51 protein-coding genes and 1 tRNA gene (1 of these 52 cut by a window edge) are annotated in these 53769 nt (G+C 62.1%); 23 read left to right on the top strand and 29 right to left on the bottom strand.

The window, feature by feature from the left end:
• Nucleotides 1-112: 112 nt before the first annotated feature.
• The 6 genes from Q4G20_RS09785 to Q4G20_RS09760 all read right to left on the bottom strand — a co-directional run bounded on the left by Q4G20_RS09785 (nucleotide 113) and on the right by Q4G20_RS09760 (nucleotide 5266).
• A complete protein-coding gene (locus tag Q4G20_RS09785; RefSeq protein WP_303343248.1) occupies nucleotides 113-436 on the bottom strand; it encodes a thiosulfate oxidation carrier complex protein SoxZ in 324 nt (107 codons plus the stop codon).
• A 13-nt stretch (nucleotides 437-449) separates the two neighbouring features.
• Complete coding sequence (locus tag Q4G20_RS09780) at nucleotides 450-932, bottom strand: thiosulfate oxidation carrier protein SoxY (protein ID WP_303343247.1); 483 nt, start codon at nucleotides 930-932, stop codon at nucleotides 450-452.
• Between the two features lie 78 nt (nucleotides 933-1010).
• Nucleotides 1011-2000 (bottom strand): YeeE/YedE family protein, encoded by a 990-nt coding sequence (locus tag Q4G20_RS09775; protein ID WP_303343246.1) that lies wholly within the window; start codon nucleotides 1998-2000, stop codon nucleotides 1011-1013.
• A complete protein-coding gene (locus Q4G20_RS09770) occupies nucleotides 1997-3268 on the bottom strand; it encodes an NAD(P)/FAD-dependent oxidoreductase (RefSeq protein ID WP_303343245.1) in 1272 nt (423 codons plus the stop codon). The genes Q4G20_RS09775 and Q4G20_RS09770 overlap by 4 nt, the downstream gene beginning before the upstream one ends.
• Complete coding sequence (locus tag Q4G20_RS09765) at nucleotides 3265-3573, bottom strand: c-type cytochrome (protein ID WP_303343244.1); 309 nt, start codon at nucleotides 3571-3573, stop codon at nucleotides 3265-3267. The genes Q4G20_RS09770 and Q4G20_RS09765 overlap by 4 nt, the downstream gene beginning before the upstream one ends.
• A gap of 118 nt (nucleotides 3574-3691) precedes the next feature.
• Nucleotides 3692-5266 (bottom strand): RNA repair transcriptional activator RtcR family protein, encoded by a 1575-nt coding sequence (locus Q4G20_RS09760; protein ID WP_303343243.1) that lies wholly within the window; start codon nucleotides 5264-5266, stop codon nucleotides 3692-3694.
• A gap of 177 nt (nucleotides 5267-5443) precedes the next feature.
• On the opposite strand from Q4G20_RS09760, the gene Q4G20_RS09755 reads away from it, so the two are divergent.
• Both Q4G20_RS09755 and Q4G20_RS09750 read left to right on the top strand, forming a co-directional pair.
• On the top strand, nucleotides 5444-6844 hold the full coding sequence (locus tag Q4G20_RS09755) for an RtcB family protein (RefSeq protein WP_303343242.1): 1401 nt from the start codon (nucleotides 5444-5446) through the stop codon (nucleotides 6842-6844).
• Nucleotides 6845-6920: 76 nt separating this feature from the next.
• Nucleotides 6921-6992, top strand: a tRNA-Thr gene (locus tag Q4G20_RS09750).
• A gap of 12 nt (nucleotides 6993-7004) precedes the next feature.
• Here Q4G20_RS09750 and Q4G20_RS09745 read toward each other — a convergent pair.
• Nucleotides 7005-8666, bottom strand: a complete 1662-nt coding sequence (locus tag Q4G20_RS09745) for an iron ABC transporter permease (RefSeq protein WP_303343258.1) — start codon at nucleotides 8664-8666, stop codon at nucleotides 7005-7007.
• Nucleotides 8667-8771: 105 nt separating this feature from the next.
• Here Q4G20_RS09745 and Q4G20_RS09740 point away from each other — a divergent pair, with 105 nt between their 5' ends.
• Both Q4G20_RS09740 and Q4G20_RS09735 read left to right on the top strand, forming a co-directional pair.
• A complete protein-coding gene (locus Q4G20_RS09740; RefSeq protein ID WP_303343241.1) occupies nucleotides 8772-9647 on the top strand; it encodes a hypothetical protein in 876 nt (291 codons plus the stop codon).
• 283 nt (nucleotides 9648-9930) lie between these two features.
• Complete coding sequence (locus Q4G20_RS09735) at nucleotides 9931-11751, top strand: Hint domain-containing protein (protein ID WP_303343240.1); 1821 nt, start codon at nucleotides 9931-9933, stop codon at nucleotides 11749-11751.
• Between the two features lie 754 nt (nucleotides 11752-12505).
• Here Q4G20_RS09735 and rplT read toward each other — a convergent pair.
• The 4 genes from rplT to pyk form a co-directional block, all read right to left on the bottom strand.
• Nucleotides 12506-12865, bottom strand: coding sequence for a 50S ribosomal protein L20 (rplT, locus tag Q4G20_RS09730; RefSeq protein WP_303343239.1), 360 nt, complete (start codon nucleotides 12863-12865; stop codon nucleotides 12506-12508).
• Between the two features lie 17 nt (nucleotides 12866-12882).
• Nucleotides 12883-13083: a 50S ribosomal protein L35 gene (gene rpmI / locus Q4G20_RS09725; protein ID WP_303343257.1), complete on the bottom strand. Its 201-nt coding sequence runs from the start codon at nucleotides 13081-13083 to the stop codon at nucleotides 12883-12885.
• A gap of 106 nt (nucleotides 13084-13189) precedes the next feature.
• Entirely contained in the window at nucleotides 13190-13426 is a 237-nt protein-coding gene (locus Q4G20_RS09720; protein WP_303343238.1) for a hypothetical protein, read from the bottom strand.
• A gap of 5 nt (nucleotides 13427-13431) precedes the next feature.
• Nucleotides 13432-14877 carry a pyruvate kinase gene (pyk, locus tag Q4G20_RS09715; RefSeq protein WP_303343237.1) on the bottom strand — a complete coding sequence of 482 codons (1446 nt, stop codon included), beginning with the start codon at nucleotides 14875-14877 and terminating at the stop codon, nucleotides 13432-13434.
• Between the two features lie 109 nt (nucleotides 14878-14986).
• Between pyk and Q4G20_RS09710 the strand changes: the two genes are divergently transcribed.
• The gene (locus tag Q4G20_RS09710) at nucleotides 14987-15727 is read left to right on the top strand and encodes an N-formylglutamate amidohydrolase (protein ID WP_303343236.1); all 741 of its coding nucleotides are present in this window, start codon (nucleotides 14987-14989) and stop codon (nucleotides 15725-15727) included.
• 63 nt (nucleotides 15728-15790) lie between these two features.
• On the opposite strand, the gene Q4G20_RS09705 is transcribed toward Q4G20_RS09710, so the two are convergent.
• Nucleotides 15791-16651: a D-amino-acid transaminase gene (locus tag Q4G20_RS09705; protein WP_303343235.1), complete on the bottom strand. Its 861-nt coding sequence runs from the start codon at nucleotides 16649-16651 to the stop codon at nucleotides 15791-15793.
• A gap of 143 nt (nucleotides 16652-16794) precedes the next feature.
• Between Q4G20_RS09705 and Q4G20_RS09700 the strand changes: the two genes are divergently transcribed.
• Nucleotides 16795-17751: an L-malyl-CoA/beta-methylmalyl-CoA lyase gene (locus tag Q4G20_RS09700; RefSeq protein WP_303343234.1), complete on the top strand. Its 957-nt coding sequence runs from the start codon at nucleotides 16795-16797 to the stop codon at nucleotides 17749-17751.
• Between the two features lie 26 nt (nucleotides 17752-17777).
• On the opposite strand, the gene Q4G20_RS09695 is transcribed toward Q4G20_RS09700, so the two are convergent.
• Together Q4G20_RS09695 and Q4G20_RS09690 are read right to left on the bottom strand one after the other, a co-directional pair.
• Nucleotides 17778-18623 carry a TIGR02186 family protein gene (locus Q4G20_RS09695; protein ID WP_303343233.1) on the bottom strand — a complete coding sequence of 282 codons (846 nt, stop codon included), beginning with the start codon at nucleotides 18621-18623 and terminating at the stop codon, nucleotides 17778-17780.
• Nucleotides 18623-19540, bottom strand: coding sequence for a sulfite exporter TauE/SafE family protein (locus Q4G20_RS09690; RefSeq protein WP_303343232.1), 918 nt, complete (start codon nucleotides 19538-19540; stop codon nucleotides 18623-18625). The genes Q4G20_RS09695 and Q4G20_RS09690 overlap by 1 nt, the downstream gene beginning before the upstream one ends.
• 298 nt (nucleotides 19541-19838) lie before the next feature.
• Between Q4G20_RS09690 and surE the strand changes: the two genes are divergently transcribed.
• From surE to Q4G20_RS09675, 3 genes are read left to right on the top strand one after another with little or no spacing between them, the layout of a single operon-like run.
• Nucleotides 19839-20654 carry a 5'/3'-nucleotidase SurE gene (gene surE / locus Q4G20_RS09685; protein ID WP_303343256.1) on the top strand — a complete coding sequence of 272 codons (816 nt, stop codon included), beginning with the start codon at nucleotides 19839-19841 and terminating at the stop codon, nucleotides 20652-20654.
• On the top strand, nucleotides 20651-21298 hold the full coding sequence (locus tag Q4G20_RS09680; protein WP_303343231.1) for a protein-L-isoaspartate(D-aspartate) O-methyltransferase: 648 nt from the start codon (nucleotides 20651-20653) through the stop codon (nucleotides 21296-21298). Before surE ends, Q4G20_RS09680 begins: the two co-directional genes overlap by 4 nt.
• 30 nt (nucleotides 21299-21328) lie before the next feature.
• Entirely contained in the window at nucleotides 21329-22399 is a 1071-nt protein-coding gene (locus Q4G20_RS09675; protein ID WP_303343230.1) for a LysM peptidoglycan-binding domain-containing protein, read from the top strand.
• Nucleotides 22400-22439: 40 nt separating this feature from the next.
• On the opposite strand, the gene Q4G20_RS09670 is transcribed toward Q4G20_RS09675, so the two are convergent.
• The 3 genes from Q4G20_RS09670 to Q4G20_RS09660 are packed head-to-tail and all read right to left on the bottom strand — an operon-like array spanning nucleotide 22440 to nucleotide 25287.
• Nucleotides 22440-23225, bottom strand: coding sequence for a hypothetical protein (locus Q4G20_RS09670; protein ID WP_303343229.1), 786 nt, complete (start codon nucleotides 23223-23225; stop codon nucleotides 22440-22442).
• 23 nt (nucleotides 23226-23248) lie between these two features.
• On the bottom strand, nucleotides 23249-24634 hold the full coding sequence (locus Q4G20_RS09665; protein WP_303343255.1) for a TolC family outer membrane protein: 1386 nt from the start codon (nucleotides 24632-24634) through the stop codon (nucleotides 23249-23251).
• Entirely contained in the window at nucleotides 24634-25287 is a 654-nt protein-coding gene (locus Q4G20_RS09660; protein WP_303343228.1) for a protein-L-isoaspartate O-methyltransferase, read from the bottom strand. The genes Q4G20_RS09665 and Q4G20_RS09660 overlap by 1 nt, the downstream gene beginning before the upstream one ends.
• Nucleotides 25288-25468: 181 nt before the next feature.
• Between Q4G20_RS09660 and Q4G20_RS09655 the strand changes: the two genes are divergently transcribed.
• From Q4G20_RS09655 to kdsA, 3 genes are read left to right on the top strand one after another with little or no spacing between them, the layout of a single operon-like run.
• Nucleotides 25469-26137, top strand: coding sequence for an ABC transporter ATP-binding protein (locus Q4G20_RS09655; protein ID WP_303343227.1), 669 nt, complete (start codon nucleotides 25469-25471; stop codon nucleotides 26135-26137).
• Entirely contained in the window at nucleotides 26106-27719 is a 1614-nt protein-coding gene (locus tag Q4G20_RS09650) for a capsule biosynthesis protein (protein ID WP_303343226.1), read from the top strand. Before Q4G20_RS09655 ends, Q4G20_RS09650 begins: the two co-directional genes overlap by 32 nt.
• Nucleotides 27716-28555, top strand: a complete 840-nt coding sequence (kdsA, locus tag Q4G20_RS09645) for a 3-deoxy-8-phosphooctulonate synthase (protein WP_303343225.1) — start codon at nucleotides 27716-27718, stop codon at nucleotides 28553-28555. Before Q4G20_RS09650 ends, kdsA begins: the two co-directional genes overlap by 4 nt.
• Nucleotides 28556-28574: 19 nt before the next feature.
• Here kdsA and Q4G20_RS09640 read toward each other — a convergent pair whose 3' ends face one another.
• Entirely contained in the window at nucleotides 28575-29069 is a 495-nt protein-coding gene (locus tag Q4G20_RS09640) for a PaaI family thioesterase (RefSeq protein ID WP_303343224.1), read from the bottom strand.
• A gap of 3 nt (nucleotides 29070-29072) precedes the next feature.
• On the bottom strand, nucleotides 29073-29489 hold the full coding sequence (locus Q4G20_RS09635; protein WP_303343254.1) for a PaaI family thioesterase: 417 nt from the start codon (nucleotides 29487-29489) through the stop codon (nucleotides 29073-29075).
• 156 nt (nucleotides 29490-29645) lie between these two features.
• On the opposite strand from Q4G20_RS09635, the gene Q4G20_RS09630 reads away from it, so the two are divergent.
• The 10 genes from Q4G20_RS09630 to Q4G20_RS09585 all read left to right on the top strand — a co-directional run bounded on the left by Q4G20_RS09630 (nucleotide 29646) and on the right by Q4G20_RS09585 (nucleotide 41050).
• Nucleotides 29646-30026, top strand: coding sequence for a MerR family DNA-binding transcriptional regulator (locus tag Q4G20_RS09630; protein WP_303343223.1), 381 nt, complete (start codon nucleotides 29646-29648; stop codon nucleotides 30024-30026).
• An 82-nt stretch (nucleotides 30027-30108) separates the two neighbouring features.
• A complete protein-coding gene (locus Q4G20_RS09625) occupies nucleotides 30109-30501 on the top strand; it encodes a MerR family DNA-binding transcriptional regulator (protein WP_303343222.1) in 393 nt (130 codons plus the stop codon).
• 3 nt (nucleotides 30502-30504) lie between these two features.
• Entirely contained in the window at nucleotides 30505-32280 is a 1776-nt protein-coding gene (locus Q4G20_RS09620; protein WP_303343221.1) for an acyl-CoA dehydrogenase C-terminal domain-containing protein, read from the top strand.
• A gap of 217 nt (nucleotides 32281-32497) precedes the next feature.
• The gene (locus Q4G20_RS09615; protein ID WP_303343220.1) at nucleotides 32498-33709 is read left to right on the top strand and encodes an acetyl-CoA C-acetyltransferase; all 1212 of its coding nucleotides are present in this window, start codon (nucleotides 32498-32500) and stop codon (nucleotides 33707-33709) included.
• 11 nt (nucleotides 33710-33720) lie between these two features.
• Complete coding sequence (locus Q4G20_RS09610) at nucleotides 33721-35895, top strand: 3-hydroxyacyl-CoA dehydrogenase NAD-binding domain-containing protein (protein ID WP_303343219.1); 2175 nt, start codon at nucleotides 33721-33723, stop codon at nucleotides 35893-35895.
• Nucleotides 35896-36057: 162 nt separating this feature from the next.
• Complete coding sequence (locus Q4G20_RS09605; protein ID WP_303343218.1) at nucleotides 36058-37242, top strand: toxic anion resistance protein; 1185 nt, start codon at nucleotides 36058-36060, stop codon at nucleotides 37240-37242.
• A 29-nt stretch (nucleotides 37243-37271) separates the two neighbouring features.
• Nucleotides 37272-38273: a DUF2927 domain-containing protein gene (locus tag Q4G20_RS09600; RefSeq protein WP_303343217.1), complete on the top strand. Its 1002-nt coding sequence runs from the start codon at nucleotides 37272-37274 to the stop codon at nucleotides 38271-38273.
• A gap of 69 nt (nucleotides 38274-38342) precedes the next feature.
• Nucleotides 38343-38684 carry a DUF2853 family protein gene (locus Q4G20_RS09595; protein WP_303343216.1) on the top strand — a complete coding sequence of 114 codons (342 nt, stop codon included), beginning with the start codon at nucleotides 38343-38345 and terminating at the stop codon, nucleotides 38682-38684.
• 66 nt (nucleotides 38685-38750) lie between these two features.
• Nucleotides 38751-39857, top strand: coding sequence for an SPFH domain-containing protein (locus tag Q4G20_RS09590; protein WP_303343215.1), 1107 nt, complete (start codon nucleotides 38751-38753; stop codon nucleotides 39855-39857).
• Complete coding sequence (locus Q4G20_RS09585; RefSeq protein ID WP_303343214.1) at nucleotides 39857-41050, top strand: zinc ribbon domain-containing protein; 1194 nt, start codon at nucleotides 39857-39859, stop codon at nucleotides 41048-41050. Before Q4G20_RS09590 ends, Q4G20_RS09585 begins: the two co-directional genes overlap by 1 nt.
• Nucleotides 41051-41083: 33 nt before the next feature.
• Here Q4G20_RS09585 and Q4G20_RS09580 read toward each other — a convergent pair whose 3' ends face one another.
• Nucleotides 41084-41737, bottom strand: a complete 654-nt coding sequence (locus Q4G20_RS09580) for a metal-binding protein ZinT (protein ID WP_303343213.1) — start codon at nucleotides 41735-41737, stop codon at nucleotides 41084-41086.
• A gap of 113 nt (nucleotides 41738-41850) precedes the next feature.
• Here Q4G20_RS09580 and Q4G20_RS09575 point away from each other — a divergent pair, with 113 nt between their 5' ends.
• Nucleotides 41851-42759, top strand: a complete 909-nt coding sequence (locus Q4G20_RS09575) for a carbohydrate kinase (protein WP_303343212.1) — start codon at nucleotides 41851-41853, stop codon at nucleotides 42757-42759.
• On the opposite strand, the gene Q4G20_RS09570 is transcribed toward Q4G20_RS09575, so the two are convergent.
• The 9 genes from Q4G20_RS09570 to nuoK form a co-directional block, all read right to left on the bottom strand.
• Nucleotides 42756-44324 (bottom strand): lysylphosphatidylglycerol synthase domain-containing protein, encoded by a 1569-nt coding sequence (locus Q4G20_RS09570; protein ID WP_303343211.1) that lies wholly within the window; start codon nucleotides 44322-44324, stop codon nucleotides 42756-42758. The two genes, Q4G20_RS09575 and Q4G20_RS09570, sit on opposite strands and share 4 nt — an antisense overlap.
• A 6-nt stretch (nucleotides 44325-44330) precedes the next feature.
• The gene (trmB, locus tag Q4G20_RS09565) at nucleotides 44331-45047 is read right to left on the bottom strand and encodes a tRNA (guanosine(46)-N7)-methyltransferase TrmB (RefSeq protein WP_303343210.1); all 717 of its coding nucleotides are present in this window, start codon (nucleotides 45045-45047) and stop codon (nucleotides 44331-44333) included.
• A gap of 124 nt (nucleotides 45048-45171) precedes the next feature.
• Nucleotides 45172-46848 (bottom strand): ribonuclease J, encoded by a 1677-nt coding sequence (locus Q4G20_RS09560; RefSeq protein WP_303343209.1) that lies wholly within the window; start codon nucleotides 46846-46848, stop codon nucleotides 45172-45174.
• A complete protein-coding gene (locus Q4G20_RS09555) occupies nucleotides 46841-47620 on the bottom strand; it encodes a type III pantothenate kinase (protein WP_303343208.1) in 780 nt (259 codons plus the stop codon). Before Q4G20_RS09555 ends, Q4G20_RS09560 begins: the two co-directional genes overlap by 8 nt.
• Nucleotide 47621: 1 nt before the next feature.
• Nucleotides 47622-48383, bottom strand: coding sequence for a biotin--[acetyl-CoA-carboxylase] ligase (locus Q4G20_RS09550; RefSeq protein WP_303343207.1), 762 nt, complete (start codon nucleotides 48381-48383; stop codon nucleotides 47622-47624).
• Nucleotides 48376-49890 (bottom strand): NADH-quinone oxidoreductase subunit NuoN, encoded by a 1515-nt coding sequence (gene nuoN, locus Q4G20_RS09545; RefSeq protein ID WP_303343206.1) that lies wholly within the window; start codon nucleotides 49888-49890, stop codon nucleotides 48376-48378. Before nuoN ends, Q4G20_RS09550 begins: the two co-directional genes overlap by 8 nt.
• 10 nt (nucleotides 49891-49900) lie before the next feature.
• Nucleotides 49901-51445, bottom strand: coding sequence for an NADH-quinone oxidoreductase subunit M (locus Q4G20_RS09540; RefSeq protein WP_303343205.1), 1545 nt, complete (start codon nucleotides 51443-51445; stop codon nucleotides 49901-49903).
• 1 nt (nucleotide 51446) lies between these two features.
• Complete coding sequence (gene nuoL / locus Q4G20_RS09535) at nucleotides 51447-53555, bottom strand: NADH-quinone oxidoreductase subunit L (protein ID WP_303343204.1); 2109 nt, start codon at nucleotides 53553-53555, stop codon at nucleotides 51447-51449.
• Nucleotides 53556-53561: 6 nt separating this feature from the next.
• A protein-coding gene (gene nuoK, locus Q4G20_RS09530; RefSeq protein ID WP_303343203.1) for an NADH-quinone oxidoreductase subunit NuoK crosses the window boundary here: on the bottom strand, nucleotides 53562-53769 show its 3' portion. The gene runs 98 nt beyond the window's last position; only the last 208 of its 306 coding nucleotides appear in the window; the start codon falls outside the window, past its right edge — the gene reads right to left on this strand; its stop codon occupies nucleotides 53562-53564.

The raw sequence follows: 53769 nt of genomic DNA, 5'->3' as shown, positions 1-53769 counted from the left end.
CTGATAAACAACGCGTTTTCCCCACACGCCAAAACAGGCCCAAACGTCACAAAACAAAACTAACACCCCAAAACAACAGAATCATGACGGTTGCCCGCCCTGCCCTGCGGAATCACCCCACGGCAATCGCGCGCTCGGCCGTGGCGATGACGCCCGTTTCATCGGTCCATTCCAGCCGCAATGTGCCGCTGACCCGCGCGGGAAAGCCAAATTCGATATACGGGTTTTCGGACACCGCCGTTTCGGGGTGCCATTCCAGCACCAGATCATCATTCAGCGTCACCCGCAGCCGGGTTAACGTGTCGCGGGGAATGGGCGTGCCGTCGGCCTGTGCGCGCAGGCCGGTTTCCATCACATGCGGGATTTGGGCGCGCACACGCACGGTTTCGCCCGGTGCGGGGGTTTCGGTGCTGATCCAGATGCGGGGGGTGGTCATGGTTATGGCTCCCTTAGATCGCGCAGCCGCCGGATGCCACGGTGGTGTCGGCGCGCGCCTCGATCACGCGGCCATCGGACAGGCGGGCCAGCGCACGCAAGCGCATGGTTTCAATCAGCCGCAGCCGGATGGCCAGATCGGGCGCACCCGCCGCAGGCCCAAACCGGAACGACGCGGCCAGCGGCATCGGGTTGCGCTCGGCCAGAATAATCAGGTCCTGACAGGAGATGTCGCCCAGATCCTCGGTCACGTGCACGCGGACGGGGACGGATGACGGGCTGTCGGCCAGCATCGGCACATCCAGCAGCAGACCGGCCAGAACCGGCGTGGCGCCGTTCAGAAACTCGTCCGCGATGCGGTCGGATTCCGTGCTGTCGGGCTGCGGCATCGCGTGCGAAATAATCTGCGCCCCTGCCGCCCCGGTCAGCATCACCGCGCCCAATCCCGCGCCCAGTGCCAGAACCTGCCGCCGGTTGTGGATCATCGGTAATGCCATATCGCGCCCTTTCGTTATCACCATGGGACAGATCGGGATTGCCGCGCCGAATGTCAATGCACGGGGCGCGGCACGGGGTCAGCGCGTGGGCCGCAACACCGCCAGCCCCGCCATGATCCCGGCCAGAATCCCGGCAAAGGCGATCATGCTGGCCAGCGACAGCGTGGACAGCCCCGACAGCCCTTGCCCGATCGAACAGCCGACCGCCAGCACGCCGCCAAACCCCATCAGCAGCCCGCCCATAATCGCGCGCAGGGTTTGGGTGGTGTTGGTAAATGTCTCGACCCGGACATCGCGCATCAGCAGGGCCGTGGCAAAGGCCCCGACCGCCGCGCCGCCAATCATTGCGGGGCCAAAGCTGACCGCCCGCCCGGTGGACAGCATCAGCCACAGCATCCCTTCGCCCAAAGGTCCGGTGAAATTGACCGAAGCCAGTATCTGCGGATCAAACGGATCTTGCGTCGCAAAGCTGGCCCACCATCCGGCGGCGACCACGCCCCCCACGATCACCGCCGCGCCGGCCTGCATCGGATCACGCCGCAAGGGCGCGGCAAAGGCCAACAGCGCCAGCACCGGCAGCCCGACCGCCACAACCGGCGGCAGCATCTGCATCAGCGACAGCGCATCGGGCGCGGTCACGCCCCAGCCCTGCACCCACAGGCGCAGCGGTGCCAATATCCCGGTCAGGCTGGCCTGCGCCGCCAGTGCCAGCGATGCCAGCACCACCCACGACCGCAGATTGCCCCCGGCGGCCAGCACCACCGACCGCGCCCCGCAAGCATTGGCCATCACCGATCCCAGACCAAACAGCGCGCCGCCCGCCACCAGCCCGACCCACGAAAACCGTGGCCGCAGCGGCAGCGACTGCCCCAGATCGGTCAGACCCGCGTATTGCAGCCCCTGCGCGCCCAAAATCGCGACCGCCAAGGCCAGTGCGAATGCGCGCAAGGGGGACAGATCCCCGCCCCCCATCACGCCTTTCATCCCGCGCAGCAGGCAGAACCGCCCTGCCCGTGCCGCCGCGCCAAAGATCACCCCAAGGATCAGCCCCGCCAGAACCGGCGTCACGCGGTCCCCCAGATGTCTTTGGTGATCGCGGCATACCAACCGGCGCCATAGACGGCCTCGGCCCGGCGGAACGCAGCGTCGGCGTCGATGGGGCTGACCCCGCCCGAGCCTTCGATTTCCACAATCGCATCGCCATCGGCGGCATAGACCCCCGCGACCGAGATCCCGTAATCCGGCCCGATCAGGCTGTAGCAGGTATTGGCAAAACTGGCGGGCGGCACGTCGCGTCCGGCCAGTTCGGCGGTGATGGCGGCGGCCACGACCTTGCCTTGCGCGTTCGCACAGAACCCCGATTTCGGCATCGGCGCGGCAATCGTTGCATCGCCGACGACATGGATGTGATCGACCTGCGCCGATGCAAAGGTCGCGCCATGGACCGGCACCCAGCCGCTGTCATTGGTGACGCCCGCGCGGTCGGCAATCCAGCCCGCCTTTTGCGGCGGCACCACGTTCAGCACATCGGCGCGGTGAACCGTGCCGAAGGCGGTTTCCACCTCACCGGCGGCGGCGTCCACGCGCACCACCTGCCCGTCATTTGACAGCGACACCCATTCGATCATATCGCCATAAAGTTCGGCCCAACCCTGTTGGAACAGACCCTGTTTGGAAAACGCGTCCTTGCTGTCCAGCAGCAGGATTTTCGATTTCGGTTTGTTGGTTTTCAGGTAATGCGCCACCATGGACGCGCGTTCATACGGTCCCGGCGGGCAACGGAACGCGCCATCGGTGATCGACATCATAAAGGTGCCGCCGTCGGGCATCGCCTCTAACTGCGATTTCAGCAATTGGGTTTGCGGACCGGCCTTCCATGCATGGGGGGCCAGTTCGGCGGCGGCTTCGTCATAACCGGCCAGGGCGTTCCAGCGAATATCAATCCCCGGCGACAGAACCAGACGGTCGTAATCCAGCGTGCGGCCATCGGCCAGCGTGACCCGGCGCGCGGCGCTGTCCACGTCATTGGCGGTTGTGTGGATCACATCCACCCCCGCCGCGCGCAGATCGTCAAAGCCGTGGCCGATGCTGTCCCATTCCCGCAGCCCGCCCAGATACAGGTTCGAAAACGGGCAGGTGACAAAACGCTGCGCCGGTTCAATCAGCGTCACCCGCAGATCGGGGTTCAGACGCCGCAGATAGCGCGCCGCCGTCGCCCCGCCAAAGCCGCCGCCGACCACGACGACATGCGCCGCCCCCGCCTGTGCGCGGACAATCGCGGGCATTGCCAAGCCAAGGGCGATGCCGCCCAGAATACTACGCCGCGTGACTGTCATTTCTGCACCTGTGAAAACCATTGCGCCAAGGCGTCGATCTGTTCCGGGCTATAGCCGCGCATATGGCGGCCCATCACGGTTGACGCGACGGACCCGTCACGAAACCCCATCAGACGGGTGCGCATTTCGTCCGCATCCATGCCCGCAATCGACGGGATCGCGCCGGGCGACCGGCCATCCGGCCCGTGACAACTGGCGCATGGTCCCGCCAGAACCTGCGCGGTCGCCGCGTCAATATCCTGCGCCGCCAAGGGGCTGGTCAGTGCCGCGCCCCCGACCGCCATTGCAAACATCACCCGATTCATGCGTTTTCCCTGTTCTTTGCGTTTCCCGCAGCATTACCCCATCCCGCCCAATTGCGACACCCCCGGTCGAGATTCCACGCAGCATAAACCGGGCGAAATTCGCTGCCTTGGGGGAATATTATTCTCTCCCCGTCACATCCGCCCAACTCAGCGCAAACCGCGCCAGATATTTGCGCAGCCGGTCCGCGTCATTGCGCGACGTCCGCGCGGCGCGGGAGACGGCAAACAAATGGCGTCCGGCCTCGCTGATGGTGGATGACCGCTGACAGGCGCGGATGACGGCGGCCAGCTGCACCGCGTCGAACGGGTCCAGCTGATCGGCCCCCGCGCCCAAGACCTGCACCAACAGCCGCTGATCGTCATTGCCATCCGCGCCGCGCCACATCGCGCGCAGAGTCGCGATTTCATCGGCGACCATGGCGCGCGTGATCCGCCCCCGAGGCGCAAGCGTGCACAGCCTGCGGACCGAGGCCCCGAAGTCGCGAAAATTCCCCGGCCACAGCGTGCCGGGATCGCGGGCGAAATCCAGATAAGCGGCCAAGGCGTCGGCGTTAAACCCGACCTTGACCCCCAATTCGCGTTCCGACCGGGCCAGTTCGTGAAACAGGTTGGGCTCCATATCCGCCACCCGTTCCCGCAGCGGAGGCAGGCAAAACCGCCACATATTCAGCCGCGCCAGCAGATCGGGCCGAAACCGCCCCGCCGCTGTCAGCGCCACCGGATCGCGGCTGGTCCCGGCGATGACGTGAAACCGGCTGGTGACTTCGTGATCGGCACCCAGCGGGTAATAACGCCCGGTTTCAATCGCGTGCAGCAGCGCCGCCTGTTCGTCCCAGCCCAGTTCGTCCAGCTGATCCAGAAACAGCGTGCCGCCATGGGCTTCGTGCAGCAACCCGCTGCGTTCGCCGCCCGCCTGCCCGGTATAGCTGCGCCGCTGCCCAAACAGCGCCGCCAGCCCGTTCGGCCCGCGCAGCGTGGCGCAATTGACCTGAACCAGACGCCCCTTGATCCGGCGGCGCTGCAATTTCAGATCATGAATCCGCTGCGCCAGTTCGGTCTTGCCGGTGCCGGTTTCGCCCAGCAGCAGGATCGGCGCATCCGACGCGCCCGCCACCAATTCAATTCGATCAATCAACGCGTTATAGGCGGGGCTGCGCGTCTCGATTCCGCCTTTTAGCTGGTCGCTGTAATCCCGCGCCAGCAGATCGAACCGCCGTTGCAGGTGGTTATAGCGGCTGAGGTCCAGATCAATCACATCCATCCGCGCCGGCCCACCCTGCGCCGCTGGCGGGCGGCTCTGGATCAGACGCGCCGGGATATGACGGCTTTCGGCCAGCAGAAACCAGCAAATCTGGCCCACATGCGTGCCGGTGGTCAAATGGATGTGATAGCGTTCGCGGTCTTCGTCAAAGCCATAATTCTGCGCAAAATCAAACAACTTTCCGTAGATTTCTTGAAAATCCCACGGGTTTTGCTGGGGGATGGCGTGCAGGATCACCTCGGTCTCGGGGGACGTGTCGTGGATTTCGCGCTGCACCAGTTGCGCCAGCCATGCAAATTCCGGGTCATAGATCAATTCCAGCCGGTGCAGCGGAAAATCAGGATGCTGCGCCAAACTGACCGTAGGCCGCCAGCGACGTTTTTTCCCCATATCCAGCATGGTGCCAAGCAGGCCGATGACGACGTTTTTCATCCGCACGATCCAAAACGATAAGCTACGATACAAATGGATCGTATCGCAAGGGGTGAATTTTGGCAAATTGGCATATTTGCACCCAAAATCAATACCCTAAACCAAAATTCGATTTTCCTTTCGACCCCCGCGCAACGCAGGCACATCCATCCCATCAACGCGAAGAAAGGAAAAAGGATGGACACCACCACGCCCATCACGGGCCAGCATCTGAAAGAATGGGGACACAATCCCGGCCCGCTGTTTCCGGCGCTGCTGTCGCGCGCCAATGATCTGCGTGCCGCCGGGGCCGATGACGCGCATATCCGCGCGGAACTGGACGCGATGACCCCGCCCCCTCCGGCTTATCTGCCGCTTCGCGCGCCCGGCTCGGTCGCGTTTCACGAAAACATCGCCGCCACCAATGACGACGAGGCCGCAAATCTGCGCGCCGTCCGCGCCAGCATGGTCGAACTGATGCGCACCCCTACCGTCGTGGCGGGGGCGATTATGCCGGATGCCTGCCCCTCGGGGCCGGTGGGGACGATTCCCGTGGGCGGTGTGGTTGCCACGCGAAACGCGATTCATCCGGGGATGCATTCGGCTGACATCTGCTGTTCGCTGATGATGTCCGATCTGGGCGACGCGGACCCCGGCGCGGTGCTGGACGGCGCGCAGTCGGTCACGCATTTCGGTCAGGGCGGGCGGCCTCGGGACGGGCGGTTTGTCACCGACGCGGCGCTGCTGGATGCGTTCAGCGCGAACCCGTTCCTGAACGATCAAAAGCTGCTGCATCTGGCCAAGACGCATATGGGCACGCAGGGCGACGGCAACCATTTTCTGTTTGTGGGCCGGTCGCGCAAAACCGGGCGCACGATGCTGGTCACGCATCACGGATCGCGCGGCCCCGGCGCGCTGCTGTTCAAAGCCGGGATGGCGGCCGCCGAGACCTTCCGCCGCCAGCTATCGCCCGACACGCTGAAACAAAACGCGTGGCTTCCCGGCGACAGCGCCGAGGGTCGCGATTACTGGGCCGCGCTGCACCTGATGCGGGCCTGGACCCATGCCAACCATCAGGCGATTCACCTTGCCACGGCGCAGGCGGCGGGGGCTGCAATCGCGGATCAGATATGGAACGAACATAACTTTGTGTTTGAACGCAATGGTTTGTTTTTGCACGGCAAAGGCGCGACACCGGCATGGGCCGATTATGCGCATGACGCCACCGGGCTGACGCTGATCCCGCTGAATATGGCGGAACCGGTGCTGGTCACGCGGGGGCGCGATGCGGCGCATGGTCTGGGCTTCAGCCCGCATGGCGCGGGGCGCAACTTTTCGCGCACCGAACACAAACGCCGCAATGACGCGCTGACGCCTCAGGCGATGATGCAGGCGGAAACCGCAGGGCTGGATGTGCGGTTCTTTGCCGGGACGGTGGACGCGTCCGAACTGCCCTCGGCCTATAAAAGCGCCGAAACGGTGGTCGGGCAAATCCGCGGCTATGATCTGGCCGAGATCGAGGACTATATCGACCCCCATGGCTGCATCATGGCCGGCGATCTGCCGCCATTCTGGCTGAACCGCAAAAAGCGTCGTTAAGGTGAACGGCCCTGCCTTTTGGGTGGGGCCGCGTCTTGCCCCCCGCCGTCACATGGGTTACATATGCGCCAGCGTAGCCCCTATAGCACAGCGGTAGTGCAGCGGTTTTGTAAACCGAAGGTCGGGAGTTCAAATCTCTCTGGGGGCACGCTTTTTCCGATCACACGCGCCGCGCAATGTTCGACCTTGCCAGCAAAACCACCGCTGAAATGGCGACTAGAACCACCAGCAGCGCGGCGGGGGCAGCATTGCCCAAATCCTCAAGACTGGCGCGTTCATGTACCCGCGTCGCCAGCGTTTCATAGTTAAAGGGCCGCAGCAACAGCGTCGCGGGCAATTCCTTAACGCAGTCCACAAACACCAACAGCAGCGCCGACCCCACGGACCCGCGCATCAGCGGCAAAAACACATCGCGCAGCACCCCGGCATGGTCGCGCCCCAGCGACCGTGCCGCCATGGGCAGCGACGGCGCCACCCGCGTAAAGGCCGCGTCAACGGCCCCCTGCCCGATCGCGAAAAACCGCACAGTATAGGCAAAGATGATCGCCGCGCCCGTCCCGGTCAGCATCAATCCCGGATCAACCCCGGTCAGCGCCAGCCACGCATCCGCCACGCGGTGATCCAATGCGGCCAGCGGGATCAGAATCCCCACGGCCAGCACCGCCCCAGGTGCTGCGTAACCGATTGTTGTCACGGGCAATAACAGCCTCGGCGTGGCACGTCCCGACAGGCGCACGCCATACACCATCAGCATCGCCAGCCCGACCGTAATCGCCGCCGCCGCCGCGCCCAGACTGACCGTATGCCACGCCGCGCGCGCCAGCCCCGGCGAAATCCACCCCTGCGGATAGGCCAATGCGAATTTCGAAATCACCCCCACCGGCAGCACAAACCCCAAGGCAAAGGGAAACGCACAGGCCGCCGTCGCCGCCCATGCCAGCGGCCCCCGCAGCGTCTGACGCACCACCGGGCGGGGCTGCCGCGCGCTTTGATGATAGCGGGCATTGCGGCGGGCGAATCGTTCCAGCAGCGCCAGAACGGCGACCACGACCAGAATAATGCAGGCCAGTTGCGCTGCGCCGCCCGCATTGCGCCGCTCCAGCCATGTCGTGAAGATCCCGGTGTTCAGCGTATGCACGCCGAAATAGCTGACGACGCCGTAATCCGCGACCGCCTCCATCATCGCGATGGCCGCGCCCGCCACAATCGCAGGACGCGCCAGCGGCAGCCCCACCCGGCGGAACAACCCCCACGGACCGGTCCCCAAGGCGCGTGCCACCTCATACGCGCTGCCCGATTGTTCGTGCAGCGCCGCCCGCGTCAGCAGGTAAACATAGGGATACAGCGCCGCGCCCAGAACGATGATCGCGGCCTCGATCGAGCGGATGCGCGGGAACCAATAATCGCGCGCGGTTTCCCACCCGAAAAACGCCCGCAGCGCGGTTTGCACCGGCCCGGAATAATCCAGAAAATCAGCCAGAGCATAAGCCCCGATATAGGCCGGAACCGCCAGCGGCAGCAGCAACAGCCATTCCAACCACCGTCGCCCCGGAAAGTCATACATGCTGACCAACCACGCCGACCCCGTCCCCATCATCGCCGCCAGCAGCCCCGTGCCAACGGCCAGAATCGCCGTGTTCATCAGATAATTCGGCAAAACCGTTGACAGCAGATGCGGCCAGATATTGTCGGTGGGGTTGAACGCCATCCACCCGACCGCCAGCACTGGCATCAGCACCAGCCCCGCGATCAGAACCGACAGAACCGACCACTGCCAGCCGCCGCCTTGCCGGGCGGCGTGATCGTGACCACGGGATTTCATGACTGTTTTACTCATGCTTTAACCCGTTATCCGAATCCTGTTTGACTGTCCACGGCCACAAATCTATCTGCGTTCCTAGCACAGGCAGATGAACAGAGGCTTAACATGCAGATTGTTTTTCATATCGGCGCCCATGGCACCGACGGCGACCGGATGTTGAAAACGCTGCTGAAAAACCGCGACCGTCTGGTTCAGCGTCAGGTTGAGATCATCCCCCCCCAACGTCACCGCACGGTGATTGATGACACTCTGCGCGCGCTTGCCGGCGGCAAAGCCACCCCCGCCATGGAAGAAATGTTGCTGGACACCCTGCTGGAAACGGAAAACCCTGAACGAGTGATCTTGTCCACGCAATCGCTGATGGGCGCGCCGGGCCGGGTCTGCGGGCGCGCCGGGTTCTATCACCAGATCGGCCCGCGTTGCGCGGCGCTGACGGGGCTGCTGCCATCCGCGCAAAGCGAATTTTTCCTGGCCATCCGCAACCCCGCCACTCTGCTGGTCGAGGTGATGCAGCAATTCACCGGCGGCGATTACGGCGAACTGATGCAGGGGCTTTCGCCGATGAATCTGCGGTGGCGTGACGTGATCAGGCGGATGGTCGCCGCAGCGCAGGGGCGGCGCGTGGTGGTGTGGTGCCACGAAGATGTGCCACTGATCTGGCCGGAACTGGTGCGACTGATGGCGAACCTGCCCGGCGATGTGCCGCTGGGCGGAACGCTGGTGTATATGCAGGATTTGCTGACCAATGCCGGACTGGATGCGTTGCAAGACAGCCTGACCGGTCGCGACCAGCTGTCGATTCCGCAGCGGCGGCGTTTGTTCAGCACCTTGCTGGCCGAACATGCCCGCCCCGAAGTGGTGGACCAGATCGTTGACCTGCCTGGCTGGACGCAAGAGCTGGTCGATCAGGTGACGGCGCAATATCAGGCCGATGTGGCCGAAATCGCCGTGCTGCCGGGGGTCGAGTTCGTCATGCCGTAACGGCGCACCCTCTGCACAAAACGCAATTTAGAAAATTAAACTGCGCAAAATCAGTGACCTGTCTTTTTCGGCAGTTTCGGGCTATTTGGGTTAATAATTCGTTAATTTGAGTTCACCCCGTCCAAAAGCTGCGCTAAGAGGCGCGCGTGGCTTGCGCCACGTACCGTCGGCGGAAACGCGCGGGTTGTAAAAGTTCAGTTCGTATTGGTGGTCCCCGCCGCCACCGCAGGCTCATCGTGTCTGAAACCTCCATGCCGCGCATGGATCGATGCAGAGTGAAAGAATGGCTAATTATTATGTGATCCAAACCGGGACGACGGCGCCCGATCTGGCCGGAACCCCGTATGAGGGTTACGAAATCCGCACCGTTTCGCAGATGAACAACGCGTTTTCAGGAACGCGCGTTGCCGCCAATGACAATGTGGTCGTTGACGGGTCGGTCCGTGAAAAACTGTGGCTGAACACCGCAGCGGGCCAAACGAACGGGATGGATCTGAACGTCACGGTTCTGGCCAACACCAACACCTTTGAAATTGAGGTCGGCACCAGCACCGAAACCCGCGTCAGCCTGAATGTTGACGTCGAAGGCAATGCCAGCCGTGTGTCACTGCCGCGCGGATCGCGCCTGTTCGACATGACGGTGAATGTGGCCGATGATGCCGCAATCGGCAACATCAACGGCGGCGGTCAATCGCTGACCGTAACGACCGGCACGAATGCCACTGTCGGCAACATCACCAGCACCAATACGCAAACCGATACGATCACCCTGGGCGACGGGACTAAGGTCGGGAATATCACCAGCGGCGCGGGCGGATTAGAGCTGACGACCGGCGTCAGCACCAATATCGGTGACATCAACGGCACTCTTGGTGCCGACCGGATCGTTATCGGTGACGCTTCGACAACCGGCAAAATTACCAGCCGGACCGGGGATGATTACATCGAAATCGGTTCAAACGCGATCATCCGCGACGACATTTACAGCAGCGTCGGGCATGACACGATCATCATCGGCAACGGCACCAAAGTCGAAGGGAATGTGTATACCGGCGACGGCATTAACATCGTCTTTGACCGCGACAGCCTGACCCTTGGTGATGAGGTGTGGATTACCGGTCACGTCTTTACCGGCGGCCAGGCCGACGGCGAAGGCGACACCCTGATCTTGGGCGATGCGATCCGAATCGACGGCACCTATGCCGCGACCGGCGCACATATTTATATGAACCTTGGCAGCCACAACGTAACGTCAACGGGTTGGGGCGAATACAAGGTTGACCTTGCCGGCGGGTCGCCGAATGACGACCTGCTGAGGTTTCGAATCGGCGCGATCGAAGAAAGTCGGCTGCGCGAAGAGTTGACCAAGCAGGGGTTCAGCCCAAACAGCGACAGCCCCTATGCGGGTGAGATTTGGTACAAATCACCGAACGCGACCTTCACGTGGAAAGGCGTTGAATATCAACGCGTTGATTGGATCGAGTTCCGGATCTGCTTTGCCGCGGATACGATGATCGACACGGTGAACGGACCCGTCGCGGTGCAGGATTTGCGCGTCGGCGATATGGTCATCACCCGCGACAACGGCCCCCAACCGATCCGCTGGATCGACGGCCAGCAGGTGCCGCATATGCAGTTGCGGCAAACGCCGACGCTGCAACCCATCCGCATCGCGCGCGGCGCATTGGGGCCGAACACGCCGTCGCAGGATCTGGTCGTCAGCCCGCAGCACCGGGTTCTGGTGCGGTCGCGCATCGCCCAGAAGATGTTTGGCACGGATGAAGTTCTGGTCGCGGCCAAACAATTGCTGCAAATCGACGGCATCGACATCGCCACCGATCTGGACACGGTCACCTATTATCACTTCCTGTTCGACCAGCACGAGATCGTCATGTCGAACGGTGCGGAAACCGAATCGCTGTTCACCGGCCCCGAGGCGCTGAAAACCGTGAGCGACGCCGCACGCGAGGAAATCTTTGCGCTGTTCCCGCAGCTGCGTGACCACGACTACGAACCGGAAACGGCGCGCCATTTCGCATCGGGTCGCATGGCCCGCAAACTGGCCGTGCGCCACGCCCGGAACGCCAAACCGCTGGTGAATTAACGCGAACGCCTCGCCTGCCGGGGCATTCGCATATGGGAAAAGCCCCGCTATCGCGGGGCTTTTTTAATTCAAAGCGGCGGTTATGCCATGTTATATTCGGACAGCACGGCGCACAAAACGCTGGTCTACGAATATGAACACCCCGCATTTATGCGATCGCATTTAACAGCACGGCTTTAGGGGGTAAATTCAGAGGATCGTTATGCTAAGTCGGATTAAATGTCGCAGCCCCCTGCACCGCACCAAAAACGCCGAACCGCTGGTGTATTAAAGCTCACCCATCGTCATGAATAGCACAGCTTTAAGAGAGGGGCTGTTTATTCAGTGAGACGAACACGCCGCGCCATTTCGTATCCAATCACACGTGGACCGACCACACCGGTCAGTTGGCGAATTAACAAACCCCATATCTATACCATCATCAAAAGCCCGCTGTCGCGTTTTAAGTCAGACGGCAATTATGCAATGCCTTTCGTATTGAATCACATCGCGCACAAAACCGACCATACCCCATGCCTCAAAGATCTAACCGCTGGTGTCTTCATCAGAAAACCCGCAGTTCCCGTATCGCATTTCAAAAGCCTCACTTTAACGGGAATTTTCAAAACCCACATGGCGCATCACTGCGCACGGCATTCAAACGGGCCATACGCCACACCCAAAATATCCAACTATTCGCAATCAATGCGCCACGCCCATTATCGCATTAAAAAAGCCCCGCTTTTGCGGGGCTTTCTCCAATTCAAAGGGGCGATTATGCCGCAGCTTTCGCCTTTTCGACAATTGCGCCAAACGCTTCGGGTTCGTTGATGGCCAGATCGGCCAGAACTTTGCGGTCAACCTCGATCCCGGCTTTCGCCAGCAGGTTGATGAAGCGCGAATAGGTCATTTCGGCGTCCACCAGACGAACCGCGGCGTTGATCCGCTGAATCCACAGGGCGCGGAAATTGCGCTTGCGGGTTTTGCGGTCGCGGGTTGCGTATTGGTTGGCTTTATCAACGGCCTGCGTCGCGGTGCGGAAGTTGCGCGAACGGGCGCCATAATAACCTTTGGCCGCGTCAAGAACTTTCTTGTGGCGGGCGTGGGTGACCTTGCCGGATTTCACTCGTGCCATGTGTCAGTTCCTTCGTATCAGCGGTTATAGGGCATGTATTTTTTAACGATCGTCGCATCAGCATCGCTGAGGATGGTCGTTCCGCGCGCATCGCGGATGAACTTGGTCGTGCGTTTGATCATGCCGTGGCGTTTGCCCGCTTGACCCGCTTTGACCTTGCCCGAAGCCGTGAACGAGAACCGCTTTTTGGCGGCCGATTTGGTCTTCATCTTCGGCATTTTCATCTCCTTCAAGAGTGAACGCGCGACTCGGCAATGCCATATTGGCCGGACGCACGGATAGGAAGCGCGTTCTATAAACGCGCCCCGTCCATTTGACAAGAGCTTATTGCGTGACCCGCGACCACGCCCCGGCCAGATCGGTGATCGGATGCTCCGCCGGACGATCCCAAGCCGATGCCAAAATCAGCACCAATCCCAGAACCAGCGTGATCGCCGCCATACGCGGCGGGCGCGTCTGCATCAGTTGGACCACGGCCAGAACGACCGACAGCAACGACAAGGCCACACCGGCCAGCAACAGCACGTCATACATATGAATAACCCAATATTGCGTATCCATTGGGATTATTCCGGGTCGGTGGCAAAGATCAAGCGCTCATCGCAAGGCGCGATTCGCAGAATATTCGTCGTTCCCGGCACGTTGAACGGCACCCCGGCCATGACCACGACATGGCGCGATTCATCGGCAAAGTCGAACTGACGCGCGGCGCGGGTGGCGTTCACGACGGCCTCTTTGAACCGAGTCAAGCGCGGCGTTGCCACGCAATGCGTCCCCCAGGTCAGGCACAGACGGCGCAACACGCGTTCCATCGGGCTCAGCGCCAGAATCGGCACGCGCGGACGTTCGCGCGCCACCAGATTGACGGTTTTCCCCGACTGCGTGAACGCACAAATCGCCGCAATATCCGTGGTTTCCGCGATTTCGCGCGCCGCCGTCACGATGGCGTCGGGAACGCTGGACAGGGTGGCGCGGCGCGATGCCTCGATAATGCTGCGATAATTGGGATCCGCCTCGACCGACTGGGCGACGTTGTCCATAGTAGACACCGCCTCGACCGGATAAGAGCCAGCCGCGCTTTCGGCGGACAGCATGACAGCATCGGCACCTTCGTAAATCGCGTTCGCCACGTCGCTGACCTCGGCCCGTGTCGGCATCGGGCTTTCGATCATGGATTCCAACATCTGCGTGGCGACAATCACGGGTTTTGCCGCGGCACGGCACCGGCGCACCAGCCGTTTCTGGATCGGAGGCACGGAATGCACGGGCAGTTCCACCCCCAGATCGCCGCGCGCCACCATAATGCCGTCTGACGCCTTCAGAATTTCGTCAAAGGCGCGCACTGCGGCGGGTTTTTCAATCTTCGACAGCACCGCCGCGCGGCCACGGGCCAGTTCTTTGGCCTCATCCACATCTTCGGCCCGCTGGACAAAGGACAGCGCCAGCCAGTCAACGCCCAGTTCGCAGGCAAATTCCAAATCCGCACGGTCCTTGTCCGACAGCGCCGCCAGCGGCAGGACCACATCCGGCACATTCACGCCTTTGCGGTCGGAAATCGTGCCGCCCACCGTCACAACACAATCGGCAAAATCCGGGCCACAGGATTCGACCCGCAAACGGATTTTGCCGTCATTCACCAACAATTCGCTGCCCTCGACCAAAGCGGCAAAAATTTCGGGATGGGGCAATTGCACACGCAGACTGTCACCGGGCGCATCGTCCAGATCAAACCGGAACCGGTCGCCTTCTTCCAGATCATGCGCGCCCGCCAAGAATTGCCCGACGCGCAGTTTCGGCCCCTGCAAATCCGCCAGAACGGCAATCGGGCGACCGGTTTCCGCCTCGATCGCGCGAATCGCGCTGTATCGTTCGCGGTGATCATCATGGCTGCCATGGCTCATATTCAGGCGGAACACGTCGGCGCCCGCATTGAACAAGGCGCGGATCATATCAGGCGAGGACGAGGCCGGCCCCAAGGTTGCCACGATCTTAACTTTGCGATGTCGTCTCATCTGCGCCCCCGGCTGTTGTTATCGCTATCTATGGTCCAATTCCGGCGGTTCGGCAACTGGCGTCAGCATCGCGACTGTTCTACAAATACGCATGACAAATGAAGAAATCATGAACGACCGCGCATTTTGGATCACGGGCGCTGACCGCCCGTCACGCTGGTTGCTGACCTGCGATCATGCGACGAACCGGGTGCCGGATTGGGTGGCGGGCGGTGATCTGGGGATTGCGGGCGCGGATATGGCGCGACACATCGCGTTTGACGTGGGCGCGGCAGGGCTGACCGCGCGGCTGGCCGACATCCTGCACGCCCCTGCGATTTATGCCGATTTTTCGCGTCTGGTCATCGACCCCAACCGGGGCGAAGATGACCCGACCCTGCTGATGCGTCTCTATGACGGGACGGTGATTCCCGCGAATAAACACGCCGATGCCGCCGAAAAAAATCGCCGCCTGATGCGGCTGCACCGCCCCTATCACGCGGCTTATGCGGCGCTTGCGGATCAGCACGCCGACCGCTGCATCTGCGCAATCCACAGCTTTACCCCGCAATTAAGGGGCCGCCCGCCGCGCCCCTGGCAGGTGGGGATCCTGTATTCGCACGCCGATACGCGGCTGGGTCCGGCCATGGTGCAAAACTGCCGGGATCAGGGATGGATCACCGGGGAAAATCAACCCTATGACGGGCATCTGGACGGCGATTCCATCGACCGCCACGCCCTGCACCACAACCGCCCCAACCTGCTGATCGAGGTGCGAAACGACCTGATCGCCACCCCCGCCGGTCAGCAGGAATGGGCCGAACGGCTGGCCCCTGTGATCGAAAAAACCTTGAAAGACAGCAGGCTGTAATATCTTCTGTGCAAAAATATCCCGCAGGGGGTCTGGGGGATGCGACATCCCCCAGCGGTGAAATCACACACCAGCGGCGCGGCTTTCTTCCAGATAGATTTCGCGCAGGCGGGTGGCAACCGGGCCGACCTGCCCGTCCCCAACCGCCACGCCGTCAATATCCACAACCGGCATGACAAAGGCCGACGCAGAGGTCACAAACGCCTCATCCGCGGCCTGCGCCTCGGCGATGGTAAAGGCGCGCTCTTCGACGCGCATTTGCGCCTCGGCCGCGAAACGCAGGACGGCGGCGCGGGTGATGCCGTGCAGAATATCGTGGCTTAACTCGCGGGTGATGATCACGCCATCTTTGACGATATAGGCGTTGTTGCTGGTCCCTTCGGTCACTTTTCCGTCCTGAACCATCCAGGCATCATCGGCGCCACGGGCCTTGGCCTCCATTTTCGCCATGGAGGGATACAGCAATTGCACGGTTTTGATGTCGCGACGGCCCCAACGCAGGTCATCGACGCTGACGATTTTCCAGCCGGTTTTCGCGGCGGGGGCGTCGGCCAGACCGGGCTTCGATTGGGTGAACATGACCACGGTGGGCGTCACATCATCGGCAGGATAGGCGAAATCGCGATCCCCCGGGTTGCCGCGCGTCACCTGCAAATAGACCAGACCATCGGTGATTTTGTTGCGCGCGACCAAGGCCCGATGCGCCAGCACATAATCATCATCCGACAGCGGGTTTGCGATGTCCAATTCGGCCAAGGACCGCTTCAGCCGCACCATATGCCCGTCGAAATCAATCAGCTTGCCGCCCAAGACGCTGACCACCTCATAGACGCCATCCGCCATCAGAAACCCACGGTCAAAGACCGACACCGTGGCCTGATCTTCGGGCAGATATTCGCCGTTCACATAGACTGTCCGCGCCATCGTTTTTCCTTACTGGCCTGCCAATTTCCCATGTTCCTGCGCAAATTGCGGCCCAAGGTCAAGGCGTGGCGAACAGTCTTGCACGAGCCTTTGCGAAAGATTATTACCGAAATTAGCTAAAATTTTATCGATTGGACCCCTGAATGAGCTTCCGCATCCAGCCCCTGCCCCCCGCCCGCCTGAACCGCTGTCAGCTGTTCGGTCCCGGTTCGCGCACCGCTCTGTTTGAAAAGATGGCAAAATCCGATGCCGACGTGATCAACCTTGATCTAGAGGATTCCGTCGCCCCCGATGACAAAGAACAGGCGCGCAAAAACATCATTCAGGCAATTGGCGATGTGGATTGGGGCGACAAAACGCTGTCGGTGCGGATCAATGGGCTGGATACGCCGTTCTGGTATCGTGACGTTGTGGATCTGCTGGAACAGGCGGGCGACCGGCTGGATCAGATCATGATCCCCAAGGTTGGTTGCGCCGCCGATATCTACGCCGTGGACGCTTTGGTCACCGCGATTGAGACCGCAAAAAATCGCACGAAACCAATCGCGTTCGAGGTGATCATCGAATCCGCCGCAGGTATTTGCCATGTCGAAGATATCGCCGCATCCTCGCCCCGGATGCAGGCGATCAGTCTGGGCGCGGCGGATTTCGCGGCGTCGATGGGGATGGCCACAACCGGCATCGGCGGGACGCAGGAAAATTACTATATGATCCGGCAGGGTCAGAAATACTGGCCCGATCCGTGGCATTGGGCGCAAACCGCCATCGTCGCGGCCTGTCGGGCGCATGGGCTGTTGCCGGTTGACGGCCCCTTCGGGGATTTCAGCGATGCCGATGGCTATGTCGCGCAGGCGCGGCGTTCGGCCACGCTGGGCATGGTCGGCAAATGGGCGATCCACCCCAGCCAGATTGCACTGGCCAATGACGTGTTTTCCCCCAGCGACGCCGCCGTGACCGAGGCGCGAGAGATTCTGGCCGCCATGGAACAGGCCAAACGCGACGGCGCCGGCGCCACGGTTTACAAAGGTCGGCTGGTTGACATCGCGTCGATCAAACAGGCCGAAGTCATTGTTCGCCAATACGAATTGATCCACGGTTAAGGTAACAAGGCGCGCCCGCCGCGCCCTTACCGCCGCCCCAATTGCCGGAACGCCGCCGACGCACCCCAGCCCGCAGCAACCGCCACAGCCAGCGACATCAGCCCGTAAATCAGCGGCTGATCAAAGGCCAACCGATAAAGCCATCGTTCCAGCCCGACCTTGCGCACCTCAATCGGGGCGCGATAGACATCGACGACCTGCCCGTCGCGCAGCAGGAAAATGCGGGTTTTGTAATCGCCTTCGACCAGATTGGCGGGCAGCTTAATATCGGTGCGGAACAGAGTTTGTTCGGCCAGCGACACCGCGCCTTCGTCCAGCCGGTATTCGCCCTGCCCTTCGCGGATCCGCATCATCGCGGCGGTAAAGGGCAGCGTGTCATCGACCGTCACTTCGCCCGCAAAGGAATGCATCGCCTGCGGCAGCGAAATGCGAAACCGGGCATCCATGGCCGGGTCCAGAATCGTCTCCAGCGGGCCGGTCGTCGCGACCGCGTAATAGCCCGCCGCCCCCACATCGACGCGTTCGGTGTTGATCCAGATGCCCAGCTTGCGCGCCTTGCGCCAGATCACCAGCGGCTGCGACGGCGCTTCGAGCGTGACGATAATGTCCAGCGGCGGGCCGTCCGGGATCGGGCTTTCGCGTTTGATCGCGCCATAGATCAGAATATCGGACCCGTCGAAACTGGCTGAAATCGCAACCGAATCGCGCGACAGCCCGGCAACGACCTGTTCGACCGGGCCATCCGACGCCTCGGCCACCTGACCGCGCGGATTGCTGGGGTCGGGATAGACCGGAAAGTTGCCGCCGTCCGGCGTTTGAAACGCAACCGCGGCCTGCGCCATCAGCACATATGCCAGCACCACCCCCCGCATCACCGCCCCCGCACCGTGATGGAATACAGATCATCCGGCGTCAGGAACAAATCCATGGCCAGCCGGAAACATACCGCCAACACCAGCAGCGCCAGCAAAATACGCAGCTGTTCCGCCCGCAGCCGCGCGCCCAGCGTGGTGCCAATCTGCGCCCCAACCACTCCGCCCACGATCAGCAAAACCGCCAGCATCACGTCCACCGTGTTATAGCTGACCGCATGCATCAGCGTGGTAAACGCCGTCACAAAAGTGATTTGAAACAAGGACGTGCCGACCACAACCTTGGTCGGCATCCCCAGCAGGTAAATCATCGCCGGCACCATAATGAACCCGCCGCCGACCCCCATAATCGCGGCCAGAACCCCCACGACCAGCCCCACCAGAACCGGAGGGATCACGCTGATATACAGCCCCGAGGCGCGAAATTTCATCTTCATCGGCAGGCGATGCACCCACATATGCTGATGCAAACGCCGACGCGGAGCCGACGCATTTTGCGCCCGCCGCATGGCACGGATGCTTTCTTGCAACATCATACTGCCGATCAGGCCCAGAAACACGACATAGCACAGCTGCACGACCAGTTCGACCTGACCAATCCCTTGCAGCAGGTTAAACACCATGACGCCCAGACCAGACCCCACCAGACCACCGGCCAGCAGCACCCAACCCATTCGGAAATCAACGGTTTTCCGCTTCATATGCGCCAGAACGCCAGACACCGAGGACGCGACCACCTGATTGGCCCCGGTTGCCACGGCAATCGCCGGTGGGATCCCGATGAAAAACAACAGCGGCGTGATCAAAAACCCACCGCCGACGCCGAACAGACCGCTCATGACCCCGACCAGCCCGCCAAGACCCATCAAGGTGAACGCGTTAACCGAAACCTCGGCAATGGGAAGATAAATCTGCATCGAAATCGCACGCCGTTTTCCGCAGGATGCAACGCCACGCCGCCCCCGTCAAACGGGTTTCCGCCCCGATCTTCTGTGCGTAAATATCCCGGGGTGAGACGGGTCAGGAAAAGGTCCAGTGGACCTTTTCCCCGTCGAACGCCCGTCCCCGTGGGGCGGGCTGGGGGGTGGCCCCCGGTGCCATCCCCGTGGGACGGGCTGGGGGGCTGGCCCCCGCACTGTCCACGCAAAACCGCCTTATATCTTGAAGCACCCTGCCCCCGCCGCTAATCAGGACCAAACGCGAATGGGGGCGATGATGCGAATTCTGATTACCAATGATGATGGCATCAACGCGCCGGGATTGCAGGTGCTGACCGAAATTGCCACCGAATTGGCGGGGCCAGATGGTCAGGTCTGGACGGTCGCGCCGGCCTTTGAACAATCGGGCGTGGCGCATTGCATCAGCTATGCCCGCCCGATGATGGTGGCGCGTCTGTCCGAACGCCGTTTCGCGACCGAGGGCAGCCCCGCCGATTGCGTGCTGGCCGCCATTGGCGACGTGATGGCCGATTGCCCGCCCGATCTGGTGCTGTCCGGCGTTAATCGCGGCAACAATTCCGGCGAAAACGCGATGTATTCCGGCACGCTTGGCGGCGCGATGGAGGCCGCGTTACAGGGCCTGCCCGCGATTGCATTGTCGCAATATCTGGGGCCGCAAACGGCAATGCTGGATGATCCGTTTCAGGCCGCGCGGCGGCATGGCGCATCGGTCATCCGCGCGCTGCTGGATCACGGAGATTGGACATCGGATGCCGATTTCCGCCTGTTTTACAACGTGAATTTCCCGCCCGTCGCGGCGTCGGATGTGCAGGGGCTGCGCGTCACACCGCAGGGCCGCCGCCGCGACAGCCGGTTCGGCGTCGAACCCTATACCGCGCCGAACGGGCGCCGCTTTATGTGGATCACCGGTGGCAATCAGCGCGCAACGGCGGCGGATGGCACCGATGTGGCGGCGAATATGGCGGGCTTTATTTCGGTCACGCCGATGCGCGCCGATCTGACTTGCCATGCGTCACTGTCCGGGCTGGCCACAGCCTTGGACGGGCTGCACCTGCCGGACCCTGCCGAATGACCGACGACAGCCCCGCCGAAATCAAAATGCGCTTTCTGTTTCAGTTGCGCAGCCGCAGCGTCACCGATCCGCGCGTGCTGGACGCAATGGAGCGGATCGACCGTGGAAAATTTGTGCGCGGTCAATTCGCCGACCGTGCCTATGAGGATACCCCCCTGCCGATTCCCTGCGGCCAGACCATCAGCCAGCCCTCGGTCGTGGGACTGATGACGCAGGCGCTGAATGTCGGGCCGCGCGATACCGTGCTGGAAATCGGCACCGGGTCCGGCTATCAGGCGGCGGTTTTGTCGGGGCTGTGCCGCCGCATTTATACCGTGGACCGTCACCGCCGACTGGTCCAAGAGGCCGAGACGATTTTTCACCAACTGGGCCTGTCCAACATCACCGCGCAGGTTGCGGACGGATCGCGTGGCTTGCCCGATCAGGCGCCGTTTGATCGTATCCTTGTGACCGCCGCGGCCGAGGATCCGCCTGGCCCCCTGTTGGCACAGCTGAAAATCGGCGGTATCATGGTGGTTCCGGTCGGCCAGTCCGACGCGGTTCAAACCCTGATCCGCGTCACCCGGCTGGAAACGGGTTTCGATTACGACGAACTGCGCCAGGTGCGGTTCGTCCCTCTGGTCGAGGGGTTGGGCCAGACATGACCCCCGCCAGACAGGCAGAGGATTAAGGTCATGAGCAAATTTTTTCCCCTTGGGGCCAGCATGATGGTGCTGACGCTGGCATCCTGCGGCCCGGATGGGATTGTTGATCCCGATTTGCGCGGATGGATGGGCGGCCTGAACACGGCCCCCGCCGCTGCGGCGGCAGCCCCGCGCCCCCAGCCCGACAATCGCGGCATCATTACCTTTGCCAATGCGCAGGTCGCGGTTGCGCAGGCGGGCGAGACTCCGGCCCGCGTCGCGGCGCGGTTGGGCATCAACGCCGATGCCTTGGCGCGGCACAACGCCCTGCCGAAAGACGCGGTTCTGGATGCCGGCGCGGTGCTGGTCCTGCCGCAGCGGATCGCCGCCGCGCAACCCGCCCCCGCTGCCCAGCCCCCGCGCGCGCAGGCCCCTGCCCCTGCCCCCACGAATCCGGGCCAACATATTGTCAAAACGGGTGAAACCGCATGGGCCGTTGCGCGTCGTTACAATATCAGCGTGCAGGATCTGGCGTCGTGGAACGGCTTGCCCTCGGATATGGCGCTGCGCCCCGGTCAGCGCCTGATCATCCCGCAGGCGGGTCAAGCCGCCCCCGCAACCACGCCCGAGCCCCCCGCCCCCGGTCAGGGCAGCGCCACCCCGCTGCCGCCATCGGCCAGCCAGCCCCTGCCTGACGAAAAAACCGAACCGGCAGCGACTCCGGCCCCCGCGGCCCCTGCCCCCAATCTGGGCGCGACGCGGACGACGACTTCTGGGTCGGGGCGGTTCCGTATGCCCGTCGATGGAGCGATCATCCGCGTGTATGACAAAGGCCGCAATGATGGCATTGACATCGCCGCACCGACCGGGACGCCCGTATCGGCGGCGGGTGCCGGGACCGTCGCAGCGATCACGCGCGACACGTCGGGAAAATCCATCGTTGTGGTGCGTCATGATGGCGACCTGATGACCGTCTATGCCGGGATGGGCGATCTGACCGTCGCGCGCGGTGATACCGTGACGCGGGGTCAGCGCCTCGGCACCACCGGCACGGGCGGTTCTCTGCATTTCGAGGTTCGTCGCGGTTTCGAAAGCCAAGACCCGGAAAAATTCCTGAACTAAGCGATCGGCGCGGCGTCACAGCCGCGCCATCCGCCACCGGTCACAGCCGCGCGACCTGGGCGTCAATCGCCTCGGCCACTTCGCGACGGATCACCGCGCGGATATTGGCTGAAAACCGTTCGCCCAAGGCACCATGCAGTTCGGCCCGCACCATTTCGCGCAGCAAATCCCGCAATTCGTCCAGATCATCAACGGTTTGCGCTTGCGCAACGGGTTCGGGTTCGGGCAGCGGTTCAGGCGCAACCTGTTCCGGTTCCTGCACATAACCCACAAATTCCGGCTGCGGCTGCGGCTGCGGATCATTGGCCGGTGTCGCCACCTGCTCCGCCGGCGCGGGCTTGACCGACCAGAAAAAGCGGCGCGGCGCCTTGGCGACGGGTGCCGGTTCGGGTTCGGCCTGAGGCGCGGGTTCCGGTGCCACATCCGGCACACGGCGCAGAAACACCGGCATCGGCGCAGGTTCAGCCACGCGGCGTTGCTGATCCAGACGCAGGGGTTCGGGTTCCGGCTCTGGCTGCGGCTGAACCGGTTCAGCCTGCGGACGCATAAATTCAGCAATCAACGCCGCCTGAGACATCGGCGCGGGCTGCACGACCTTGGGCTCATGACGCACCAATTCGCGCGCCAAGGCCGCATTGCCACCATGACGGCGCGCCAGAAAATCCGCGCTGTCTTCGTGCTGAACATCATTGCGGGCAACCGCCAGTTTCGCACGCGCCGCTGTCAAGGCGTCGTCATCCGCGATCAGACGACGAATGGTTTGCAGCACGTCACCGATTTCTTCGGACAGTTTGGCGGGGTTTTGGGTCATCCGGGGATCAGCCATGCTGCACCCCCGGATGTTTGGCGTCAGTTGCGGCCAATGGCGCGCAGAACACGGTCAAGGCTTTCGCCTTGGCTGCTGGTGAACGGCGCGTCGCGCACGGCGTTGTAGTATTGCGATGGATCATAGGTTTGGATTCCCAGTTTCAGGCTTTCTACCGTCAACAAACCCATAGCGGCCAAAAGTTGATAATGTGCTAACTGCAGATTAGATTCCGCAGAAATTTTGTCCGCGCGCGCCGTTAACAGCGCCTGTTCCGCATCCAAAACGTCCAAAGTGGTGCGCGCGCCCAGCAATGCTTCTTCGCGGACGCCATCATAGGCCTGTTGCGCGGCCGAAATCTGCTGATCAATCGCCCGAATTTGCGCGCGGGCCACGTCGATATTCGCCCATGATTCGCCCACCTGCTGCGCCACGGTCCGCGACGCGTTCAACAGATTCGCGCGTGCCTGATCGCGCCCAGCCATCGCTTTGCGATGCCCCGACGACAGGCGTCCGCCTGAATAGACGGTTTGGCGCATCTCAACGCCGACCTGCGCCGAATCAGTCCAGTTATATTGCCCCGTGGCTTGGTTCGGGCTGCGCGCCACGCCGATGCTGGCATTGCCCGAAAGGGTCGGGTTACGCTCTGCCGCCGCCGCCGCAACGGCGATTTCCGCCGCCGCCGCGCCGCGTTGCGCCTGCAAAATCACCGGATGCGTGCGCTGCGCAACCGCGCGGGCTGCGTCCGCAGATGCCGGTAATTTGGGCAAAGGCGGCGGGGCCGACAACGATCCCGGCAAACGCCCCGTGGCCGACCGATATTGTTCGCGCGCGATTTCCAACTGACCCGAGGCCGCCGCAAGCCGCGCCTGCGTTCCGGCCAGTTGGGCATCGGCCAGCGCAACATCGGTCACGGTGATTTCGCCGACATCAAACCGATCCTGCGCGGCGCGCCGTTCCTGTTGCAACACCTGAACCGAGCTTTGCTGCAAGGCCACCTGCTGCGTCGCCTGCCGCACCTGAAAATAGGCCGACGCCGCAGACAACAGCACATTCTGTTCCACCGCAACCAGCCCCTGACGCGCGGCCAGAACCTGTTCCTTGGCCCCGTCAATCGCCAGTTGCGACCGGCCGAAATCATAAAGCGTCAGCGACCCCGACAGCGTGACCGAGGTCGAACGCGCGCCCCGCCACCCCGTGCCGGTATCGGTCGCGCTTTCGGCATGGCGGGCCACCCATTCAACGACGGGGCGCAGACGTGCCGTGGCCGCGGCGACATCTTCGTCGGCGGCGCGCAGGACAGCCCGGTTCTGATCCAACAGCGCCGAATGACGATAGGCCGCAACCATCGCATCGGCCAGCGATTCGGCCTGCACAGCCCCACCGGCCAAGGCCACGGCCAGCGTGACCCCACGCACCAGATTGCGCATCACAACACAAATTCCTTGCGACGTTCAAACCCCGGCACCAGTGCCGCCGTCGCGTTGAAGGCGAATCGCCAGCTGACCTGTCCAGCAACTTTATGGCCGATCCGCACGGTTCCCAGCGCCCCATCCATGAACAGGGCCGCAATGCGTCCGCCATCGGCCAGCTGATCCAGCACGGCGGCTGGCACGTCCTGCACCGCGCCTTCGATCAGGATCGCATCAAACGGGGCCTGACCGGGCGCGCCTGCCGCCAGTTCGGCCTGCGTGACCACGGCGTTATCCGCGCCGACCTGCGCCAGACGGCGCTGCGCCTCGGCCACCAGTTCGGGCTGATCGTCGATGGCCACAACCGCCTGCGCCATGCGCGCCAGCACCGCCGCCGAATAGCCCAGACCCGCACCAATATGCAGCACCAGATCGGTTGGCTGAATGTCCAGCCCGTCAATCATTTTCGAAAAACTGCGCGGAGCCAGCATAATGCGGCCATGGCCAACGGCCAGATCGTCTTCGGAATAGGCCACATGACGTTGCGCATCCGGCACGAAATGTTCGCGCGGGACGGACAGCATCGCCTCGATCACGGGGAATTTGGTGACATCATTGGGGCGCACCTGCGTATCAACCATCATTGTGCGGCTGGCGGCAAAATCCTGCATATCGTGGAACCTCGGCTGGGCATGTTTTGCGTGCTTTTGCCACGTTTCCGTCATTTGGGCAACGCAAAGGATCAAATGCTATGTATATCTTCGTTGTCAGAACGGGTGCAGAACGGCTAAGGACAAGGGCGCGTAACAGGGCGGGACGTTCGGCCCGCGCAGCAGGGAACAAGGTCGGGCGATGCTTGAATTTGACAATGTGTCCAAATCGTTCTGGACCGGAAAACAGCGCAAGGTCATTCTGGCCGGGGCGTCCTTTCGGGTGGAACTGGGGCAGTCGCTGGGGATTCTGGCCCCCAACGGCACCGGCAAAACCACGCTGGTGAATATGATGTGCGGCCTTGAAAAACCCGATGAGGGAGAGATTCGCCGCGACTGCCGTGTGTCCTTTCCGCTGGGATTTATGGGCGGCGTGGTCAATAAACTGTCGGCGAATGAAAACGCACGCTATATCGCGCGCATTTACGGGCTGGACCCCGATTATGTCGCCGCTTTTACCCGGTGGCTGACCAATATCGACGAATATTATGACATGCCGGTCGGCACCTATTCCGCCGGGATGCGCCAGCGGTTTACGTTTTCATTGCTGTTGGCACTGGATTTCGATATTTACCTGATCGACGAAGGTATGCCACAAACAACCGATGTCGAATTTAACCGCCGGGCGGGTCAGGTCCTGTTTGACCGCCTTAAGGGGGCAACGACAGTCATTGTGTCGCACCAGCCGCAAACTCTGGAAAAGCTGTGCCAAAGGGCCGCAGTGATGCGTGACGGTAAATTGTTTATGTTTGAAACGCTGGACGAAGCAAAGCAATACTATGACTACACCGCCCAAAGCGCGCCGTTATAATCTGTCCGTTGGTGACACCGTCCCGCCGGCCAAGGGACATATCCGCGTGGAAACGGTCCGCAAATCGCCCGCCGCCCATGATCCCGCCAAGACCCCCGGCGCGCCGCCCGCAGCGGCGCCTGCGGGTCCGGCGTCGGATCAGGCGGCCTTGGACGCGATCCGGGATGAAAAACTGACGGCGCGTCAGTTGCGCATCGCCCGCCGCATGGCCCATCTGCATCAGATCAACGTCACAACCGACGAAGAGGCGGTTCTGCGCCTGCGTCAGCGCGGGCTGGACCCGACGCAACGCAGCGTGGTCGGCAAAATGCTGGCACAAGAAGGCGCGCGCAGCCAGTCCCGCCCCGCCACCGACACGCCCGCAATTGTCAAAACCGCCGCCGTGCCAACGGCGCCCGATCTGCCATCCCGCGACGTCCTGACCGAAGGGCGGCGGGCCGCCGAAATCCTGCAAATTCAACGTGATATTGCGCGCAGGCGGCGGCGCAGGCTGGCGATGCTGGCCATGCGATTGCTGTTTTTGGTGTTTCTGCCGACGGGGATTGCGGGGTGGTATTACTTCAAAATCGCGACTCCGCTTTACGCGACCTATTCCCAGTTCGAAATTCAGTCCGCCGCCCCCTCGGCGGTTGGCGGCGGCGGCATGGGCGGGCTGGCCGGGTCGATGATGGCGCTGAATGTCGATGCCGTCAAAACCCAAAGCTATCTGACCTCACGCGAAGCGATGCTGCGCCTGAATCAGGATATGGGGTTCCGCCGCGCCTTCGAAGACCCCGCAATCGACCCCGTGCGCCGCATTTCGCCCGATGATTCCAACGAAACGGTCTATCGGCTGTATAAAAACTCGGTCAAAATCGGCTATGATCCGACCGAAGGCGTCATCAATATGGAGGTGATCGCCCCCGACCCGAATCTCAGCCGCGATTTTTCGCTGGCCTTGATCAAATATGCCGAAGAACAGGTCGATCAGACCACCGCCCGCCTGCGCGAAGATCAGATGCAGGGCGCGACCCAAACCTATCAGGATGCCGAGGCGCGCGTCCTGTCCGCTCAGACCCGCGTGAACGAATTGCAGCAGCGTCTGGGTGTTCTGGACCCGGCGGCGGAAAGCAGCGTCGTGATGGGACAGGTCGCCCAGCTGGAAGGGCAACTGACCGCCAAACGTCTGGAATTGGGGCAATTGCTGTCCAATCCCAGCCCGGTGCAAAGCCGTGTGGCCGCCGTTCGCGGCGATATTGTGCGGCTGGAACAGATGGTCGCCGACACCCGGTCGCAGCTGACCGAAGGCGACACGGTGCGCGCCTCGCTGGCCACCGTGACCGGCGAATTGCGCATCGCCGAAAGCGATTTGCGCACGCGGCAGGAACTCTTGGCCTCGGCGGCGGCGCAGCTGGAAAACGCCCGGATCGAGGCGAATAAACAGGTCCGTTATCTGTCGCTGTCGGTGCCGCCGGTGCCGCCCGATGCGGCCACCTATCCCAAGGCGTTCCAGAACACTCTTGTTGCCTTTATGGTGTTTCTGGGCATTTATCTGATGGTGTCGCTGACGGCATCCATTCTCCGCGAACAGGTATCCACATGACACAGAAACAGGTAAATATCGGCAATCTGACCTGCGGCAACGACCAGCCGCTGACGGTGATCGCCGGCCCGTGTCAGCTGGAATCGCTGGATCACGCGCTGATGATCGCGGAAAAAATGGCCGTGGCCTGCGCCGATGCGGGCGCGGGTTTCGTGTTCAAGGCCAGCTATGACAAAGCGAACCGGACATCGCTGTCGGGCAAACGCGGCCTGGGCATGGATGCGGGGCTGGACATTCTGGCCGCCGTGCGCGACCGGATCGGCTGCCCGGTGCTGACCGATATTCACGACGCGGAACAGGCTCGGCGCGCGGCGGGGGTGGTGGATGTGATCCAGATCCCCGCCTTTCTGTGCCGCCAAACCGATTTGCTGATCGCCGCAGGTGAAAGCGGCGCGGTCGTGAACATCAAAAAGGGGCAGTTTCTGGCGCCGTGGGATATGCCGAATGTCGCGCAAAAGGTCGCATCGACCGGGAATGACCGCATCTTGCTGACCGAACGCGGGGCCAGTTTCGGGTATAACACCTTGGTTGCCGATATGCGGTCGCTGCCGATCATGGCGCGCACGGGCTATCCCATCATCATGGACGCCACCCATTCGGTGCAACAGCCGGGCGGCATGGGCGGATCATCGGGCGGGCAGCGCGAATTTGCGCCGGTCATGGCGCGGGCGGCGGTGTCTCTGGGCATTGCGGGGGTCTTTATCGAAACGCATGAAACGCCCGACAGCGCGCCGTCGGACGGCCCGAATATGATCCCGCTGCATCAGATGCCGGGGCTGATTGCATCGCTGATGCAGTTTGACCGTCTGGCCAAAGCCGACCCGCTGCACGTCTGAGCAGCCCCGTGCCGGGCGTTTACTGAGGCATCAGGAAATGCCCGGTTGCCTGCGCGAACATGCGGGCGCGGTTGTCCTGCCACGCCTCGACATGGACCGACGCATAGCGCCGCCCCGACCGGACCACACGCGCGCGGGCGAAGGCGTCACGCGGCAGGCCGCTGCGCAGATAATCGACGGTAAAGTCAATGGTCTTGGGCAGGCGCGGCAGGCTGCCCGGCACCGATGCATTGGGCGCGATGCGGCCGGATTCCAAATCCTCCCACATGACCGACCACGACAATTCGACCATGGCGGTTAATTCCAGAAACGCCGCCGTCACGCCGCCATGCAGCGCGGGCAGCAGCGGGTTGCCGATCAGCTTTTCGTCAAAGGGCAAGATGCCGGTCAGTTCGTCTCCGCGCCGGTCGAACCGGATGCCCAGCCATTGCAGGTAAGGGATGCCCGCGACCATGGCGTTCAGCGCGGTATCGCGGCGGTTTTTGATCTGTTGCAGCGGTTCGTTGCGATCCATGGCTTACCTCAATACCGTAAAGGCGCCGGTTGCACTGGCAACGGGGCGCTCTGTGTCGTCATCCATGGCAACCGCCCGGACAAAGGCCACGCTGCGCGTCATGTGATACACCTCGGCGCGGGCGACCAGCCGTTGCTGCGGGGTGGCCGCGCGCATATAATCAATGCGCAAATCCAGCGTTGCGGTCATTTCCGGCATGTCGGGATGCACCATCACCGCCGCGCCGCAACAGGTATCCATCAGCGCCGACACCACGCCGCCATGCACCACCCCGGTGCGCGGATCGCCGACCATATGGGCGGCCCAGTCCATGCTTAACGTCGCGCGCCCGTCGCCCAGATCATCCACCCGCATCCCCAAAGCGCGGGCATGAGGCAGCCCCTGCATAAAGTCGCGGGTCTGCTGAATACGATCCGCCATTGTGGTGTTATGTGTCATGCCTACGTCCCCGATGGGTTTGCCCGCTTGTAATGCGACAGCCCGCCGCGGCCAAGACCCCGAAAATTTTAACTGCCGCATTGAGTGACCGGCCAAAGCATCCTAACTTTACCCATGGGGAACTTGTCGAGGTGGACCATGACGACACAGACACGAATCAACTTTAAGGATATGTGCGCCCGCTTTGACGTGACCCCGCGCACATTGCGTTACTACGAATATATCGAACTGCTGAACCCAGCCCGTGAAGGGCGCGCGCGGTTTTACAACGCCCGTGATGTGGCGCGCATGACCCTTATCTTGCGCGGGCGACGGTTCGGTTTTTCGCTGGAAGAAATCCGCCAGTGGTTGCAGATGTATGATAACCAGGGATCGCGTGAACAATATCAGGTGCTTATTGAATATGCGGATCGCCAGCTGGAACATCTTCAGACCCAGATCGACGAATTGATTGTTGCGAAACAGGACCTGCACGACCTGCGGGATACTGCTGCGCATGAATTGGACAGCATGGACTGACGCCGCGTCGCAATTTACGCGCACGTCAACCCTGCTATAACCGACCTGCAGGAAACGGCCGGTCACAGAGGAAACCGCCACGATGTCCGACACGCTGATGACCATTCGGCAGATGTGTGACGCCTTTGACGTTACACCCCGCACCCTGCGCTTTTATGAATCGCGGGAACTGATTTCTCCGCAAAGACGAGGTCAGCACCGTCTGTATGACCGTCGCGACCGCGCGCGGCTGACGCTGATCCTGCGGGGAAAACGCTTTGGCTTCAGTCTGGAACAGATCCGGCAATTGCTGGAACTGTATCAACCCGGCGGCGCGAACAGCGCCCAGATCGCGGCAACCGTGGCCATTGCACGCGAACGTCTGAACGATATGGAACACCAATATGCCGAACTGGCCGAGGCGATTTCCGACCTCCGCGCCCAGATTTTCGACGCCGAGGCTGGGATCACCAGCCCGACATCTCCAACAGGATAAACCATGACCATTTATGCGCCCCCGATCCAAGACATGCAGTTTGCGCTGCATCATGTGCTGAAACTGTCGGAAACCGCTTTGCCGGGTCACGATGAACTGGATGCCAGCTTTACCCAGGCGGTTCTGGACGCGGCGGGCAAACTGTCCGCCGATGTGCTGGTCCCCCTGAACGCGGTTGGAGACCGGCAGGGCTGCGTTCTGGAAAACGGCGTTGTGCGCACCCCGGACGGATTCGGCGCGGCGTTTCAGGCGGTCAAAGATGGCGGCTGGACCGCGCTTGATTGCGACCCCGATTATGGCGGTCAGGGCATGCCTTATGTGATGGGCGTGGCCACGGGCGAGATGTTTGTGTCCGCGAATATGGCGTTCAACATGTATCAGGGCCTGACGCATGGCGCCTATTCCGCGATCCACACGCATGGCACCGACGACCAGAAGGCCACCTATCTGCCGAAAATGGTCAGCTGCGACTGGACCGGCACGATGAACCTGACCGAACCGCATTGCGGCACCGATCTGGGTCTGTTGCGCACGCGCGCTGAACCGCAGGACGATGGCAGCTATCGTATTACGGGGCAAAAGATTTTCATCTCGGCCGGTGATCATGACCTTTCGGAAAACGTGATCCATCTGGTTCTGGCCAAAGCCCCCGGAGGCGGCCCCGGCACGCGCGGCATCAGCCTGTTCATCGTGCCGAAATTGCTGATCAATGATGATGGCAGTCTGGGCGACCGGAACGGCGTCAGTGTCGGCGCGCTTGAACATAAAATGGGCATCCACGGCAACGCCACCTGTGTGATGAACTTTGACGACGCGCAGGGCTGGCTCTTGGGCGATCTGCACAAAGGGATGCGCGCCATGTTCACCATGATGAACGAAGCGCGTCTGGGCGTCGGCCTGCAAGGTTACGCCGTGGCGGTTGCCGCCTATCAGAACGCGGTCGCCTATGCCCGCGACCGTTTGCAGGGGCGCGCGGTGACGGGCGCAGAAAACCCGGACGGCCCCGCCGATCCGCTGATCGTGCATCCCGATATTCGCCGCAGCCTGATGGATCAGAAATCCTTCCTTGAGGGCGCGCGGATGCTGACCTTGTGGGGCGCGCATCTGATCGACCGCAGCAGCATGGCCAATGACGCGGATGCCGAAGGGATGATCTCGCTTCTGACCCCGGTGATCAAAGGGTTCCTGACCGACAAAGGCTTTGACACCACCGTGCTGGCGCAGCAGGTCTATGGCGGGCATGGCTATATCGAAGAACACGGCATGTCGCAATTCGTCCGCGACGCCCGTATCACCATGATCTACGAAGGCGCGAATGGCGTGCAGGCCTTGGATCTGGTCGGGCGCAAGCTGGCGCAGGACGGCGGCAAACACATCATGGCGTTTTTCCAGATGATCCGTGATTTCTGCAAAGAACACGGCGACGGCCCGCTGGCCGCTGATTTCATCGCACCGCTGAAAGCCGCGTCGAAAGACCTGCAAGCGGCGGCGATGTTCTTTATGGAACGCGGCATGACGAACCCCAATGACGCATTGGCCGGGTCATATGATTTTATGCATCTGTTCGGCCATACGGCATTGGGCCTGATGTGGGCGCGCATGGCCGTTGCGGCACAGGCGGCACTGGACGCAGGCACGGATGACGTGGATTTCATGCGCACCAAACTGACCACAGGGCGTTATTACATGGCGCGGCAATTGCCGATGACCGCCACCCATCTGGCCCGCATCCAGTCAGGCGCGGATCCGGTCATGGCCTTGGACGCCGACCAATTCTGAAACGCGGCACCCGCCCGCAGGTGAGGGATATGAGTATTTGGACACAGAAGAAACATCCCGTCGCGCCCACTGGTCACGGTCGGGCGGAACGGCGGGCTTCTTCTGTGCAAAAATACTCAATATCCTGCGCTGTTAACCGGACATTTACATCTTTGTTGCACTCTGCCCGCTGGGGCGGATGCCTGCCACATCAACCGGGCCACCCGGAGGAGGAATCATGACCGAAGCCTTTATCTATGACGCCGTTCGCACGCCGCGCGGCAAGGGCCGCCCCGATGGCGCCCTGCACGAGGTGACCTCGGTCGCGCTGTCGTCGCGTCTGGTCGATGCGATGCTGGACCGCAACGGTCTGACCGGCAGCGGGGTCGAGGATCTGATCTGGGGCAATGTCACCCAAATCGGCGAACAGGGTGGCTGTCTGGCGCGCACGGTTGCGCTTGCGTCGAAACTGGACCCGTCCACGCCGGGCCTGTCGATCAACCGCTTCTGCGCCTCGGGGATGGAGGCTGTCAATCTGGCCGCCAACCAACTGCGTGCGGGGGCGGGCAGCGCCTATATCGCGGGCGGCGTCGAAATGATGAGCCGCGTTCCCATGGGCAGCGACGGCGCCGCGGTTGCCGTGGACCCCACCGTGACCTTTCCGACCTATTTCGTCCCCCAAGGCATTGCCGCCGATCTGATCGCGACAACTTATGGCTTTTCCCGCAACGATGCGGACGCCTTGGCCACCGAAAGCCAGCGGCGCGCGGCGCAGGCCTGGCAGGAAAACCGCTTTGGCCAGTCGGTCATCCCGGTGCGCGATCAGAACGGCCTGACCATTCTGGAACGCGACGAATATATGCGCCCCGCAACGACGCAGGATGATCTGTCGAAGCTGCGCGCCAGCTTTGCCGATATGGGGCAGGTCATGCCCGGATTTGACAAAGTAGCAATGCTGAAATTCCCGCATCTGGCGGAAATTAACCACATCCACCACGCGGGCAACAGCTCGGGCATCGTGGACGGGGCGGCGGCGATGCTGATTGGCAATGCCGAATTTGGCCGCGCGCATGATCTGAAACCCCGCGCCCGCATCCGCGCCACCGCGAAAATCGGCAGCGACCCCACCATGATGCTGACCGGCCCGGTTAATGTGACCGAGAAAATCCTGCGCGAATCCGGCATGACCATCAGCGACATCGACCTGTTCGAGGTGAACGAAGCCTTCGCATCCGTTGTTTTGCGGTTCCAGCAGGCGTTTGACGTGTCGCCCGACATCGTCAACGTCAATGGCGGTGCGATTGCCATGGGTCACCCGCTGGGCGCGTCGGGCGCCATCATCATCGGCACCTTGCTGGATGAATTGGAACGTCAGGGCAAATCGACCGGCCTTGCCACCCTGTGCATCGCGTCCGGCATGGGCGCGGCGACCATCATCGAACGCGTATAAGGAACACCGACATGACCGATTTCACCATGAAAACCGGCGACGATGGCGTGGCCATTATTACCTGGGACGTTCCGGGCAAGTCGATGAATGTGCTGTCGCTGCAAGGCGTGGCGACGTTGAACATGCTGATCGACGACGCGATCGCGGATCCGGCGGTCAAGGGCATTGTGATCACATCCGGCAAGCCCGATTTTGCCGGTGGGATGGACCTGAATGTGATTGCACAACTGAAAGAAAGCGGGGCCGAATCGGTCTATAACGGCATCATGACCCTGCATGCCGTGCTGCGCAAAATCGAACGCGCCGGGATGGATCCGAAAACGCTGAAAGGTGGTAAACCGATTGCCACCGCCCTGCCCGGCACCGCGCTTGGCATCGGTCTGGAACTGCCTCTGGCGACGCATCGCATCTTTGCCGCCGATAATCCGCGCGCGAAAATCGGGCTGCCGGAAATCATGGTCGGCATTTTCCCCGGCGCGGGCGGCACCACGCGGCTGACCCGGAAAATGGGCGTCATGGCCGCCGCCCCCCTGCTGCTGGAAGGCAAACTGAACGCCCCGCACAAGGCCAAAGCCGCCGGCGTCGTGGATGAGGTTGTGGCCGATCCCGTCGCCGCCGCGCGCGACTGGGTGCTGAATGCGACCGACGCCGATCTGGTGAAACCGTGGGATGCGCGCGGCTACAAAATGCCCGGCGGCACGCCCTATCATCCGGCGGGGTTTATGACCTTTGTCGGGGCCTCGGCCATGGTGCATGGCAAAACCATGGGGGTCTATCCCGCCGCGCGCGCGCTGCTGTCGGCCGTTTACGAAGGCGCGCAGGTGCCCTTTGACACCGCCCTGCGGATCGAGGCCCGCTGGTTCACCAATGTGCTGATGAACCCGTCATCCACCGCCATGATCCGCAGCCTGTTCATCAACAAAGAGGCATTGGAAAAAGGCGCAAACCGCCCCGAGGCCCCCGATCAAAAGGTGCGCAAGGTCGGCGTTATTGGCGCGGGGATGATGGGCGCGGGCATCGCCTATGTCTCGGCCATGGCGGGGATCGACGTTGTGCTGATCGACGCCGCGCAGGATTCGGCGGATCGGGGCAAGGCGTATTCGGCGGGCCTTCTGGACAAAGCCATCAGCCGCAAAAAAGCGACCGAGGATAAGAAAGAACAGGTGCTGGCCCGCATCCACGCCACGACCGATTATGCCGCGCTTGACGGCTGCGATCTGGTGATTGAAGCCGTGTTCGAAGACCCCGCGATCAAGGCCCAGGTTACCCAACAGGCCGAAGCCGTGATCCCGCCGGATGCGATTTTCGCGACCAACACATCCACCCTGCCGATCAGCGATCTGGCACAGGCATCGGCGCGGCCCGATCAGTTTATCGGCATCCACTTCTTTAGCCCCGTTGATAAGATGCTGCTGGTGGAAATCATCCGCGGCAAACAAACCGGCGACCGCGCCGTGGCCAAGGCATTGGATTTCGTGCGCCAAATCCGCAAAACGCCGATCGTGGTGAATGACGCGCGGTTCTTTTACGCCAATCGCTGCATCATCCCCTATATCAACGAAGGCATCCGCATGGTCGGCGAAGGCGTGAACCCCACGCTGATCGAAAACGCGGCGAAAATGATGGGGATGCCGCTGGGTCCGCTGCAGTTGGTTGACGAAACGTCGATTGATCTGGGCGTGAAAATCGCGCGCGCCACGCGGGCCGCCATGGGCGACGCCTATCCCGATGGCGCGGTTGATGACGTGATCTTCAAACTGGCCGATCTGGGGCGCATGGGCCGCAAGGCTGGCGCGGGCTTTTACGATTACGACGATGCGGGCAAACGCGGCGGGCTGTGGCCGGGGCTGGCTGATCATTGGCCGCAGGGCGAACAGCCCGACCTGACCACGGTTCAGCACCGCCTGATGTTCGCCCAAACGATCGAGGCCGTGCGCGCCCTGCAAGACGGCGTTCTGACCGACATTCGCGAAGGCGATGTCGGCGCGATTCTGGGCTGGGGCTTTGCGCCGTGGTCGGGCGGGCCGTTCAGCTGGCTGGACATGATGGGCGCCGCCCGCGCGGTTGACATCGCCGACGGGCTGGCCGCGCACTATGGCGACCGCTTTGCCGCGCCGGACCTGCTGCGTGACATGGCCGAAAAAGGCGAAGACTTCTATCAGCGCTTTGCCCAAAAGGCAGCCTAGGCCGCTTCTTCTGTGCGCAAATACTCTGGGGGTTCGGGGGCTAGCCCCCGATCCTTTTGCGCGAGTGGAACGATTTCATGTTTGACCGGTTGCAGGGCGGTGAACTTTGCCTATGCTGCGCCTGAACCGTCCCGCCGCATATGTCCGACGAAAGGACCACCGATGACCCAAGACACCCGCCGCCGCGCCGAAGCCGCCTTGAAAGACATCGAAGAAGTGACCGCCGTTGTGCTGGCCGAACCGCAGGCGCAGCCCGTCGCGCTGTCTCAGGCGGACACCGCGACCGCCGCTGAAATCCGCAAACGCATGGACGAAATCGACCTGCGCGACACGGGTTCCATCGTCCGGTTCGGCACCCGCGCGCAGGCCAGCCTGCAAGAAATCAGCCAACAAATGCTGGCCGATGTGAAATCCAAGGATGTTGGCCCGGCGGGCGATAGCCTGCGTCAGGTCGTCACCACCATTCGCGGTTTTTCCACATCCGAACTGGACATGCGCCGCACCCGGTCGTGGTGGGAAAAGCTGCTGGGCCGGTCCGCGCCCTTTGCCAAATTCGTGGCGAATTATGAACAGGTGCAAACCCAGATTGACCGCATCACCACCGATCTGGAAACGCATGAACAAACCCTGTTAAAAGATATCAAATCGCTGGATGTGCTGTATGATCGCACGCTGGCCTTTTATGACGAACTGGCGCTGTATATCGCTGCGGGCGAAGAAAAACTGCGCGAACTGGACAGCACCACCATTCCGGCGAAAGAGGCCGAGGTTGCCGCCAAAGCCCCCGAAGATCAGGTGATGGAGGCGCAGGAACTGCGCGATCTGCGCACCCTGCGCGATGATCTGGAACGCCGCGTGCATGACCTGAAACTGACCCGTCAGGTGACGATGCAGTCGCTGCCCTCGATCCGGTTGGTGCAGGAAAACGACAAATCGCTGGTCACGAAAATCAACAGCACCTTGGTGAATACGGTGCCGCTGTGGGAAACGCAGCTGGCGCAGGCCGTCACCATTCAGCGCAGCGCCGATGCCGCCCGCGCCGTGCGCGAGGCCAGCGATTTGACCAATGAATTGCTGACGAAAAACGCCGAAAATCTGCGTCAGGCCAATGCGCAAATCCGCACCGAAACCGAACGCGGCGTGTTTGACATTCAGGCCGTGCAGGCCGCCAATGCCGAACTGATCGCCACGATCGAGGATAGCCTGCGCATCGCCGACGAAGGTAAGGCCCGCCGCGCCGCCGCCGAAACCGAACTGACCCGGATGGAGGGTGACCTGCGCGACGCCTTGTCATCCGCATCGGCCCGTCATCAGACGGCGGCCATCACGGAACAGCGCGGCGCGTAATGTCGGGGGCGCGGCTGATACGGGTGGCTGTGGCGTTGATATTGGTGGCAACCGCCGCCTGTCAGCGCCCCGACCCCGTGGCCACGCCCGCGCCGACATCCCCCCGTCCGGTCGCGCGCCCTGATGTGGCGCCCACCCTGCCGACGCAGGCCGATCTTCGCGCGGCCCGCGCCGAACGCAACCGCGCCGCAAATCGCGCCGCCATACGCGCCGCCGCGACCACCAGCACCGCCAGCATATCGCAACGTGATTTCTATGCCCGCATGGAAACCCGTTTGCGTGCAGATGGCCGTTTGCGCCGCGATCGCGCGCCCGCCGACGCGCCCTTTACCGCCGATGATCTGGCCCGCAATTTCATCCGCATCGCCCTGTTTGATGAATACAGCCGCGACGGCGACCGGCTGATCGCGCAGGCGCGCCCGGCCCCCTTGCGCCGTTGGGCCGATCCTGTGCGCATCCGGTTGGAATTCGGCCCATCCAGCGACGCCGCCGAACGCAGCGCATGGCGGGCGCAGATTGGCGCCTTTGCCGCGCGGCTGTCGCGCGTGACCGGGCATCCGGTGTCGATGACCGCCGATGCGGGCAATTTCAACGTCTTAATCCTGACCGATGACGAACGCCGCGCCATCGGCCCGCGTCTGGCCGACCTGATCCCCGGTATTCCGGCGCAGGATGTGGCGATGCTGGCCGATCTGCCGCCCGATATTTCGTGCAGCGTGTTCGCCTATTCCCGGGGGGCGCAGGCGACCTATTCCTATGCTGTGGCGCTGATCCGGGCGGAATTACCGCCGCTCTTGCGCACATCCTGCATCCACGAAGAACTGGCGCAGGGGATGGGGCTGGCCAATGACAGCCCCGCCGCGCGCCCGTCCATTTTCAACGATGACGAAGAATTCGCTCTGCTGACCCGGCATGACGAATTTCTGTTGAAAATCCTGTATGACCCCCGCCTGCGCCCCGGCATGTCCGAGGCCGAAGCCGCCCCCATCGTCCGCAAAATCGCCCGCGAATTGCTGGGTGACGCAGCGTAACAGACGCGCGCCTTGATTTAGCATATGATGCTTGCCATCCTGCCCGCAGGCAACAAAAGGACGCCCGAGATGAGCAAACGCGACGACTTGATCCAAAAATACGCCGACGACCTGCGCGACAAGCTGAACCACGATCCCGATATGGACCTGCTGACCAAGGTGACGATTGGCTGCGGCCCGTCGATCTATAACGCCGACAGCTCGACCATTGCGGCCAGCGATCCCAGCGAAGTGGAACGCGTGCGCACCAATTTCCTGATCAAAAAGCTTGGCCTGCCCGACACGCCCGAACTGGACGCCGCACTGGACAAGGTGTTGGACGATTACGGGTCATCCAACCGCAACAAACATCGCGCCGTTGTGTATTATATGCTGACCCGTCATTTCGGGAAGCAGGACGTTTACGCCTAAACCGCGCTTGAACCCCGTGCGCCGCGCCCCCATACATAGGGCAAACAGACAGCACGGGGTTCCACCATGTCCATTCTGAATATCCTTGGCGGCGAATTTATCGAGGTGATTGAATGGACCTCGGACAGCCGCGACACGATGGTGTATCGGTTTGAAACCGTCGGTCGCGCGATCAAATACGGTGCGAAATTAACCGTCCGCGAAGGTCAGGCCGCCGTGTTCGTTCACGAAGGACAGCTGGCCGATGTGTTCGGCCCCGGCCTGTATCTGTTGGAAACCAACAACATGCCGATCCTGACCCGGTTGCAGCACTGGGATCACGGCTTCCGCAGCCCGTTCAAATCGGAAATCTATTTCGTTAACAAAACCCGGTTCAACAACCTGAAATGGGGGACGCGCAACCCGATCATCGCGCGCGATCCCGAATTTGGGCCGGTGCGGCTGCGGGCTTTTGGCACCTATTCCATGCGGATCACGGACCCGGCGCGCTTTATGTCGGAAATCGTCGGGACCGAGGGCGAGTTTACCCGTGACGAAATCGCCTATCAGATCCGCAATGTGATCGTGCAGGAATTTTCCCGCGCAATTGCCGCGTCCAACATTCCGGTGCTGGACATGGCCGCGAATACCGACCAGTTGGGCAAATTGGTGGCCAAGGCGATTGCGCCGGTCATCGAAACCTATGGCCTGACGCTGCCGGAATTTTACATCGAAAACATCAGCTTACCCACTGAGGTGGAACAGATGCTGGATAAGCGCACCTCGATGGGGATTATCGGTGATCTGGACCGTTTCGGCCAATACGCCGCCAGCGAAGCGATGCTGAACGCCGCGCAAAATCAGGGCGGTGCGGGGGCGGGCTTTGGTGCCGCCATGGGCGCGGCTATGGGGATGGGCGCGCGTCCCGGCCCGTGGGGTGCGGCCCCGGCACCCGCGCCCGCAGCGCCGCCGCCCCTGCCGGGTAAGGCGGTCGAAACCGTCTGGCATGTCGCGATTGACGGCGCGGCGCAGGGACCGTTCGGGCGGGGCCATCTGGGCCGCATGGTCGCCGATGGCGGCTTTACCCGCGACACGCTGGTCTGGACGCCGGGCCAGGACGGCTGGCAACGGGCCGAAGATGTGGCCGAACTGGCGCAGTTGTTCACCATGTTGCCGCCGCCGCTGCCGCGCTGATGCCGACGCGGCCCGCCGAATATCGTTACCCCTGCGCGCAATGCGGGGCCAGCCTGCGGTTCCAGCCGGGGCAGCAACGGCTGGTCTGCGATTACTGCGGCCATGCGCAGGACATCGGCGCGGGCGCATCCCGCGCGCCGGGGCGTCAGGATGACGGGCAGGACGACACCGGCCATGCCCTGCAATGGGATGCCGGGCATAAGGCGCCTGAACTGGTTGAAATCCCTCTGGAAAAGGGTTTGCGGCTGGACGCGGGCAGCGATCTGGCGGAAACGGTGCGCGAAACCGCCTGCCCCAATTGCGGCGCGCGGGTGGAATCATCGTCGGCCAGCCATTCAACCGCCTGCCCGTTCTGCGCGACCCCGGTTGTGACCGACACGGGCGCCACGCGGCGGATCAAGCCGCAGGGGGTGCTGCCCTTTGTTCTGACCGAACCGCAGGCGCGCGAGGCGATGAAGAACTGGCTGGGCGGCCTGTGGTTTGCGCCGAACGGACTGGCGGCCTATGCCCGTAAGGATCGGAGAATGAACGGGATTTATTCGCCGTTCTGGACCTTTGACGCCAATACGCACAGCGTTTACAGCGGGCAGCGGGGCGATGCCTATTATGAAACCGTGTATGTCACGCAGACGGTGAACGGCCAGACGCGCCGGGTGCCGCAGCAGGTGCGCCGCATCCGCTGGCGGCGGGTGTCGGGGCAGGTCGCGCGCGATTTCAACGATGTGCTGATCCTTGCGTCAACCGCTCTGCCCCGCCAGTTTACCGATGCGTTAACGCCGTGGGACCTGTCGGCGCTGCGCCCCTATGACCCGGCCTATCTGCCCGGTTTCGGGGCCGAAGGGTATACCGTCCCCCTCGCCGCCGGTCACGATTCGGCGCGGGCCGAGATGGCGCAGGTCATTTACGGCGACGCCCGGCGCGATATTGGCGGCGATGAACAGCGCGTTGAACAGGTCAGCACCACCTATTCGGCGGAAACCTTCAAACACATCCTGTTGCCGATCTGGACCGCCGCCTATCGTTACAATGGCAAAAGCTATCGCTTTGTTGTCAATGGTCAATCCGGGCAGGTCATGGGCGAACGTCCCTATTCCGTGTGGAAAATCGCCGCCGCCATCATCGCCGCCCTGCTGGTCGCCGCTGTGGTGTTTTTCGTCATGCAGGACGGCGGCTATGTCGTCCGCGGGTATTAAGGCGGGCCGGGAGGGACGGCCCGCCCACCGGCATTAATGGGCCATCATTTCGCGGACAATTTCATCCGCTGACAGCGCCGCCGGATAGTAAGTCGGCCAATTTGTCAGTTCCTCTAACAGCTTGGCCCGGTCGTCGCCCCAATACAAGTGATAATGATCAGACGTTTCCGGGGCGATGCGGTGATCGCTGAACTGGATATAGCCCGGCGCGGCGTCATCGCCCGCAGCTTTGGCGAACACAAACCGCACGCCGCGATTGCCACGGGAATAGGTCAGTATTTCATACCCATCGGCGACGTAATCCCCGCTGACCGCGCCTTCGGGACCGTAAAAAGTCACCGTCGCGCCGTCGATGGTGATGCGATCCACGCCGGTCTTATACCCGATGTCGTAATAGGCGCGGTATTCCTCGGCGGTTTTGCTGCCATGTTCGGCCTTATGCACCATGACCGGATCCAGCGTGCCGGCTGTCAACAGCGGGTAAACCGACTGCCATTCCCCGGCCCAATCCGACAGATCGCGGGGCTGGATTTGCGCATCGTCAAAGTAACCTTTGTAAACCGATTTTTCATCGTGATGCGCGTGGCTGTGGCTGTGGCCCGCCTTGGTGCTGTGCGCCATGGCGGGCGCGGTCAGGGCGATCATGGCAACCGCAAGGCTGCTGATCGATAAACGAAAGAGGTTCATGGTGGCGATCCTTATATAGGTCGTATTGGTATATTATCACATTACATCGTATGCAAGCCCCCTCTGGTGCGCGCCCCTGTCTGACGCTACCAATGCGAAAAATGGGGGCCGATATGATCCTGTGCGCAGGCGAATCGTTAATTGATATGGTGCCGCAGGATGGCGGTTTTCGTCCTCTGGCGGGCGGCGCGGTGTATAATACGGCTGTGGCTTTGGGGCGATTGGGGGCCAATGCGGGCTATCTGTGGCCGATCAGCACCGACCCCTTTGGCGCGATGATCCGGCAACCGCTGGCCGATGCAGGGGTGAACACCGACCTCTGCCCGGTGACGGATCGGTTAACCACTTTGGCCATCGTGACCCTGACCGGGACCGAGGCGCGTTATTCATTCTATGACGCCGAATCGGCGGGGCGGATGCTGCGCCCCGATGACATCGCCCCCCTGCCCGACACGGTGGCCGCGCTGTTCGCGGGCGGCATCAGTCTGGTGCCGGACCCCTGCGGTGCCACCATCGAAACGCTGATCGCGCAAAATCACGCGCGCATGGCCGTGATGATCGACCCCAATATCCGCCCGTTTTTCATAACAGAACCAGAACCTTACCGCGCGCGCCTGTCGCACCTGCTGCCGATGGCGGATATTGTCAAACTGTCCGCCGATGATCTGGAGTGGCTCTATCCCGACCTGTCGCCCGACGCCGCGGCGCAGCGTGTGCTGCAAACCGGGCCGCGCATCGTGCTGCAAACCGGGGGCGAATCGGGCGCGCGCGCGATCTGGGCCGGGGACGTGGTGAACGTGCCAGCGGTGCGCACCACCGTTGCCGACACCATCGGCGCGGGCGATACGTTCAACGCGGGCGTGCTGGCCAGCCTGTCGCGGCAGGGCGTGTTAACCAAATCCGGGCTGGCATCCGTGACGCCCGCGCAGCTGCGCACCGCCCTGACCATGGGGGCGCAGGCCGCCGCGGTCACCGTATCCCGCCCCGGCGCGAACCCGCCTTGGGCGCATGAAATGCCCTAACGCCGGTCGGGCGCGCGCAACAGCATAATCAGCGCGCCAACCCCAACCAACAGCCCCGCCGTTAACCCCGCACGCAGCCAGCGGGGCGCGGTGTCGTCCAGGGCAAATTGCCACCACAGCTTGCCGGAAAAGGCCATGCTTTCCCCGGCGAAAAACAACACGCAGCCAAAGCCCGACACCGCCGCCAGCAACAGCGCAACCCAACCCGGCGTGAACGGCGCATGGGTCAGCACCGCGTCACGGTCAAACCCATGCCGAAACGGCAGCAACACCCCAATCGCCACCGTCAGCGCCGCCGCGCGTTCCCATTCCGGTTGACCGGTTAACGCCACGCCAACACCCGCCGCCATGGCCGCCACGGCCAGCCAGAACGCCCCACGCGACCGCGCCAGAACGCCCAGCGACAGCACGATCAGACCCGTTCCCAAAGCACTCGACATCAACGCCGACCCATCGACAAATGCCAATGGAAACAACGCCTCGGCCGCGTCATCGGTGGCGGGGGACAGGCGCAGAATGGCCGACAACGTCATCCACAGCCCCGACCCAAAGATCATCACCGCCAGCACCACCGGAGTTAACGCCGTCACCGCCCGCAGCGCCGGTTCGATAACGCCCACCAGATGCCCCAGCCGCGACGGCAGCATCGGACGGCCCAACATCCGCCACCCTTCGTAGGCCGACAACAGCAACAGCGCCGCCCCAAACGGCACCAGATAATAGACCATCCGAAACAACAGCAGCGCCGCCGCGACCTGACCCACCGGCGTGCCTGTGGGCATGGCGGCCATAATCACCACCTCGAACACGCCGATGCCGCCGGGAACATGGCTGATCACCCCCGCCATCATCGCCGCCGCAAACACCGCCAGAAAGGTGAAAAAACCGCAATCCGTCACCGGCAGGAACAAATACAGCACCAAAGCCGCCGACACGACATCGCCCAGACTGATCGCGACCTGCGCCCCCAAAACCGGCAGCGACGGCGCGCGCAGCGCAAACCGCCGCCACCGCAGCGCCCGCCCCGACCGCGACGCCCAGACCAGCGGCCCCATAATCGCCACAATCGCCGCGACCGCCGCAATCCGCACGACACCCGCCGAAAACGGCAGCATCGCGGCCAGTGCCGTGGGATGCGCGGCTAATGCGCCCAGCCCGATCACCGTCGCCGCCATGCCATAAGACACCGCCGTAAAGGTCGAAATCGCGGCAATATCCAACCCGGTCAGCCCCAGCCCGGAATACACGCGCCACCGGACCGCTCCACCCGAAATCGCGGTTAACCCGATCGTGTTCCCAAAGGCATAGGCCATCAGCCCGCCCGTCATCACCACCGGCAACGGCAGCGGCTTGCCGATATAACGCAGCGCCGACCAATCATAACCGGCCAGACACAGATAGCCGCACAGCGTCGCCATCAGCGCCAAGCCCATCACCGGCCACGGCGTCGCCCGGATTTGCGCGGCCACCTGCGCCAGATCCACCGGCGCCAGCAGGCGATACATCGCCCACAGCCCCAGTACAAACAGCGCCCCCGCCACCAGATAGGGCAGCGCGCGGATCATCGCAGATCAGCCCTGACGACGAAACGTGACATAATGCGGCGGACGGCCTTCGCGCAGCGCCTTCTGTTCGTAGCGGGTGCTGATCCAATCATCCCAAGCCTGCGGCGTTTCCGACACCAGATCAAACCCGGCAGGCGGCACCTGCTCCAACGTCTGACGCACATAATCGGGAATATCGGTCGCCACGCGGAACACTCCGCCCGGTCGCATCACCCGCGCCAAAGGCAACAGATGTTCCGGCGTCACGAAACGGCGGCGGTGATGGCGGGCCTTGGGCCACGGATCGGGATACATCAGAAACGCCCGATCAATGCAGGCATCCGGCAACACATCCATCAAATCCCGCGCATCGCCGGGATGCACGCTGACATTTTCCACACCCGCCGCACGGATTTTCCCCAACAGCATCGCGACCCCGTTAATAAACGGCTCGCACCCGATAATGCCAATATCGGGATAGGTCTTGGCCATGTGAACCATATGCTCACCGCCGCCAAAGCCCACCTCTAACCAAATCGGCCGGTCATCGCCAAAAATCGCCGTCGGATCAATCACGCGGCGTTCGGGGTTGTCCTGCACGGTGATGCCACGCGGACGCAATTCGCCCAAGTCCTCGGACAGATAGCCCTTCTGGCTGTGGCGCAACGTCTTCCCATGCCGCCGCCCGTAAAAATTACGGCGCGGCGGGTTGGGATCAAATTCGGTTATCGGTTCATCAGTCATAGCGGCCCAGTGACGCAAGGCGGGCCTATCGTCAAGCCCGCCTTATCTTCTGTGCAAAAATATCCTCAAGGGGGTGAATTGGCCAACGGCCAAGAGGGGGGCTGAAAGGCCCCCTGCCCCCCGATCAGTCCGCAGCCAGACGGCTGATAATTACCGTCACCTCGGGCTTTTTGCCGATTTCTTCCATGGCAACCTGACGGGTGATCTTGCGGATCGCCTCGTCCATTTTGCTGTCGTCGTTGACGGTGCGGCGGTCCGCGCCTTCCAGGAAATCCGCCAGTTCGCCTTCGATCTGGCGGGCCAGATCATCGCCGCCGCGGGTGCGTTCGGACAGGCCCATCAGTTCAACCCAGGCATCGGGCAGAACATTGTCGTCTTCATCCACGATCACGCTGACCATGGCGTGACCGTTCAGCGCCATGCGAATCCGGTCGCGGACAATGCCGTCCATGGCCCCGATCAGCACATTGCCGTCCAGATACAGCTTGCCGCTTTCGACCTGATCAACCACGCGCGGGGTGTCGCCGGTCAGATCCAGCATGGTGCCATTGGTGGCGATTTCGGACGCCATCCCCTTGGACCGCGCCAACAGAACATGTTCGCGCAGATGCAGATGTTCGCCATGCTGCGGGATCACGATTTTCGGTTTCAGCAGTTCGTGCATCGCCTCGATGTCCGGGCGGTTGGCGTGACCCGAGACATGGAACAGCCCGTCATCGGCATCGTAAACGTCAACGCCCAATTCCGACAGCGCGTTCATGATCCGCCCGACCGGCTTTTCATTGCCGGGGATGGTTTTCGAACTGAACAGATAGCTGTCGCCCTCTTTCAAGGACAGGCCCAGATAGCGGCCGCGGGACAATTGCGCACTGGCGGCGCGGCGTTCGCCCTGACTGCCGGTGGCGATCAGCATGACCTGATGACGCGGCAGGCTGGCGGCCTCATCCGGGCCGATGGTGCTGGGGAAATCCTGCAACACGCCGGTTTCCAAGGCGACCGAAACCATCCGCCGCATCGCGCGACCCAACAGGCAAATCTTGCGCCCCGAGGCCACGGCGGCATCAGCCAGCGTTTTCAGACGCGCGACATTCGACGCAAAGGTGGTCGCAACGATCATGTTTTTCTGCGCCATCACCCATTCCAGAATCGGGTTGGCCAGCATGGATTCCGACCGCCCCGGATGGGTGGAAAAGATGTTGGTGCTGTCGCAGGTCATCACCTTGATGCCGCGCCCTTCGGCGGCAATGTCGCGCCACAGGATCGGGTCAAACGCCTCGCCAACGACGGGGGCGCTGTCCAGTTTGAAATCGCCCGAATGGACGATCCGACCGGCGGGCGTGTCGATAATCAGCGCCGCGCTTTCCGGGATCGAATGGCTGATCGGCACGAATTGCACGTTGAACGGGCCGGCCTGCGTCACCTCGGGGCGGGGGCCGGTGATGTTCACGGCGTTTGCCGGATGGCCCTGTTCCTCCAGCTTCAGGCGGATCAGCGCGCCGGTGAATTGGCGGGCATAGATCGGAACATCCAGCCGCCCCCACAGATGCCCAAGGGCGCCGATATGGTCTTCGTGGGCGTGGGTGATAAAAATCGCCTCCAGCCGGTCGCGGTTTTGTTCCAGCCATGTGATGTCCGGCATGATCAGATCAATGCCGGGGCTGCTGTCCATATCGCCAAAGCTGACGCCCAGATCGACCAGAATCAGCCGTTCTTTCCCCGGCACGCCATAGCCATAGACATAGGCGTTCATGCCGATTTCGCCCGCGCCGCCCAGCGGCAGATAGATCAGGCGCTCAGCCATTGCCCATCTCCTTGTTGTAATCATGTATCAATCGCAGACCGTGAACGGTCAGGTCGTCTTCGATGGCGTCGAACAGATCAAACCCCTGATCAAACAACGGGGCAAGCCCCCCGGTTGCAATGATTTTCATTGGTTTGTCGCGTTCGGCGCAAATGCGGCGGGTGATCCCTTCGATCAACCCGATATAGCCCCAGTAAATCCCTGACTGGATGCAGGCAATCGTGTTGGTGCCGATCACGCGGTCGGGCATGGTCACATCGACATGCGGCAAGGCGGCTGCGGCGCTGTGCAACGCCTCAAGCGACAGGTTCACGCCGGGCGCAATCACGCCGCCAACATAGGCCCCATTCGCGCCCACCACGTCAAAATTCGTCGCGGTGCCGAAATCCACCACCACGCTGTCGGCGCCGTGCCGGTCAAAGGCGGCAACCGCATTGGCCAGACGGTCGGGACCAACCTTCGTCCCCGGATCGACCTGCGGCGGCGCGGGCAGCAAACATTCGGGTTTGCCCACGACCAGCGGGCGAATGTCGAAATACCGGTTGCACAGCACACGCAGGTTAAACACCACGCGCGGGGCGGTCGCGCTGATAATGCAGGCGTCGATATTCAGGTCGAATTTACGCACCGAAATCAGCGTGGACAGCCAGACGAAATATTCATCCGCCGTCCGCCGGTGATCCGTGCTGATCCGCCAATGCGACAGAAATTGCGTGCCGTCCCAGATGGAAAAGACCGTATTCGTGTTGCCGGTGTCGATGCACAGTAACATATCAGCCCCCGGTGAAATACACATCGGCCGCAGGGATCGCCTGCGGACCGCGCGGGGTGGTCAGCATCAACGCGCCGGTGTCGTCGATGCCATCAAACCGCCCGACCGTTTCCGTGGTGCCGGTGCGCGCCGTGATGGTTTCGCCCAGCTTGGCCGCGCGCGCCAGCCATGCATGGCGGATCGGGCCAAAGCCATAATCCCGCATCTGCCGCGCCCAATGGTCAAAGGCCGGGGCAAGGGCATCCAGCAGCTCATCCGCGGTTAGGGTCAGCCCGGTTTCGCCCAGAACGCTGACCGGACGCATCGCGCCAGATTCGACATGGTCGGGAGTGTGGGTCAGGTTCACGCCAATCCCAACGGCAAGCGCGTTGACCGATCCGCCCGCACCCACGCTTTCCAGCAGAATCCCCGCCAATTTGCCGCCGTTCAACAGCACATCATTGGGCCATTTCAGCGACAGATTCACCTGCGGCCCGCATAACTGGCGCAGCGCCGTATCAACCGCCAGAGCCGCAACAAAGGAATACCGCGCCGCATCCGCCGCGCCGCCATCGGGACGCATCAACAGGGTTGCGGCAAAGTTCCCCGGCGGATCGCTCCAGACCCGCCCACGCCTGCCGCGCCCGGATTCCTGCCGCCGCGCCATGATCCAAGCCGGCCCCGAAAGGGAACCGGCCAGACGCATCGCCTCGGCATTGGTGCTGTCCACGCGGTCCAGAACATGCCGCGCGACACCATCCGGCCACGGCTGCGGATTACTCACTCGGGACCGGCTCGGTCAGGGTGGCAGCGGGGACAATCGCGCCGCCCGGCTGCGCCGTAATCACCGGCACAGCAACCAGCGATTCCGCCGCGCGCCCTGCCGCACGATCCACGCCCAGCATCGACACCGCGCCCAGCACGATGATCAGCACCGACCCCAGCATCGCCACCATCTGCACCGGCCCCATACGGCTGGTCACCGGGTCCGTTTCCGCCCCGAAATAGACATAGTAAACGATGCGCAGGTAATAAAACGCGCCAATCACCGACGCGATCACACCCGCAACCGCCAGCCACGCCATCCCGGCATCAACCGCAGCCGTCAGCACGGACAGCTTGGCAAAGAACCCCAGCAGCGGCGGCACACCGGCCAAGCTGAACATCAGGACCAGCACGGCAACCGCCTTCAGCGGGTCAACGCGCCAGAACTGGTTCAGCGCCGCAATTTCGGTCACCGGCTGCCCGTCACGTTCCAGCGACAGAATAAAGGCAAAGGCCCCGACATTCATCACGGCGTAAATCGCCATATAAATCAGCATCGCCTGAACACCCAAAGCCGTGCCAGCCGCCAGACCAACCAAAGCAAAGCCCATATGCGCGATCGATGAATAGGCCATCAGACGTTTGATATTCGTCTGCCCCACCCCGGCAATCGCGCCAAGGAACATCGACATCACCGCAAGCGCCGCGATGATCTGGGTCCAGTCACCGGTGACATTGCCGAAGGCGTCAAACATCAGCCGCGCGATCAGCGCCATGGCCGCCACCTTGGGCGCGGTCGCGAAAAACGCGGTCACCGGCGTGGGCGAGCCTTCGTAAACATCCGGCGTCCACATATGGAACGGCACCGCCGACACTTTGAAGGCCAGACCAACCAGCAGGAACACCAGACCGAACAGCAGGCCGATCGGCAGGTTGCCCGCGATCACCGTCTGAATAATCCCGGCAAATTGCGTCGTCCCCGCAAAGCCGTAAACCAGCGAGGCACCATAGAGCAACAGACCCGACGACAGCGCGCCAAGAACGAAATATTTCAGGCCCGCCTCGGACGATTTGACGCTTTCGCGGCGCATCGCGGCCACGACATAGAGCGACAGCGATTGCAGTTCCAACCCCATATACAGCGTCAGCAGGTCGCCCGCCGATACCATCAGCATCATACCAACGGTCGCCAGCACAATCAGGATCGGATATTCAAACCGCATCATGCGCTGACGGTCCATGTAATCCGCGCTCATCGCCAGAACGGCGGCGCCGGACAACAGGACCGTGACCTTGGCAAAGCGGCCAAAGGCATCATCGGTAATCATCCCGAAAAACGCAGTTTGCGCCGGGCCGTTGTCCAGCCCAACCGCCAGCCCAGCCACCAGCAAGGCGGCAACACTGGCCCACAGGATCAGCTTGGCAATCGCATCCTTGCCAAAAAACGCCCCCGCCATCAGAGCGGCCAAGGCATACACAGCCAGCCAGAATTCAGGCAAAATGGTCGAAAAATTCATCGCGGTCATCTTGCAGTCCTTATTGGCTGGCGGTTGCCATATCGCCGCCGGTCTCGACCGGCAGTGATGCGTGGAAATTCACCAGCAGCGATTCAACCGCCGGTCCGGTGATGTCGGTCACAAGGCGCGGATAAACACCCAAAATCAACGTCATGGCGATCAGCGGGGCGAAAATCCAACGCTCACGCGGGGTCATGTCGGTGATGGTTTTCAGGCTTTCCTTAATCAGCGCGCCCATGGTGACGCGGCGATACAGCCACAGCGCATAGCCCGCCGACAGGATCACCCCGGTTGCCGCGACAAAGGCCACCCAGGTATTCGCCCGGAACGCGCCCAAGAGGGTCAGAAACTCACCCACAAAACCCGAAGTTCCCGGCAGGCCGACATTAGCCATGGTAAAGAACATGAACACCAAAGCGTAAACCGGCATCCGGTTGACCAAGCCGCCATAGGCGTCGATTTCGCGCGTGTGCATCCGGTCGTAAATCACGCCCACACACAGGAACAGCGCGCCCGAGATAAAGCCATGCGACAGCATCTGGAAAATCGCACCGTCGATCCCCTGCTGGTTCGCGGCGAAAATCCCCATCGTGACATAACCCATATGCGCGACGGAGGAATAGGCGATCAGTTTCTTCATATCGCTTTGGGCCAAAGCCACCAGCGAGGTGTAGACAATCGCAATAGCCGACAGCCACAGCACCAGCGGTTGCAGCAGATCCGCAGCGACCGGGAACATCGGCATCGAAAAACGCAGGAAGCCATAGCCACCCATTTTCAGCAGCACGGCGGCCAGCACGACCGAACCCGCGGTCGGCGCCTGAACATGCGCGTCGGGCAACCATGTATGCACCGGCCACATCGGCATTTTCACCGCAAAGCTGGCAAAGAACGCCAGGAACAGCAGCGTCTGCATCCCGCCAACAACGGTAAAGCCCAGCACGCGCATGGTTTCCGACGGGAAATCAAAGGTCAGCAACTGCGCGATATCGGTCGTCCCGGCGGTCATCGCCATGGCGATCATCGCCACCAGCATCAGCACCGAACCGATGAAGGTATAGAGAAAGAACTTGAACGCGGCGTAAATCCGGTTCTGGCCACCCCAAATCCCGATAATCAGGAACATGGGGATCAGGCCCGCTTCGAAGAACAGATAGAACAGGATCAGGTCAAGCGCGGTGAACACGCCGATCATCAGCCCTTCCAGCACCAGAAAGGCGATCATGTATTCCTTGACCCGCGTTTTCACATCCCAGCAGGACAGGATCGTCAGCGGCATCAGGAAGGTGGTCAGCATGACGAACAGGACCGAAATCCCGTCCACGCCCATCTTATAGCGCAGGCCCATGATCCATTCGCGATCTTCGACGAATTGGAAACCGGTGTTCGACGGATCAAAGCCGAACAAAACCGCCAGCGAAATCAGGAACGTGGCCGTGGTCGCAAACAGCGCGACATATTTCGCATTGCGCTGCGCCGCCTCATCGTCGCCACGCAGGCCAACCGCCAGAATCGCCGCCGCAACAATCGGCAGGAAGGTGATGATAGAAAGAAGGTTCGTCATATCAGTGCGCGCCTCGCATCATCACCCAAATCAGCAAGCCTACGATGCCCAAAACCATCGCAAAGGCGTAATGGAACAGATAGCCCGACTGCACCCGCCCGGCGAACCGGGTCAGGCGCGGGATGATTCCCAAGGCAACCCCGTTAATGGCACCGTCGATAACCGCTCCGTCGCCAGCCGTCCACAGCCGCGCGCCAATCCAACGCGCCGGGCGGACGAACAGGACGTCGTAAACCTGATCGAAATACCATTTATTCAGCAGGAAATTATACAGAACCGGCTGTTGTGCGGCCAGTTTCGCCGGAGCCTCGGGGTGGCGGATATACATCAGCCATGCCAGACCCAGACCAATCAGCATCGCAATGAACGGCGACAATTTGACCCAGGTCGGGACATAATGCGCGTCATGCATCACATGGTTGTCGGGGTGCATGTAAATCGCGCCCGGCGTCACGGTGATCTGGGCCGGATCCTGTGCGGCACCGGCGGCGCTGTGCAATGCCTCACCCTGGGGTTCGGCCTGCGGCGCCTCGGCCACAGCACCATCAAGAGCCGTCGTCGGTTCATCATGCGACGCCGAAATCACCGGCATCCCAAAGAAACCGCGCACGCTGTCATCTTTGCCAAAGAAGCTGTTATACCAGACCATCCCGGCGAAAATCGACCCGACGGCCAGCACGACCAGCGGAATGGTCATCACCGACGGGCTTTCATGGGCGTGATCATGCGCATGATGATCGCCGCGCGGTTTGCCCCAGAACGTCATGAACATCAGCCGCCACGAATAGAAGCTGGTCATCAGCGCGGCCACCACCAGAAGCCAGAAGGCATAACCATTCCCCGACGCAAAGGCGCTTTCGATCACGGCGTCTTTGGACAGGTAGCCGGCAAAACCGATATGCGTCAGAGGGATACCGACCCCGGTAATGGCCAGCGTGCCGATCAGCATCGCATAAAAGGTCAGCGGGATTTTTTTGCGCAGCCCACCATAATTCCGCAAATCCTGTTCATGATGCATCGCGTGGATTACCGAGCCCGCGCCAAGGAACAGCATCGCCTTGAAGAAAGCATGCGTAAACAGGTGGAACATTGCGACCGAATAGACGCCCACGCCCGCCGCCACGAACATATAGCCCAGCTGCGAACAGGTCGAATAGGCGATCACGCGTTTAATATCGTTCTGCACCAGCCCCACCGTCGCCGCGAAAAACGCGGTCGAAGCGCCGATGATCACGATGAAATTCTTGGCCTCGGGCGCGAATTCATACAGAGGCGACATGCGGCAGACCAGAAACACACCGGCGGTCACCATGGTCGCGGCGTGGATCAGGGCCGAAACGGGGGTCGGCCCCTCCATCGCGTCGGGCAGCCAGGTATGCAGGAACAGCTGCGCCGATTTGCCCATCGCGCCGACAAACAGCAGGAAGGCCAGCAGGTTCGCGGCATTCCAATCGGCCCACAGGAACCGAATATCGGTCGCGGCCAGCATCGGCACTTGCGCGAAAATATCATCAAACTGGATGCTGCCGGTCAGCCACCAGATGCCAAAAATCCCCAGCAGGAAACCGAAATCGCCGACGCGGTTCACGATGAACGCCTTCATCGCCGCAGCGCCAGCCGATTGTTTCTTAAAGTAAAAACCGATCAGCAGATAGGACGCAACGCCCACGCCTTCCCAACCAAAGAACATCTGCAACAGGTTATCCGCCGTCACCAGCATCAGCATGGCAAAGGTGAAGAACGACAGATAGGCAAAGAAACGCGCGCGATAGGGTTCAGCATCGCTGAAATTTTCGTCATGCGCCATATAGCCAAAGCTATACAAATGGACCAAGGCCGACACCGAGGTCACGACGATCAGCATAATCGCGGTCAAGCGGTCCAGACGGATCGCCCAAGCCGAGCTAAAATCGCCCGACACAACCCAATCCATCACCGGCAGGTGACGCACCTCACCATCAAAGGTCAGGAACAGGACCCAGCTGGCGGCGGCGGCGGCAAACAAAATGCCGGTCGTCAGCAACTGCGCGCTGCGTTCACCAATCAGCCGCCAGCAGAAACCGGCGATCAGGGCGCCCAGCAGCGGGGCAAACAGGATAAATTGCGCCATACCGGATTATCCCTTCATCACGTTGACGTCTTCGACCGCGATCGTGCCACGGTTGCGGAAGAACACCACCAGAATTGCCAGACCAATCGCCGCCTCGGCTGCGGCGACGGTCAGAATGAACATCGTGAACACCTGCCCCGTCAGATCACCCAGATGCGCCGAAAAGGCCACAAAGTTGATGTTGACGGCCAGCAGCATCAGTTCAATCGACATC

It is taken from the genome of Paracoccus sp. (in: a-proteobacteria) (genome assembly GCF_030538495.1).
GTDB lineage: Bacteria > Pseudomonadota > Alphaproteobacteria > Rhodobacterales > Rhodobacteraceae > Paracoccus.
Note: the sequence above shows the minus strand (reverse complement) of the source record. Positions and strands in the feature narration are given on the sequence as shown.

What these genes read in the sequence shown, in the direction of transcription:
- Q4G20_RS09670 (WP_303343229.1), bottom strand. Translation starts at nt 23,225, where the DNA reads ATGGCTGATCCCCGGATGACCCAAAACCCCGCCAAACTGTCCGAAGAA.
- Q4G20_RS09540 (WP_303343205.1), bottom strand. Translation starts at nt 51,445, where the DNA reads ATGACGAACCTTCTTTCTATCATCACCTTCCTGCCGATTGTTGCGGCG.
- Q4G20_RS09630 (WP_303343223.1), top strand. Translation starts at nt 29,646, where the DNA reads ATGACGACACAGACACGAATCAACTTTAAGGATATGTGCGCCCGCTTT.
- Q4G20_RS09610 (WP_303343219.1), top strand. Translation starts at nt 33,721, where the DNA reads ATGACCGATTTCACCATGAAAACCGGCGACGATGGCGTGGCCATTATT.
- Q4G20_RS09580 (WP_303343213.1), bottom strand. Translation starts at nt 41,737, where the DNA reads ATGAACCTCTTTCGTTTATCGATCAGCAGCCTTGCGGTTGCCATGATC.
- Q4G20_RS09595 (WP_303343216.1), top strand. Translation starts at nt 38,343, where the DNA reads ATGAGCAAACGCGACGACTTGATCCAAAAATACGCCGACGACCTGCGC.
- Q4G20_RS09570 (WP_303343211.1), bottom strand. Translation starts at nt 44,324, where the DNA reads ATGATCCGCGCGCTGCCCTATCTGGTGGCGGGGGCGCTGTTTGTACTG.
- trmB (WP_303343210.1), bottom strand. Translation starts at nt 45,047, where the DNA reads ATGACTGATGAACCGATAACCGAATTTGATCCCAACCCGCCGCGCCGT.
- Q4G20_RS09585 (WP_303343214.1), top strand. Translation starts at nt 39,857, where the DNA reads ATGCCGACGCGGCCCGCCGAATATCGTTACCCCTGCGCGCAATGCGGG.
- rpmI (WP_303343257.1), bottom strand. Translation starts at nt 13,083, where the DNA reads ATGCCGAAGATGAAGACCAAATCGGCCGCCAAAAAGCGGTTCTCGTTC.
- Q4G20_RS09780 (WP_303343247.1), bottom strand. Translation starts at nt 932, where the DNA reads ATGGCATTACCGATGATCCACAACCGGCGGCAGGTTCTGGCACTGGGC.
- Q4G20_RS09735 (WP_303343240.1), top strand. Translation starts at nt 9,931, where the DNA reads ATGGCTAATTATTATGTGATCCAAACCGGGACGACGGCGCCCGATCTG.
- kdsA (WP_303343225.1), top strand. Translation starts at nt 27,716, where the DNA reads ATGACACAGAAACAGGTAAATATCGGCAATCTGACCTGCGGCAACGAC.
- Q4G20_RS09640 (WP_303343224.1), bottom strand. Translation starts at nt 29,069, where the DNA reads ATGGATCGCAACGAACCGCTGCAACAGATCAAAAACCGCCGCGATACC.
- Q4G20_RS09705 (WP_303343235.1), bottom strand. Translation starts at nt 16,651, where the DNA reads ATGGCGCGGACAGTCTATGTGAACGGCGAATATCTGCCCGAAGATCAG.
- Q4G20_RS09760 (WP_303343243.1), bottom strand. Translation starts at nt 5,266, where the DNA reads ATGAAAAACGTCGTCATCGGCCTGCTTGGCACCATGCTGGATATGGGG.
- Q4G20_RS09560 (WP_303343209.1), bottom strand. Translation starts at nt 46,848, where the DNA reads ATGGCTGAGCGCCTGATCTATCTGCCGCTGGGCGGCGCGGGCGAAATC.
- Q4G20_RS09660 (WP_303343228.1), bottom strand. Translation starts at nt 25,287, where the DNA reads ATGCAGGATTTTGCCGCCAGCCGCACAATGATGGTTGATACGCAGGTG.
- Q4G20_RS09785 (WP_303343248.1), bottom strand. Translation starts at nt 436, where the DNA reads ATGACCACCCCCCGCATCTGGATCAGCACCGAAACCCCCGCACCGGGC.
- Q4G20_RS09625 (WP_303343222.1), top strand. Translation starts at nt 30,109, where the DNA reads ATGTCCGACACGCTGATGACCATTCGGCAGATGTGTGACGCCTTTGAC.
- Q4G20_RS09710 (WP_303343236.1), top strand. Translation starts at nt 14,987, where the DNA reads ATGAACGACCGCGCATTTTGGATCACGGGCGCTGACCGCCCGTCACGC.
- Q4G20_RS09605 (WP_303343218.1), top strand. Translation starts at nt 36,058, where the DNA reads ATGACCCAAGACACCCGCCGCCGCGCCGAAGCCGCCTTGAAAGACATC.
- Q4G20_RS09680 (WP_303343231.1), top strand. Translation starts at nt 20,651, where the DNA reads ATGACCGACGACAGCCCCGCCGAAATCAAAATGCGCTTTCTGTTTCAG.
- Q4G20_RS09665 (WP_303343255.1), bottom strand. Translation starts at nt 24,634, where the DNA reads ATGCGCAATCTGGTGCGTGGGGTCACGCTGGCCGTGGCCTTGGCCGGT.
- Q4G20_RS09675 (WP_303343230.1), top strand. Translation starts at nt 21,329, where the DNA reads ATGAGCAAATTTTTTCCCCTTGGGGCCAGCATGATGGTGCTGACGCTG.
- Q4G20_RS09620 (WP_303343221.1), top strand. Translation starts at nt 30,505, where the DNA reads ATGACCATTTATGCGCCCCCGATCCAAGACATGCAGTTTGCGCTGCAT.
- Q4G20_RS09635 (WP_303343254.1), bottom strand. Translation starts at nt 29,489, where the DNA reads ATGGCGGATCGTATTCAGCAGACCCGCGACTTTATGCAGGGGCTGCCT.
- Q4G20_RS09555 (WP_303343208.1), bottom strand. Translation starts at nt 47,620, where the DNA reads ATGTTACTGTGCATCGACACCGGCAACACGAATACGGTCTTTTCCATC.
- Q4G20_RS09575 (WP_303343212.1), top strand. Translation starts at nt 41,851, where the DNA reads ATGATCCTGTGCGCAGGCGAATCGTTAATTGATATGGTGCCGCAGGAT.
- surE (WP_303343256.1), top strand. Translation starts at nt 19,839, where the DNA reads ATGCGAATTCTGATTACCAATGATGATGGCATCAACGCGCCGGGATTG.
- rplT (WP_303343239.1), bottom strand. Translation starts at nt 12,865, where the DNA reads ATGGCACGAGTGAAATCCGGCAAGGTCACCCACGCCCGCCACAAGAAA.
- pyk (WP_303343237.1), bottom strand. Translation starts at nt 14,877, where the DNA reads ATGAGACGACATCGCAAAGTTAAGATCGTGGCAACCTTGGGGCCGGCC.
- nuoN (WP_303343206.1), bottom strand. Translation starts at nt 49,890, where the DNA reads ATGACCGCGATGAATTTTTCGACCATTTTGCCTGAATTCTGGCTGGCT.
- Q4G20_RS09765 (WP_303343244.1), bottom strand. Translation starts at nt 3,573, where the DNA reads ATGAATCGGGTGATGTTTGCAATGGCGGTCGGGGGCGCGGCACTGACC.
- Q4G20_RS09650 (WP_303343226.1), top strand. Translation starts at nt 26,106, where the DNA reads ATGACTACACCGCCCAAAGCGCGCCGTTATAATCTGTCCGTTGGTGAC.
- Q4G20_RS09615 (WP_303343220.1), top strand. Translation starts at nt 32,498, where the DNA reads ATGACCGAAGCCTTTATCTATGACGCCGTTCGCACGCCGCGCGGCAAG.
- nuoL (WP_303343204.1), bottom strand. Translation starts at nt 53,555, where the DNA reads ATGGCGCAATTTATCCTGTTTGCCCCGCTGCTGGGCGCCCTGATCGCC.
- Q4G20_RS09720 (WP_303343238.1), bottom strand. Translation starts at nt 13,426, where the DNA reads ATGGATACGCAATATTGGGTTATTCATATGTATGACGTGCTGTTGCTG.
- Q4G20_RS09700 (WP_303343234.1), top strand. Translation starts at nt 16,795, where the DNA reads ATGAGCTTCCGCATCCAGCCCCTGCCCCCCGCCCGCCTGAACCGCTGT.
- Q4G20_RS09740 (WP_303343241.1), top strand. Translation starts at nt 8,772, where the DNA reads ATGCAGATTGTTTTTCATATCGGCGCCCATGGCACCGACGGCGACCGG.
- Q4G20_RS09655 (WP_303343227.1), top strand. Translation starts at nt 25,469, where the DNA reads ATGCTTGAATTTGACAATGTGTCCAAATCGTTCTGGACCGGAAAACAG.
- Q4G20_RS09770 (WP_303343245.1), bottom strand. Translation starts at nt 3,268, where the DNA reads ATGACAGTCACGCGGCGTAGTATTCTGGGCGGCATCGCCCTTGGCTTG.
- Q4G20_RS09745 (WP_303343258.1), bottom strand. Translation starts at nt 8,666, where the DNA reads ATGAAATCCCGTGGTCACGATCACGCCGCCCGGCAAGGCGGCGGCTGG.
- Q4G20_RS09690 (WP_303343232.1), bottom strand. Translation starts at nt 19,540, where the DNA reads ATGCAGATTTATCTTCCCATTGCCGAGGTTTCGGTTAACGCGTTCACC.
- Q4G20_RS09755 (WP_303343242.1), top strand. Translation starts at nt 5,444, where the DNA reads ATGGACACCACCACGCCCATCACGGGCCAGCATCTGAAAGAATGGGGA.
- Q4G20_RS09590 (WP_303343215.1), top strand. Translation starts at nt 38,751, where the DNA reads ATGTCCATTCTGAATATCCTTGGCGGCGAATTTATCGAGGTGATTGAA.
- Q4G20_RS09695 (WP_303343233.1), bottom strand. Translation starts at nt 18,623, where the DNA reads ATGCGGGGGGTGGTGCTGGCATATGTGCTGATGGCGCAGGCCGCGGTT.